The organism is Paraburkholderia aspalathi (genome assembly GCF_900116445.1).
Taxonomy (GTDB): Bacteria; Pseudomonadota; Gammaproteobacteria; order Burkholderiales; family Burkholderiaceae; genus Paraburkholderia; species Paraburkholderia aspalathi.
The window spans coordinates 56267-113937 of sequence record NZ_FPBH01000023.1; the positions used below are offsets into that span (position 1 = coordinate 56267).

General features: G+C 59.3%; 50 protein-coding genes and 2 pseudogenes (2 of these 52 running past the window's edge). 31 read left to right on the plus strand and 21 right to left on the minus strand.

Translation table 11 applies throughout. The annotated features are described in order from the left end of the window. The 3 genes from BM438_RS29450 to BM438_RS29460 form a co-directional block, all read left to right on the plus strand. On the plus strand, positions 1-385 hold the 3' end of the coding sequence (locus BM438_RS29450; RefSeq protein ID WP_167378478.1) for a DnaJ C-terminal domain-containing protein. 623 nt of this gene lie to the left of the window's left edge; only the last 385 of its 1008 coding nucleotides appear in the window; the start codon falls outside the window, past its left edge; the stop codon is at positions 383-385. 147 nt (positions 386-532) lie between these two features. Beyond that, on the plus strand, positions 533-898 hold the full coding sequence (locus BM438_RS29455) for a VOC family protein (RefSeq protein WP_093641761.1): 366 nt from the start codon (positions 533-535) through the stop codon (positions 896-898). A gap of 20 nt (positions 899-918) precedes the next feature. Continuing rightward, positions 919-1281 (plus strand): translation initiation factor Sui1, encoded by a 363-nt coding sequence (locus tag BM438_RS29460; RefSeq protein WP_093642098.1) that lies wholly within the window; start codon positions 919-921, stop codon positions 1279-1281. 70 nt (positions 1282-1351) lie between these two features. On the opposite strand, the gene BM438_RS29465 is transcribed toward BM438_RS29460, so the two are convergent. Next, the gene (locus tag BM438_RS29465) at positions 1352-2239 is read right to left on the minus strand and encodes an SDR family oxidoreductase (RefSeq protein ID WP_093641764.1); all 888 of its coding nucleotides are present in this window, start codon (positions 2237-2239) and stop codon (positions 1352-1354) included. 449 nt (positions 2240-2688) lie between these two features. On the opposite strand from BM438_RS29465, the gene BM438_RS29470 reads away from it, so the two are divergent. The 7 genes and pseudogenes from BM438_RS29470 to BM438_RS29500 all read left to right on the plus strand — a co-directional run bounded on the left by BM438_RS29470 (position 2689) and on the right by BM438_RS29500 (position 12268). Beyond that, positions 2689-4614: a potassium transporter Kup gene (locus BM438_RS29470; RefSeq protein WP_167378479.1), complete on the plus strand. Its 1926-nt coding sequence runs from the start codon at positions 2689-2691 to the stop codon at positions 4612-4614. A 30-nt stretch (positions 4615-4644) separates the two neighbouring features. Beyond that, complete coding sequence (locus BM438_RS29475; protein WP_093641767.1) at positions 4645-6201, plus strand: DUF2235 domain-containing protein; 1557 nt, start codon at positions 4645-4647, stop codon at positions 6199-6201. A gap of 524 nt (positions 6202-6725) precedes the next feature. Further along, complete coding sequence (locus BM438_RS29480) at positions 6726-8108, plus strand: NAD-dependent succinate-semialdehyde dehydrogenase (RefSeq protein ID WP_093641770.1); 1383 nt, start codon at positions 6726-6728, stop codon at positions 8106-8108. 21 nt (positions 8109-8129) lie between these two features. Then, positions 8130-9305, plus strand: a pseudogene (locus BM438_RS29485) (NAD(P) transhydrogenase subunit alpha). A gap of 61 nt (positions 9306-9366) precedes the next feature. Then, positions 9367-9738: an NAD(P) transhydrogenase subunit alpha part 2 gene (locus tag BM438_RS29490; protein WP_093641773.1), complete on the plus strand. Its 372-nt coding sequence runs from the start codon at positions 9367-9369 to the stop codon at positions 9736-9738. Positions 9739-9748: 10 nt separating this feature from the next. Continuing rightward, positions 9749-11200 carry an NAD(P)(+) transhydrogenase (Re/Si-specific) subunit beta gene (locus BM438_RS29495; protein ID WP_093641775.1) on the plus strand — a complete coding sequence of 484 codons (1452 nt, stop codon included), beginning with the start codon at positions 9749-9751 and terminating at the stop codon, positions 11198-11200. 33 nt (positions 11201-11233) lie between these two features. Then, entirely contained in the window at positions 11234-12268 is a 1035-nt protein-coding gene (locus tag BM438_RS29500; RefSeq protein WP_093641778.1) for a zinc-dependent alcohol dehydrogenase, read from the plus strand. A 64-nt stretch (positions 12269-12332) separates the two neighbouring features. On the opposite strand, the gene BM438_RS44985 is transcribed toward BM438_RS29500, so the two are convergent. Next, positions 12333-12527 (minus strand): hypothetical protein, encoded by a 195-nt coding sequence (locus BM438_RS44985; RefSeq protein WP_143131770.1) that lies wholly within the window; start codon positions 12525-12527, stop codon positions 12333-12335. A 111-nt stretch (positions 12528-12638) separates the two neighbouring features. Between BM438_RS44985 and BM438_RS29510 the strand changes: the two genes are divergently transcribed. Next, the gene (locus BM438_RS29510) at positions 12639-14408 is read left to right on the plus strand and encodes an ABC transporter ATP-binding protein/permease (RefSeq protein ID WP_093641787.1); all 1770 of its coding nucleotides are present in this window, start codon (positions 12639-12641) and stop codon (positions 14406-14408) included. Positions 14409-14417: 9 nt separating this feature from the next. Here the strand turns inward: BM438_RS29510 and BM438_RS29515 are convergent, their stop codons facing one another. Together BM438_RS29515 and BM438_RS29520 are read right to left on the minus strand one after the other, a co-directional pair. Beyond that, positions 14418-15377 (minus strand): D-2-hydroxyacid dehydrogenase family protein, encoded by a 960-nt coding sequence (locus BM438_RS29515; RefSeq protein WP_093641792.1) that lies wholly within the window; start codon positions 15375-15377, stop codon positions 14418-14420. A 119-nt stretch (positions 15378-15496) separates the two neighbouring features. Continuing rightward, entirely contained in the window at positions 15497-16423 is a 927-nt protein-coding gene (locus tag BM438_RS29520) for a LysR family transcriptional regulator (RefSeq protein ID WP_244179482.1), read from the minus strand. 295 nt (positions 16424-16718) lie between these two features. On the opposite strand from BM438_RS29520, the gene BM438_RS29525 reads away from it, so the two are divergent. From BM438_RS29525 to BM438_RS29540, 4 genes are all read left to right on the plus strand, one after another. Further along, on the plus strand, positions 16719-18071 hold the full coding sequence (locus BM438_RS29525; RefSeq protein WP_093641797.1) for an MFS transporter: 1353 nt from the start codon (positions 16719-16721) through the stop codon (positions 18069-18071). Positions 18072-18116: 45 nt separating this feature from the next. Continuing rightward, positions 18117-18866 (plus strand): maleate cis-trans isomerase family protein, encoded by a 750-nt coding sequence (locus BM438_RS29530; protein WP_093641802.1) that lies wholly within the window; start codon positions 18117-18119, stop codon positions 18864-18866. Between the two features lie 398 nt (positions 18867-19264). Next, positions 19265-21697: a DNA-binding protein gene (locus tag BM438_RS29535; RefSeq protein ID WP_093641806.1), complete on the plus strand. Its 2433-nt coding sequence runs from the start codon at positions 19265-19267 to the stop codon at positions 21695-21697. Between the two features lie 185 nt (positions 21698-21882). Next, positions 21883-22104 (plus strand): hypothetical protein, encoded by a 222-nt coding sequence (locus BM438_RS29540; protein WP_234486938.1) that lies wholly within the window; start codon positions 21883-21885, stop codon positions 22102-22104. Between the two features lie 63 nt (positions 22105-22167). On the opposite strand, the gene BM438_RS29545 is transcribed toward BM438_RS29540, so the two are convergent. From BM438_RS29545 to BM438_RS29555, 3 genes are all read right to left on the minus strand, one after another. Beyond that, positions 22168-22896, minus strand: a complete 729-nt coding sequence (locus BM438_RS29545; RefSeq protein WP_093641810.1) for an OmpW/AlkL family protein — start codon at positions 22894-22896, stop codon at positions 22168-22170. A gap of 429 nt (positions 22897-23325) precedes the next feature. Next, positions 23326-24591: a leucine-rich repeat domain-containing protein gene (locus BM438_RS29550; protein ID WP_093641815.1), complete on the minus strand. Its 1266-nt coding sequence runs from the start codon at positions 24589-24591 to the stop codon at positions 23326-23328. Positions 24592-24740: 149 nt separating this feature from the next. Next, positions 24741-27494, minus strand: coding sequence for an MGH1-like glycoside hydrolase domain-containing protein (locus tag BM438_RS29555; protein WP_093642110.1), 2754 nt, complete (start codon positions 27492-27494; stop codon positions 24741-24743). A 213-nt stretch (positions 27495-27707) separates the two neighbouring features. On the opposite strand from BM438_RS29555, the gene BM438_RS29560 reads away from it, so the two are divergent. Then, positions 27708-28658, plus strand: coding sequence for a pseudouridine-5'-phosphate glycosidase (locus BM438_RS29560; protein WP_093641818.1), 951 nt, complete (start codon positions 27708-27710; stop codon positions 28656-28658). A 47-nt stretch (positions 28659-28705) separates the two neighbouring features. On the opposite strand, the gene BM438_RS29565 is transcribed toward BM438_RS29560, so the two are convergent. Then, on the minus strand, positions 28706-29734 hold the full coding sequence (locus BM438_RS29565; RefSeq protein WP_093641821.1) for an NHL repeat-containing protein: 1029 nt from the start codon (positions 29732-29734) through the stop codon (positions 28706-28708). 235 nt (positions 29735-29969) lie between these two features. On the opposite strand from BM438_RS29565, the gene BM438_RS29570 reads away from it, so the two are divergent. The 5 genes and pseudogenes from BM438_RS29570 to BM438_RS29590 all read left to right on the plus strand — a co-directional run bounded on the left by BM438_RS29570 (position 29970) and on the right by BM438_RS29590 (position 34282). Beyond that, positions 29970-31640 carry an MASE1 domain-containing protein gene (locus BM438_RS29570; protein ID WP_093641824.1) on the plus strand — a complete coding sequence of 557 codons (1671 nt, stop codon included), beginning with the start codon at positions 29970-29972 and terminating at the stop codon, positions 31638-31640. Then, positions 31621-32286, plus strand: a complete 666-nt coding sequence (locus tag BM438_RS29575) for a response regulator (protein WP_093641829.1) — start codon at positions 31621-31623, stop codon at positions 32284-32286. Before BM438_RS29570 ends, BM438_RS29575 begins: the two co-directional genes overlap by 20 nt. A gap of 315 nt (positions 32287-32601) precedes the next feature. Further along, on the plus strand, positions 32602-32952 hold the full coding sequence (locus BM438_RS29580; RefSeq protein ID WP_143131771.1) for a DUF4148 domain-containing protein: 351 nt from the start codon (positions 32602-32604) through the stop codon (positions 32950-32952). Positions 32953-33101: 149 nt separating this feature from the next. Next, positions 33102-33425: pseudogene (locus BM438_RS29585) on the plus strand (CidA/LrgA family protein); the annotation flags it as partial. A gap of 122 nt (positions 33426-33547) precedes the next feature. After that, positions 33548-34282, plus strand: a complete 735-nt coding sequence (locus BM438_RS29590; RefSeq protein WP_093641843.1) for an LrgB family protein — start codon at positions 33548-33550, stop codon at positions 34280-34282. Positions 34283-34457: 175 nt separating this feature from the next. Here the strand turns inward: BM438_RS29590 and BM438_RS46735 are convergent, their stop codons facing one another. Beyond that, positions 34458-35168, minus strand: a complete 711-nt coding sequence (locus BM438_RS46735; protein ID WP_279630565.1) for an SH3 domain-containing protein — start codon at positions 35166-35168, stop codon at positions 34458-34460. 309 nt (positions 35169-35477) lie between these two features. Here BM438_RS46735 and BM438_RS29600 point away from each other — a divergent pair, with 309 nt between their 5' ends. After that, positions 35478-35840 carry a lysozyme inhibitor LprI family protein gene (locus tag BM438_RS29600; protein ID WP_244179483.1) on the plus strand — a complete coding sequence of 121 codons (363 nt, stop codon included), beginning with the start codon at positions 35478-35480 and terminating at the stop codon, positions 35838-35840. Positions 35841-35886: 46 nt separating this feature from the next. Here the strand turns inward: BM438_RS29600 and BM438_RS45650 are convergent, their stop codons facing one another. After that, positions 35887-36045 (minus strand): hypothetical protein, encoded by a 159-nt coding sequence (locus BM438_RS45650; protein ID WP_167378480.1) that lies wholly within the window; start codon positions 36043-36045, stop codon positions 35887-35889. Positions 36046-36873: 828 nt separating this feature from the next. On the opposite strand from BM438_RS45650, the gene BM438_RS29605 reads away from it, so the two are divergent. After that, positions 36874-37170 carry a TM2 domain-containing protein gene (locus tag BM438_RS29605; protein WP_093641855.1) on the plus strand — a complete coding sequence of 99 codons (297 nt, stop codon included), beginning with the start codon at positions 36874-36876 and terminating at the stop codon, positions 37168-37170. Positions 37171-37220: 50 nt separating this feature from the next. Here the strand turns inward: BM438_RS29605 and BM438_RS44990 are convergent, their stop codons facing one another. Next, the gene (locus BM438_RS44990) at positions 37221-37634 is read right to left on the minus strand and encodes a hypothetical protein (RefSeq protein WP_143131773.1); all 414 of its coding nucleotides are present in this window, start codon (positions 37632-37634) and stop codon (positions 37221-37223) included. Here BM438_RS44990 and BM438_RS29610 point away from each other — a divergent pair. Continuing rightward, positions 37633-38004 (plus strand): YciI family protein, encoded by a 372-nt coding sequence (locus BM438_RS29610; protein ID WP_093641860.1) that lies wholly within the window; start codon positions 37633-37635, stop codon positions 38002-38004. The genes BM438_RS44990 and BM438_RS29610 overlap by 2 nt on opposite strands. A gap of 22 nt (positions 38005-38026) precedes the next feature. Here BM438_RS29610 and BM438_RS29615 read toward each other — a convergent pair whose 3' ends face one another. From BM438_RS29615 to BM438_RS29625, 3 genes are all read right to left on the minus strand, one after another. Continuing rightward, the gene (locus BM438_RS29615) at positions 38027-39220 is read right to left on the minus strand and encodes a GGDEF domain-containing protein (RefSeq protein ID WP_093641864.1); all 1194 of its coding nucleotides are present in this window, start codon (positions 39218-39220) and stop codon (positions 38027-38029) included. A gap of 273 nt (positions 39221-39493) precedes the next feature. Next, positions 39494-40204: a hypothetical protein gene (locus BM438_RS29620; protein ID WP_093641868.1), complete on the minus strand. Its 711-nt coding sequence runs from the start codon at positions 40202-40204 to the stop codon at positions 39494-39496. Positions 40205-40547: 343 nt separating this feature from the next. Beyond that, positions 40548-41123, minus strand: a complete 576-nt coding sequence (locus BM438_RS29625) for a TetR/AcrR family transcriptional regulator (protein ID WP_093641871.1) — start codon at positions 41121-41123, stop codon at positions 40548-40550. Positions 41124-41270: 147 nt separating this feature from the next. Here BM438_RS29625 and BM438_RS29630 point away from each other — a divergent pair, with 147 nt between their 5' ends. Continuing rightward, positions 41271-41960 carry a glutathione S-transferase gene (locus tag BM438_RS29630; RefSeq protein ID WP_093641874.1) on the plus strand — a complete coding sequence of 230 codons (690 nt, stop codon included), beginning with the start codon at positions 41271-41273 and terminating at the stop codon, positions 41958-41960. A gap of 66 nt (positions 41961-42026) precedes the next feature. On the opposite strand, the gene BM438_RS29635 is transcribed toward BM438_RS29630, so the two are convergent. Continuing rightward, positions 42027-42611: a TetR/AcrR family transcriptional regulator gene (locus BM438_RS29635; protein WP_093641877.1), complete on the minus strand. Its 585-nt coding sequence runs from the start codon at positions 42609-42611 to the stop codon at positions 42027-42029. Between the two features lie 232 nt (positions 42612-42843). On the opposite strand from BM438_RS29635, the gene BM438_RS29640 reads away from it, so the two are divergent. From BM438_RS29640 to BM438_RS29655, 3 genes are all read left to right on the plus strand, one after another. Further along, a complete protein-coding gene (locus BM438_RS29640; RefSeq protein WP_093641880.1) occupies positions 42844-43416 on the plus strand; it encodes a hydrolase in 573 nt (190 codons plus the stop codon). A gap of 10 nt (positions 43417-43426) precedes the next feature. Further along, the gene (locus BM438_RS29645; RefSeq protein WP_093641884.1) at positions 43427-44836 is read left to right on the plus strand and encodes an MFS transporter; all 1410 of its coding nucleotides are present in this window, start codon (positions 43427-43429) and stop codon (positions 44834-44836) included. Between the two features lie 564 nt (positions 44837-45400). Then, complete coding sequence (locus BM438_RS29655; protein WP_093641889.1) at positions 45401-47371, plus strand: alkaline phosphatase family protein; 1971 nt, start codon at positions 45401-45403, stop codon at positions 47369-47371. 1313 nt (positions 47372-48684) lie between these two features. On the opposite strand, the gene BM438_RS29665 is transcribed toward BM438_RS29655, so the two are convergent. Next, the gene (locus tag BM438_RS29665; protein ID WP_093641897.1) at positions 48685-49209 is read right to left on the minus strand and encodes a hypothetical protein; all 525 of its coding nucleotides are present in this window, start codon (positions 49207-49209) and stop codon (positions 48685-48687) included. A gap of 698 nt (positions 49210-49907) precedes the next feature. On the opposite strand from BM438_RS29665, the gene BM438_RS29670 reads away from it, so the two are divergent. The 3 genes from BM438_RS29670 (at position 49908) to BM438_RS29680 (ending at position 52932) form a co-directional block, all read left to right on the plus strand. Next, positions 49908-50222, plus strand: a complete 315-nt coding sequence (locus BM438_RS29670; protein ID WP_307850383.1) for a MarR family transcriptional regulator — start codon at positions 49908-49910, stop codon at positions 50220-50222. Positions 50223-50316: 94 nt separating this feature from the next. Beyond that, positions 50317-51255, plus strand: a complete 939-nt coding sequence (locus BM438_RS29675; RefSeq protein ID WP_093641904.1) for an alpha/beta fold hydrolase — start codon at positions 50317-50319, stop codon at positions 51253-51255. 723 nt (positions 51256-51978) lie between these two features. Then, complete coding sequence (locus tag BM438_RS29680) at positions 51979-52932, plus strand: carbon-nitrogen hydrolase family protein (RefSeq protein WP_093641908.1); 954 nt, start codon at positions 51979-51981, stop codon at positions 52930-52932. A gap of 250 nt (positions 52933-53182) precedes the next feature. Here BM438_RS29680 and BM438_RS29685 read toward each other — a convergent pair whose 3' ends face one another. The 5 genes from BM438_RS29685 to BM438_RS29705 all read right to left on the minus strand — a co-directional run. Next, complete coding sequence (locus BM438_RS29685; RefSeq protein ID WP_093641913.1) at positions 53183-53656, minus strand: hypothetical protein; 474 nt, start codon at positions 53654-53656, stop codon at positions 53183-53185. A gap of 590 nt (positions 53657-54246) precedes the next feature. Next, a complete protein-coding gene (locus tag BM438_RS29690) occupies positions 54247-54834 on the minus strand; it encodes an Imm49 family immunity protein (RefSeq protein WP_167378481.1) in 588 nt (195 codons plus the stop codon). Positions 54835-56201: 1367 nt separating this feature from the next. Then, on the minus strand, positions 56202-56768 hold the full coding sequence (locus BM438_RS29695) for a hypothetical protein (protein WP_093641921.1): 567 nt from the start codon (positions 56766-56768) through the stop codon (positions 56202-56204). Positions 56769-57068: 300 nt separating this feature from the next. Then, positions 57069-57413 (minus strand): hypothetical protein, encoded by a 345-nt coding sequence (locus tag BM438_RS29700; RefSeq protein ID WP_244179484.1) that lies wholly within the window; start codon positions 57411-57413, stop codon positions 57069-57071. Positions 57414-57493: 80 nt separating this feature from the next. Further along, positions 57494-57671, minus strand: partial view of a DUF3828 domain-containing protein gene (locus tag BM438_RS29705; protein WP_093641924.1) — the final stretch only. The gene runs 275 nt beyond the window's last position; only the last 178 of its 453 coding nucleotides appear in the window; its start codon lies off the right edge, out of view; it ends in the stop codon at positions 57494-57496.

Below are 57671 nucleotides of genomic sequence, written 5' to 3' on the forward strand. Positions count from 1 at the left end.
TGGTGACGCGATCTTCTCGGTCGCGATTGTGTGCAGCGCGGCCTTTCGTCGTGACGGCCTGAATCTCGCAAGCGAGATTCAGGTTGACTTCGTGACAGCTACGCTCGGAGGTAACTTCGAAGCGCAGATCCTGGGGCGCGCGCACCAGATGACGATTCCGCAGAACGCGCAACAGGGCAGCACGATTCGTCTACGCGGACATGGACTCACGGACCGCAATGGCTTTCGCGGCGACCTGACGCTGCAATTGGTGCTCGCGATGCCGGCTGCGGCTTCACATCTCACTGACGATGAACGACAACGGCTGCGTGAGATGTTTGCGGATGCGGGGCGTCGAGCAATGCAGGTAATCACAGCGACCGCACCAAACGGTGCGCCGTCGTAGCAGGACAATCGGCACCGCTTCGCCACACCCGATACGAACAACTGCATGCTGCCAAAGCTCGCGATCCGTCGCACAACACATTCGGAGAATCCAATGTCCGTTGGTCTTTGCAGTGCGCGATAGCTTACAAAAATAGTCGAGGGAAAGATGGGTCCGTCTCTAAACCGGATATTGCTGTACGCGAAGGACGTGAAAAAAACCTGTGAATTCTACGAACGATACTTTCGTTTCGCCTATAAGTTCGATGACGACGATCGTATTGCCGAACTCGTATCGCCGCACGGAGGCGTCATCATCATGGTCCATCAAGCCGCGAAGGGAGTAAGGTCAGGGCAAGCTACGGTGAAGTTGGTGTTCGACATCGATGACGTCGAAGGCTTCAAGAACGAATGCGCGAGAGGCGGTCTTGAATTTGGCGCAACCCATCAAGCGAATGGCTACAGTTTTGCCAATGCGAAAGACCCGGACGGGAACTCCATATCTATTTCGAGCCGGAGCTTCGCAGCCAAGTAGTGTCTTTGAGTAAACCCATCATGAAACATAGTTCAAAAGGCGGCCTCGTCTATTCCACCGACGGCGGACGGATGTGTCCCGAATGCAGAAAGGCGCTCGCGGAATGTATCTGCAAGACAGTTGCCAGGAAATTGCCGGTAGGCGATGGCGTCGTGCGAGTGTCACGCGAGACCAAGGGCCGAGGCGGGAAAAGCGTGACGATCGTTAAGGGGTTGGCGCTCGATCCTCTTGCGTTGGCCTCATTAGGCAAGCAATTGCGCACGGCCTGCGGTTCTGGTGGAACAGTCAAGGATGGCGTGATTGAAGTGCAGGGTGACCATTGCGAGCGGGTCATCGAAGCGCTCAAGAAGTACGGCCACAGCGCGAAGCGCGCCGGGGGCTAATCGCTTCAATGAGCGTTGACCCGCGGCGCAGATTGAGTCCACTCCGCCGCGGGCCGATCAACGAAAGTGACTAGACGTACCGCGCTTCGTTGAGATCGGCGATGAGCGTCGGCCCGGTTGGATGCCAGTCCAACCGGGTCTGAGTCTGGACACTCGAGGCCGGCATATCCAATCCGACGAACATTGCCATCCATCCAAAATGCGACGCCGCTTCATCCGGGCTGATCGAAACGACAGGCAAGTTCAAACCCCGACCCAGCGCCTCGGCGATTTCGCGGCTACTGATCCCTTCTTCGCCGACCGCATGATATCGAGCTCCCTGTTGACGCTTTTCTATGGCGAGCCGATAGAGACGCGCCACATCGGAGAGATGACCGGCCGGCCAGCGGTTACGGCCGTCGCCTAAGAAGGCGCTAACGCCTTTCTCCCGAGCGATAGCAACGAGCGGCGAGATGAGACCCTGCTTGAACGGGTTGTGAACCTGAGGCAGGCGTACCACCGACACATTGACACCCGCCTCCAGGAGCGCATTCCCAGCCAGCTCAGATGCGATCCGCGGATTGGGATGACTGACATTAAAGACATCTTCAGACGCCAGTTGACCGTGCTCACCACTACCCATGCCGGTCCCCGAGGTGATGATCAGAGGGCGGTCGGAGCCGGCGAGCACGGAGCCGAGTGCCGCAATCGCACGCTTGTCCTTTTCGCAGTTCTCCACGAATCTAGAGAAATCGTGATCGAATGCCGTGTGGATGACGGCATCTGCATTTGCGGCGCCGCTGCGTAGGCTCTCCGGATCCTCCAAGGTTCCGCGATGCACCTCTGCACCTGCATCGATAAGCGCTTGCGCTCCCGCGTCCGAACGCGTCATGCCGATCACATGATGACCCGCGTTGATGAGTTCGGGAACGATGGCCGCGCCGATGAAACCTGTCGCGCCCGTCAGAAAGATACGCATGGTGAAACCTCCGTAGTAGTCGCAGCTACTATCTGGCCATTTCCCGTGCTGTTGAAGTGGTGACGTCATCCTATGAAAAGAACTAACAGGATGATCCCGATGCCGGCCGGTCAATCCAACGCTGATGCAATACGTCGACCCGCCTCACTGCCAAAGTTCACCGACGCAATCTTTACAAGAAGCTGAACATCTCCTCTCAAGCGACACTCTTTCTGCTCATCATGGATGAAGACCTGGAGACCAACTGAGGCGAACCGGTTCTGCTGGGTGATCCTAAGGAGATGCCTGGCTTTGAACCGCGCCCTTTCTTCTGTAGGCTGTCACCGACAGGCCGTCCGCTGATCAGTCCATTGCAGCAAAATCAGCGTGACCAGACGGGCCGCCAGGCGCTTGAGCGCCGGCGCACCGTTCGTTGGCCGGGGGCCCCACCCACTGAGAAGGAGCCATTCATGGAATCGTCTTCAGGCCAACAACCGGGCGCCCCTGCCGGCCACGTCGAGGAAACCCGCCACGGGTCGATGCCCAAGCTGGCGCTGGCCGCCATCGGCATCGTGTTCGGCGACATCGGCACCAGTCCGCTCTACACCATGAGCACGGTATTCGACTCGGGTCACGGGCTGGTGCTCGATCGCTTCAATGTGCTGGGCGTGGTGTCGCTCATCATCTGGTCGCTGATCATTGTGGTGACGCTGAAGTACGTGACGCTGATCATGCGCGCCCACAACCACGGTGAGGGCGGCATCATGGCGCTGCTGGCGCTGGCTTCCAGTTCTGTAATGGACCGGCCCCGCCTGCGCAACGGGCTGCTACTCGCCGGTGTATTCGGCGCGGCGCTGTTCTATGGCGACGGCGTCATCACGCCGGCCATCTCGGTGCTCAGCGCGGTGGAAGGACTGGAAGTGGCGGAACCGCAGCTCAAGCCCTTCGTGGTGTCGATCGCACTCGTCGTGCTGATCGCTTTGTTCCTCGTGCAGCGGCGCGGCACGGCCGGCATCGGCGCTGTGTTCGGGCCGGTGATGGTGCTGTGGTTTGTCGTGATTGCGGTGTCGGGACTGCTCAGCATCGGCCGCGCGCCGGCCATCCTGGTCGCTTTCAACCCGTTCGTGGGCCTCGAATTCCTGATGCGCAACGGCTGGCGGGCCTTCGTCTCGCTCGGCGCGGTGGTGTTGGCGCTGACCGGCGCTGAGGCGCTTTATGCCGACATGGGCCACTTCGGCGCGCCGCCGATTCGTCTGTCGTGGTTCGCACTCGTACTGCCCGCGCTGGCGCTTAACTACCTGGGCCAGGGCGCGCTGCTGTTGTCGGATCCCAAGGCCGTGGACAACCCCTTCTTCCACCTCTTCCCGTCGGTGGCGTTGTTCCCGATGGTGGTGCTGGCCACGGTGGCGACTGTGATCGCGTCGCAGGCAGTGATCAGCGGCGCGTTTTCCATGACCAAGCAGGCCATGCAACTCGGCTTCATGCCGCGCATGGGCATTGTCTACACCTCTGAACGCGAGGTCGGCCAGATCTATGTGCCTGCGATCAACTGGCTGCTGCTGATCGCGGTGGTGGGGGCGGTGCTGGGCTTCGGTTCCTCTACGGCGCTGGGTTCGGCCTACGGTATCGCGGTAACGGGCACCATGATGATCACCACCTTCCTCACGTTCTACGTGGTGCGCTACGCCTGGCACTACAACTGGTTGCTGTGTGTGCTGGCCACCGGCTTCTTCTTCGTCATCGATCTGGCGTTCTTCTCGGCCAACCTGCTCAAGTTCGTGGATGGCGGATGGTTCCCGCTGCTGCTGGGCGCCATCATGTTCACCGTGATGTCCACATGGCACCGCGGCCGTGCGCTGATGATCGAAGAGGCCAGCATCCATGCCGGCGCGCTGCCGCTGGGCAGGTACCTGGACAGCCTGTTTGCGAAGGAAACGATCCGCGTGCCCGGCACCGCCGCGTTCCTGACCATCGATCCCCATACCGTGCCGCACGCGCTGGTCAACAACCTGGCGCATAACCACGTGCTGCACGAGCGTGTGCTGTTCGTGCATGTGACCAACCTGGATGTGCCCTATGTGCCGCGCGAGCAGCGCGTGGCGATCACGCCGCTGGGCCACAACTGTCACAGCATCCTTGTGACATACGGCTTCAAGGACGTGGCCAGCCTGCCGCAAGCGCTGCGCGACTGCGAGCCGAAGGGCCTGGTGGTCGATCCGGCGAAGGTCTCCTACTTCCTCAGTCATGCCACCGTGGTGGCGACCGGAGGCAAGGGCATGCCGGTGTGGCGCGAACGATTGTTCAGCGTGATGGCGCACAATATCGGCAACCCTGCAGCTTATTTCAAACTGAGCTCAAACCGGGTGATCGAGCTGGGCTCGCGCGTCGAAATATGAGGTAGAACCTATAAGGTAGAACCTGCAAACATGAAGAGACTTTTCGTTTGCTGCGACGGCACATGGAACTCGGATAGCGACGAGTTTCAGGGGGTGCCCGTTCCGACCAATGTCGTTCGCTTTTTCAACGCGTTGAGTGAACACGGTGAAGATGGCGTCGAGCAACTCCGCTACTACCACGTCGGCATTGGCGCTAACGAAGGCCGGGTTCGTCGCCTCGTAGACGGTGCGTTGGGATTGGGCCTCTCGCGAGACATTCGAACTGCGTACAAGTGGCTGTCCGACCACTACGAAGAAGGTTCTGAAATCTTCATCATTGGCTTTTCGCGTGGCGCGTTCACGGCGCGAAGCCTGGTGGGTATGCTTCATCGTTGTGGACTTCCTGGCGAGGCAAGCTGGGCGCTAGTCAAACAGGCATGGAACCTGTACCGGCTCGATCCAGCAACACCGGAAAACATCAGCCTGCAGGAACGGTTCTGCATCGAGAATGGCAAACCGCCTCCCATTCGCTTCCTGGGCGTGTGGGAGACGGTGGGCGCTCTCGGTATTCCTGAGATTGCGAACTTATTCGGCTTAGGGAGACAGCGCCTCGAATTTCATGACACGAGGCTTTCGCCAGAAGTTGAACGCGCGGTACAAGCCCTTGCCATTGATGAGCAGCGGAACACTTTCTTTCCAACGTTGTGGACAGATGCCGATGGTTGCGACCCGGCACGCGTGACGCAAGTGTGGTTCCCTGGTGTGCACGCGGACGTTGGGGGCGGCTACAAGGAGACCGGGCTTTCTGACGCCACGCTCAAATGGATGATTGCCGAGGCCGCGCAGTGCGGTGCGGTGTTTGAACCGAAGATGTTGGACCAGATAGCCGATGCGGGCCAGTTGTCGCCATCCGCGGTACATGGCGTCCTTCACAACTCGCTCACAGGCTTTTACAGGAGGATCGGATTTCGTCCCCGGTCCTTTCCCTATCTGGCGAAGGATTCACGCATATGCTCCGAATCGATATCGGATCTGGCATTGGCACGGCAGGCCAGTCCGCCAATCTTTCAGGCTCCCTATCGACCGAACATCGATCCAGGGAAGGGGGTGCAGGTGCGGGTCTTCGCCAGCACGTTGTGGAACTGGACCGGCATTTTCATGAAGGAGGGGGTGAGCTACCGGTTCAAGGTGCTTGAAGGTCAAACATGGCTGGATGGGGACAGCGTATCGGGCGCGGAGGGAACGCCTGGTAACTGGATGCAGCGCCTCTCTGCATGGTCCAAGCGAGTCAGGGGAGCGAACTGGTTCGAGCTCTGCGGTGCGATCTCATACCCAGGGGAACCGAGCGAAGCAGGCGTGTCACCTCAACCCTTCTACTTCAGAATCGGCAGAGAGATGGAGATCAAGGCGCCTTACTCGGGTTACCTGTATTGCTTTGCCAACGACGCCACCTGGGCGTATTGGAACAATCAAGGCAGTCTGCGGGTTGAAATCGCCGAATCAAGCGGGCTGCCGGGCGGCAAGGGGACGGCATACCGGCACTCAGACGAAGACCTCACTGCGCCGGCAACAGCACCGGGAGGGTCTGGAGCAGGCGAACCGTCCTGAACGGTGCCGCGACGGACATCGAGACTTCTTTTCGTGCTCATTGGGGCCGGGTCCGCACTTGTACGGCACCGTACCGACCTCCACCGAGGTTAAGCGCACCGTGGTTACACGCGCCTTGTGTCTTTCATTCAAAGGCGCTCGAAACACCCTCGCGCAGTATGATTTTCTTCAATCGCTCGCCCGGGCCGCCCCCTCCAGCAAGGAGTGGCCATCATGCTCACAATCCGAAAACACTATTTCTTTCCGCCGCGCTCATGGCGGAGGCAGTCGCTGCCATGCTATGGCGCGGCAAGACAGATCATTTTGCGTGATTTTGGTCCAAGGACTGAGCAGGACGTGAAAGAGTCGAAGGCCGCGATGAACAAGCAAGGCGCCTGAGGTCAGGCACGCAAGTGGCGTCCGAATTGCGATCATTCGAAATCTAATATTTAGGATGTCGAACACAAGACGTACTGGTGTTCGACACGTGCTTGACGTTCCGCCCCGGGACTCAAGCCAACCTCCATTTAAAGAGAACACAAATCATGGCTTATCAAAGTGTCAACCCTAACACCGGCAAGGTCCTGAAGAGCTTCGAAAAACTGACCGATGAGCAACTTGAAAAGTCGATCGCTGCCGCCGAGACCTGTTTCCAGACGTGGAAGCACACGACCTACGCCCAGCGTGCCGAAATCGTGGATAAGGCCGCAACACTGATGCGTAAGAACGTCGATGAATTTGCCAAACTGGCGACCCTTGAGATGGGCAAGCGCATCGACGAAGCGCGTGGCGAAGTCAGGTTCAGCGCCGACATCCTTGCTTATTACGCCGAACACGCGAAAACTTTCCTGGCACCGACCAAACTGAATCCGAAAGTCGGTGAGGCGCATATGGAAAATAGTCCATTCGGCGTGCTCTTCTGCGTGGAGCCGTGGAATTTCCCGTACTACCAGCTTGCACGCGTCGCCGGCCCGCAACTGATGGCGGGTAACGTACTGGTGGTCAAGCATGCAGGCTGCGTACCTCAATGCGCGATTGCCTTCGAGAAACTCCTGCTCGACGCCGGCGCACCTAAGGGGGCCTACACCAATTTGTTGATCTCGCACGAGCAGTCCGAGCGAATCATCGACGACCCGCGCATCAAGGGTGTGGCATTGACGGGCAGCGTCGAGGCCGGCAGAAGTATTGCGGCGCGAGCGGGGCAGAACCTCAAGAAGACTTCGATGGAGCTGGGTGGCAGCGATGCGTTCATCGTGCTCGATGATGCCGACCTGGAAAAGACCGTTCCGTGGGCGGTATGGGGGCGGATGTATAACGCCGGCCAGACCTGTTGCGCGGCGAAGCGATTCATCGTGCTCGATTCGATTGCCGACAAATTTCTTGCGAAGTTCAAGACCGCGCTCTCCGAATTAAAGGCAGGCGATCCGATGGACGAGAAGACGACGCACGGCCCCTTGTCCACCGAGGGGGCGTTGGTTCAACTGCTCAAGCAGGTCGACGATGCAGTGGCACATGGCGCCACGCTGGTGATGGGCGGCAAACGCATTGACCGACCCGGCTCGTTCATGGAAACGACGATCCTCACGGATATCAAACCGGACAATCCGGCTTTCCGCGACGAATTCTTCGGTCCGGTGGTGTCGTTCTTCCGCGTCAAGGACGAAGCCGCGGCCATCGCGCTAGCCAACGATTCGGACTTCGGCCTCGGTGGTTCGGTCTTCACGAAAGACGAAGCGCGCGGCAAGCGCGTGGCGAGCGGGGTCGAGACCGGGATGATGTTCATCAACAACATCGACTGGTCCGATGCGGAACTGCCGTTTGGCGGCATCAAGGATTCCGGCTACGGCCGTGAGCTCGGCAACATGGGCATCCAGGAGTTCGTCAATACGAAGCTGGTCCGTACCGCCCGCCTCGATGCACCGGCCTGATCTCCACAAGGAAAGCCCGCCATGTATGTCAACGTTGCCGTTCTGACGGAGACCCGGGCCCATGAACGCCGTGTGGCGCTCGTGCCGTCCGTGGTCCAGAAACTGGTCAAACTGGGTGCCCGGCTGCATATGCAGCCGGGGGCGGGCGCGGCGATTCATCTGGATGACGCCGCGTTCGAGAACGTCGCCTTTATAGCGGATCGCACGGCGCTGGTGGAAGACGCCGATGTCGTGCTTGCCGTTCAGCCTCCCGCGCTCGAGGTGGTCAACGCGATGAAGGAGGGCGCGATCCTCGTTTCGTTCATCTATGCGCACAACGAGCCCGCGCTGGTGAAGCGCCTGCTCGACAAGAAGATCACCTGCTTCGCAATGGAGCGGGTGCCGCGCATTACGCGTGCCCAGTCCATGGACGCGTTATCGAGCCAGTCCGCGCTTGCAGGCTACTACGCGGTGCAACTGGGCTCGACCCATCTCGCTCGCGTGGTGCCCAAGATTACCAGCGCGGCAGGCTCGATCGGACCCGCTCACGTTCTGGTGATGGGGCTCGGTGTGGCAGGGCTGGAGGCGATCGCGACGGCGCACCGCCTTGGGGCCGTCGTCGAGGGCTATGACGTGCGGCCGGAAACTCAGGAGCAGGCGCTCTCGCTGGGCGCCACCTTCGTCGATACCGGTATCGATGCGCGCGGTAAAGGCGGCTATGCCCGTGAGCTGAGCGCCGAGGAAAAGACCCGGGTCGCGGACGTGCTGACGAAGCACATTCAGAGCGCCGATCTGATCATCACAACCGCCGCGATTCCCGGTAAGACCTCGCCCAAGCTTATCAGCCACGCATAGGTGGCCGGCATGAAAGCGGGCTCGGTGATCGTCGATCTGTCGGCGGAGGGCGGCGGCAACTGCGAAGACTCGCGGCCTGGCGAGACCACGCGGATCGGCAACGTGACGATCGTCGCGCCGCTAAACGTGCCCTCGCTGCTCGGCGAGGACGCGAGCGAACTGTACGCGAAGAATCAGTACAACCTGCTCGCGTTGATCATGAAAAACAACGTCATCGAGATCGACTGGAGCGACGAAGTGCTCGCCAAAACGGTGCTCACCCACGCAGGCGAGAACAAGGCTGAGGCGAGCGACGCGGCGGCCAAGCCTGTTGCCGCCGCGAAGAAGCCCCCCGCGAAAGCCGAACCTGTTACGCCGGCATGAGCGCGGGTATCAGCGCCTGTATCAACACCGGCACAAACACGCTCTGACCAAGGACCAAGTGATGGACTTCCAGATCAGCATTTCCGGCTTCGTCGCGATTTACATCTTCATGCTGGCCGCTTTCGCTGGCTGGGTGATCATCGGACACGTGCCGGCCATTCTGCATACCCCGTTGATGTCGGGCTCGAATTTCGTACACGGCATTGTCGTGGTGGGCGGCATCTATGCGCTCCTGAACGCGAGTACGGTTCAGGAGCAAGTCATCGGCTTCGTGGCTGTGTTGCTCGGCGCGGGCAATGCCGCAGGCGGTTATGCCGTCACCGATCGCATGCTCGCCATGTTCAAGACCACCGTTCATCCCGCGGCGCACGGCACGCACGGTACGCACAGCAAGTCCGGCACCGTGAAGTCCATCCACGCAAAGAAGCATTGAGGGCGTCGCCATGTTGAACCTGATCCCCCAACTCGGCATCGGCGTGGTCGATCTCGCCGCTGCTTTTCTCTTTCTCTACGGCCTGCACCGCATGTCGTCGCCTGTTACGGCGCCTTCGGGCATTTTCGTCGCCGGTATCGGCATGGCCGTGGCCGTGCTCGCGAGCTTCCTGTACGCCTTCGACGTCGGCGCGGCGGCCCGGTCCAACCTGCCGGTCAACCTGGGGCTCACGGTCGTTGCTTTGGCGCTGGGCGGCGGGTTGGCCTGGTGGGGCGGTCGCAAGGTGGCGATGACCGCCATGCCGCAGATGGTGGCGATTTACAACGGCATGGGTGGCGGAGCGGCCGGTGCGATTGCCGCGGTGGAACTGTTCGGCAACAAGGCGCAGGGTGCGACCGCGCTCATCATGACCTTGCTGGGCGCGCTGATCGGCGCGGTGTCGCTGTCGGGTTCGCTGATCGCCTGGGCCAAGCTCGATGGGGTCATCAACAAGCCCGTTCGAGTGAAAGGGCAGCAGGTTTTCAATGGACTGGTGCTGCTGGCTACCTTCGTGGTTGGCGGCTACATCGTCGTCGCAAGCGCGGATAACGCTGCGCTGATATTGACGATGCCGACCTGGATCTATCTGTTCTTCGGTTGTGCGCTGGCGCTCGGCATCCTGATGACGCTGCCGATCGGTGGCGCCGATATGCCGGTGGTGATTTCGATCTTTAACGCCTTTACCGGCCTCGCGGTCGGCATTGAAGGCTACGTGTTGCAGAACCCCGCACTGATGATCGCCGGCATGGTGGTCGGTGCAGCCGGCATGTTGCTGACGCTGCTGATGGCCAAGGCCATGAACCGTTCCGTGAGCAATGTGATCTTCACCAACTTTGGTGAGGTCGCCACGCGCAAGCAGGGGAAGATCAAGGGCAGCCTGAAGCCGACGCAGCCAGGCGACGCCGGCATCGCGATGCGCTATGCGGCCTCGGTGATTATCGTCCCGGGTTACGGTCTCGCGGTCTCGCAGGGGCAAGGCAAGCTGTACGAATTCGTCAAGCTGCTTCAGGCGGGCGGCGTGTCGGTGAAGTTTGCGGTGCACCCGGTGGCTGGCCGCATGCCGGGCCAGATGGACGTGCTGCTGGCCGAGGCTGGCGTGCCCTACGACGTGATCTTCCAACTCGAGGACATCAACGACCAGTTCGCCACGACGGATGTTGCGCTGGTGATCGGCGCCAACGACGTGGTCAACCCGGCCGCGCGCACCGACAAATCGTCGGCCATTTACGGCATGCCGATTCTCAACGCCGATCACGCCAAGCAGGTGTTTGTGATCAAGCGCGGGGAAGGCAAGGGCTACGCCGGCATCGTCAATGAACTCTTTTACGCAGATAACTGCAACATGGTCTATGGCGACGCCCAGACCGTGCTCATCAAGATGAGTGAAGCGGTCAGAGGGCTTGGATTGCCCGCTGTTGCCTAGCGCGCTGAATTCATCGCAACCGAGGAACAAGCCATGACATCGAAAATGCAAGCTGCCGTCGTCGAACAGTTCGGCAAGCCACTGGTGCTAAAGGAACTGGATATTCCCGAGCCCGGTCCAGGCCAGATCCTGGTGAAGACCGAAGCGTGCGGCGTATGCCACACCGATTTGCATGCCGCGAGCGGGGACTGGCCGTTAAAGCCCACGTTGCCGTTCATACCGGGCCATGAAGGCATCGGCATCGTCACCGCCCTTGGTGCGGGTGTAACGGCCGTGAAGGAAGGCGACCGGGTCGGCGTACCGTGGCTCTACTCCGCTTGCGGACACTGCGAGTTTTGCCTCGCGGCACGCGAGCCCGTATGTGCCGAAGCGCAGTTCGGCGGTTATACGAAGAACGGTGGGTTCGCCGAATACATCGTCGCCGATCCGAACTATGTGGCCCATATCCCAGCCCATCTGGCGGCCCGCGACGCGGCGCCCCTCATCTGTGCCGGGATCACCTCGTACAAAGGCATCAAGGAGACCCAGGCACGCCCGGGTGAATGGGTCGTGGTCTCTGGCGTCGGTGGCCTCGGACACCTTGGCATTCAGTACGCCAAGGCAATGGGCCTGCATGTGTGCGCAGTGGATATCGATGACGGCAAGCTCGCGCATGCCAAACGCCTTGGCGCCGATGCCATGGTCAACGCAAAGGACGGCGATGCGGTTGCTGCCGTCAGAAAGGCTACGGGGGGCGGTGCGCATGGCGTGCTGATTACAGCGCCGTCGTTGGGCGCATTCAAGCAAGGTGTGGGCATGACGCGCAAATGCGGGACCTGTGTGCTGGTTGGGCTGCCGCCGGGCGAGTTTCCGACCCCCCTGTTCGACGTCGTGGCGAACTGCATCACGATTCGCGGCTCGTTTGTCGGCAATCGCCGGGACATGGCCGAAGCGCTTGCCTTCGCCGCTGACGGCAAGGTCAAGGCCGATATCGAGTTGCAGCCGCTCTCGGCGATCAACAGCGTGTTCCATCGCCTCGCGCACGGCGATGTCCCATCGCGCGTGGTGCTCGAGTTCGCCAAGGGTTGAGAGGAGGGCGCTATCGTGGCTGCCGGACCCCGGTCCGGCTCTACGGCCATATAACGCAACCGAACTAAACGGAGCTGACGCCGAACACTCCGGTCGCCAAATCGTGCTCGAAATCGGCGTGCCACGCCGTGCCTTGGCCAGCAGCATCAACACCGGACTTATCATTGCTTCGTCGAGTAACCATGACTTGTCGGCGAACCGGGCCCGCACTAGCGCCCGCCGGGTACTGGTCTTCGTCACGGATGTCGAAATCGATCATATCGAAGCCATGACTGGCGAAGATTAAAGTCGCGTCGACGGCAGGACAGGTCACACCCTACAATCACCCCCGTGCACTCGGTCCGTATTCACTGCGCGTTAAGGGGCGTTCATGAGCGACCAATCTTCCGGCCTTGCGTCCGGGCAAGCGGACCGTGTCTCAGCCTGGAGCCTGATCAGACCGTACTGGGTCTCTGAGGAACGCAAGACCGCGTGGGGTCTGCTGATCACGATCATCGTCATGGACCTGGTTCTGGTCGGCATCAACGCCCGCTTGAATACGTGGAACCGTGATTTCTACAACGCACTGGAAGGCAGGAAGGTCCATGAATTCCCGCAGCTGATGCTGCTTTTCAGCGCGCTTGCGTTCGCGTTCGTCGGGATCTCCGTCTATAACCGCTATCTGCGCCAGATGCTTGGCTTCCGATGGCGCCAGTGGCTGACCACACGCTATCTGCAGGAATGGCTGGGCGACGGCACCTTCTATCGCATCGAGCGCGACCGCCTCGCCGACAACCCTGACCAACGGGTCGCTGTCGATCTTGCATCATTCGCCAACACCACACTTTCGCTCACGCTCGATCTGCTCTCGACACTCGAAACACTCGTGTGGTTCTCGACCGTTCTATGGAGCACGGCGGGCGTGCTGGCAATCGAGCTTGGCGGCACGCCCGTCCAGATTCCGGGCTACATGCTGTGGGCGGCCATTGTCTATGCGATTGTTGGCTCACTCCTGACCAACAAGGTCGGTCATCCGCTGGTGTCGATCAACTACCAGATGCAGCGCGTCGAAGCGGATTTTCGGTTTGGCCTGATCCGTCTGCGGGAAAACGCCGAGCAGATTGCGTTCTATGACGGGATGCGTGTCGAGGAGTCGACGGCCCAAGACCTGTTCGGCCGGATTCGCGAAAACTGGTGGCGCGTGATGAAGTACACGCGGCGCTACAGCTTCGTGCTCAATTTTTACGCCCAGATCGCCGAAATCTTTCCGATCGTCGTAGCGTCGCCGCGTTACTTCGCAGGGTTGATGAGTTTCGGGACACTGATGCAAATCGGCGACGCATTCAGTTCGGTTAGCGATTCGCTTTCGTGGTTCGTCAACAATTACGACACGCTCGTCCAATGGCGCGCAACCGTTAACCGTCTGCGCGAGTTCAAACGCGTCATGCATCTACCTCATCTGAAGGAGTCGGTGTCGCCCGCCACCGAGCATGGCGGCATCAATCTGCACTACGTCGACGAGAACCAGCTCACCACGCACAAGCTCACGCTTGCGCTGCCCAACGGCGAGACGCTCGCGAGTGTGCGCGACATTGCCGTGAAGCCAGGTTCGCGCTGGCTCGTGCGTGGACCTTCCGGCTCGGGAAAAAGCACGCTGTTGCGCGCGCTGGCGGGTCTCTGGCCGTTCGGAAACGGCTCGATCGATGCACCTGTGAATGCGCGCATGATGTTCGTCCCGCAGCAGAGCTACCTGCCGGTTGGCACCTTGAAGACTGGGCTCGCTTATCCCACGGCTGCCACCAATTTCAGCGACGAGGAATGTTGCGAGGCGCTACGTCTGTGCCGGCTTGAGGGCTACGTCGACCGATTGCACGAATCTCAGCACTGGTGGAGCATTCTTTCTCCCGGCGAGCAACAGCGGCTGGCAGTCGCGCGTGTGCTGATGCACGAGCCTGACTATGTGTTTCTCGACGAAGCAACGAGTGCGGTCGGTACCGAGAACGAAGCGTATCTGTATCGCCTGTTGATCGAGCGATTGCCGAAAGCGGCGATTGTCAGTGTCACGCACCGCGAATCGCTTGCGGCGTTCCACCAGGAGACGCTCGATATTGCGCGTGCGGACGAGCACGAGCACACCGTGGCAGACACACGTCCGTCGTGACCGCTACCCTTACGCAGAACGTCCGGTTTCCTCAAGCCACTTAACGATGTTCTGCACCGTATCGCCATAGAAGGTGCGATACAACTCCTTCGACACATAGCCGATATGAGGCGTCGCGAGCACGTTAGGCAATTCGCGCAGCGGGTGAGGATTATCGAGCGGTTCGACCTCGTACACGTCCAGTGCCGCGCCGGCAATCTGACCGGTCGTGAGTGCCCGAAGCAGGGCGGCATTGTCGACGATCGCTCCACGCGACGTATTGATCAGCCGGCTCGTGGGTTTCATCTGCGCGAGTTCTGTCGCGCCGACCAAACCTCGGGTTCGCTCGCTAAACCGCAAGTGAATCGACAGGAAATCGGAAGTGGAGAACAGCACATCCTTGCTGACTCGCTGCACGCCTTTCTCCGCAGCGCGTTCCTCGGTAAGGTTCTCACTCCACGCGATGACGTTCATTCTGAATGCCCGCCCGATGACGCCGACAGCCGAACCGATATGGCCAAGACCAAGCACGCCGAGCGTCTTGCCCGCGAGTTGCTCGCCAAGCGAAAGCTGCCAGCCTCCCTCACGCACTGATTGAGTCTCGAGCGGAATATTGCGGGCCATCGCGAGAATCAGCGCCCACGTCATCTCGATCGTCGGCGTGGACGAATAGCCCGTATGACGAATTTCGATGCCGCGTTCCGCAGCCGCCTCCTGATCGATCGACACATTCCCTGGGCCGGTCGAAGCAATCAGCTTCAGATTCGGCAGGCTTTCGATAACCACGCGGGACAGCGGTGTGCGTTCCCGCATCACGCATACGACGTCGAATGGTTGCAGGCGTTGAATCAGGCTCCCGATATCAGCGACGTGATCGTTGAACACCGTCACGTCTGCCAGGTCCTTAAGCGGCGACCAGTCCGCCACGCTCAGCGCGACGTTCTGATAGTCGTCGAGGACGGCGACCTTGATCGGGAGTTTGGGGTTCATGTTGCGCGCTCCATGAGTTGTAGACGGTTGCTGCTAATCGAATGCTAAGAATCCCGGCTCGTCACGTAAATCAATATGTAACGACGCCACCCATCGCGAGCCGCGATGGCTCACCATCCTCATGACTCGTTGTCCCGGTGCTTGTTGAGGTGGTCGACCAGCATGCGCGCAGGCAGCGGCAGCGTCTCAAAGTTGCGGGCAATGATCACCAGCGGCCGCTGCGACCACGGTTCATCAAGCTCAACGACGCGAAATGGCACCGACTGCATATAAGGCGTCACGCTTCCCTTGGGGAGCACGCCAATGCCGAGACCCGCGCTGACCATGTTGCGCACGCCCTCGAAGCTGGTCACCTCGATACGCACGCGAAGCCGCATACCGGCACGCTCAGCGGCGGCGCGACACAACTTCGAAATGGACGTGCCATACGGCATGCTGACGAAGTCGTCCTCGAGAACTTCCGCGAAGGTCACGCTTGCGCGCTCGGCGAGCCGATGATCCGACGGCACAATCACGACCAGCTTATCGACGCTGTATGGACGCCACTGCAGATCGCCGAGGGTGTCCCGGGTAGCCGCGCAGATGCCGAGATCGGCGACACCGCTTGCGATTGCCTGCACGACTTCATCGCTCGACTTCTCGGCCATATCGATCCGCACCTTCGGGTTGGTGCGCAGGAAGGTGCGCAGCACACCCGGCAGATACTGGACCATGGCCGTAAAGTTCACATAAATCCGGGTATGGCCCCTCAACCCCGCCGAATACTCAGACAATTCGTCCGAAATTTGCTGCAGGTGCTCACTCAGCCGCTTCGCGTGGTGATAGAGCGCTTCGCCGGCCGGCGTGGGTTGCACGCCGCGACTGTGCCGATATAGCAGCGGCGTGCCGGCGTCCTCTTCGAGATCCGATACGCGCTTACTGACGGCCGACGCCACGATATGCGTGCGGGCCGCCGCCGCGGCAATGCTGCCCTCCTCGATGACGGCCACAAAAATGCGCAGGGACTCCATGTCGAGGCGCAACGGCCGATCTGCTGAAACACGCATCCTTACTCCTTCGGGTTGGCTATCCGGGCGCCTCGCACCCATCGCGGTTGGCGATGCCTCTATTGAACATTGAGAAGTTTTCAATCCGCCTCGTGACCGGCATCCTATGTTCCATAGGGCTCAATCCTCGCAGGACGATCGGTCGAGGCGTGAGACCGGGCACTGTGCCTCGCGATTCTATGTCGCGGCGGCGCGGTTGTCCTGGACGCCGGCCCATCAGCCTTTTCAGAAGCACAAGCCGGCGGACGGCCGGCACGCAGGAAAAATCGGTTGAAAACATGAAGGAGACGAAAAGATGGAACACAAACACCTTGCCCTGAGCGCGCGAACGCGCTGGTACGAGGGGCTCACGGCCATGCACTGGCGTGTCCTGAAGGCCAGCTTTCTCGGCTGGATTTTCGACGGTTATGAGGCACTGGCGCTCGTCGTCGTGCTTGGGCCGATGCTGCATTCGGTGCTCTCGCCGGCACAAGCCGCGTCGCCCACGACATACGCGGGTCTGGTCATCGGCATTACGTTGCTTGGCTGGGGGGCGGGCGGTCTGATCGGCGGGATTCTCGCCGACTATGTCGGACGCAAGCGGATGATGCTCTGGTCCGTGTTCCTCTATGCGGTGTTTTCGGGGTTGACCGCGTTCTCGCAAACCTTCTGGGTATTGTGCGGGCTGCGTTTTCTGACGGGCCTCGCCATGGGCAGCGAATGGAGCACGGGCGTCGCGCTGCTGTCGGAAACCTGGCCTGAGCGGGCGCGTGCAAAAGGAGCGGGTTTCCTGCAATCGGGTTTCGGTTGGGGCACGTTGATCGCGGCGGTGGTGTGGTACGCGCTTTCGTCGGCGCATCCCCTCGGCGCCGAAACGTGGCGGTTGATGTTCGTGCTTGGTGCAGTCCCGGCGCTTTTTGTGCTGTACATCCGCCGCGGGGTGAACGAGTCGGAGAAATGGCAACGCGCGGTGCGCGAAAAACGCTGGAGCGCGACGAGTACGCAGCCGGTTGCGGGAGACGCGCCTGCCTCCGACAAGCGTCCTTTCACGCTCACGCAACTGTTCAGCGAACCTGAAGCGCTACGCCGCACGCTGCTTCTGCTCGTGCTGTCGATCGTTACGACCGTTGGCTGGTGGGCCATTTCCAGTTGGCTGCCGACCTTTACCGTAGCGCTCGCTAAAGCCGAAGGCATCCCCGATGCCTTGTCGTGGGGCTCGAAGGTATCGATCGTGTACACCATCGGCGCGATTGTGGCCTACATGGTCGCGGGCTTCGTGGTGGATGCAATTGGCCGGCGAGCGTTCCTGTCACTCACTTTCGTCGGCGCACTGCTCACAACGATCATCACGTACAAGCTGACGACAAGCGTCGAAGCGATGATGGTCGTGGCGCCGATCAATGGCTTCTTCACGCTGGGCTGTGCCTATGTCTGGATGGCGATCTATCCATGCGAACTCTTTGGTTCCAGCGTGCGTTCCACCGCGATTAGCTTCGTGTTCAATGCAGCGCGTCTGATCGCGTGGGTATTCCCGATCATTGCGGGCAGCATGATCAAATCATTCGGTGGTGTGTCTCAAGCTGCGTTGGCACTCGGTTCTGTGTATCTGCTCGGTATCGTGGTTCCGTGGTTTTTGCCGGAGACACGCGGCACGGGTATGCCGGACTGAGTCAGTTGAGAACTTTGGATGCCTAATTCTATTTCGGAGAGAAAAATGCCTCAAAATTTTCGTATTGGACAGATCGTTCCAAGCTCGAACACGACGATGGAAACTGAAATTCCTGCCATGCTGCGTGCCCGTGAAGCGATCCGCCCGGAAAGGTTCACATTCCATTCGAGCCGGATGAGAATGCACAAGGTCACGAAGGAAGAACTGGTCGCAATGAACAAGGAAGGCCTGCGCTGTGCGGCGGAACTCGCCGACGCGCGTGTCGATGTCATGAGCACAGCGTGCCTGGTCGCGATCATGGCGATGGGGCCCGGATATCATCGGCAAACCGAACGCGAACTTCTGGAAGTTGCGCGCGCCAATCATTGCCTTGCGCCCGTCATGACCTCCGCGGGCGCGTTGGTAGAAGGTCTGAAGATCATGGGCGCTCGGCGGATTTCGCTGATGGCGCCGTACATGCGGCCTTTGACTGATCTTGTCGTCGCTTATATCGAGAACGAAGGCATCGAGGTCATCGATTCCCTCTGCTTTGAGATTCCCGACAACCTTGAAGTTGGTCTGCGTGACCCGATGCAACTTGTGAACGACGTGCGCGACCTGAACACGGAAGGCGCGGACGTTGTGGTGGCGTCCGCTTGCGTCCAGATGCCTTCGTTGCCGGCGATTCAGCGCATTGAAGACATGCTGGGAATCCGCACCGTTTCGACTGCGGTATGCACTGTTCGGCGCATGCTGGATCATCTTAAGCTCGAGCCGATCGTGCCTGGTGCGGGGGCGTTGCTGTCCGGCGTGTGATCGCCTACGGCTGACACTCAGCCGATTTTTTCGAATGCGGCGTTGTACATCATCCAGGTCTCGTCGAGCCGAACATTCGGGCAACCGGAAGCTGGAATACGCCGCGCTGCATCTCGGCGAATAAGAAATAGGAAAAACGTCGAACAGATCGCCTTAAACATTGGCCAGTTTGACCCCACGCGTCAGCTCGTCCGAAGCTGCCACGATATCGCCCATAATATCGATCTCGCGCTTTACCGCGCGGATGACGTCGGTCACCGCGTCGCCGCTTTTTCAGTGAACGGCGAATCGCGCGGTATGAGCCAACCGGCATTCCTTTCATCGGGATTATTGCTGGGTTGGAGTAACGTATTGGGGACTCAATTTTTCGTCAGGCCAAAATGAGCTTTGAGGCGCTTATGTCTACGGACGCAGACACAATCACGGACGAACTCGTCGCCGGAATCGCGGATCGCATGGTCGAAGAGGGCCGGAAGGTGTCCCCGGTGACCATTTGGCCGGAGATTCCCGGCGGTTCGATCGTTGCCATTGCGGCAGCTTTGCAGCGCTGGCGCGAAGCGCGACAGCCTTTCACCCCGCATGTGCAGGTCCAGGCCGGGTTGCCGGAGCACATTGCCGAAACCATGACGAGTGCCGCTGAGCGGCTCTGGATGGCCGCCCAAGGCGAAGCTGACCGGGCGGTCAGTCAGCACCTGAGTGCCGTGCACCAGCACCTCGACGCTGCCCGCACGGAACGGGACGAGGCGCTTGCCGAGTATCAGAGGACGGTGGCGGAAGTCGAAGCCGGGCGTGAGCGGCATAGTGCGCTGACGAGCGCGCTGAGCATCGCCGAAGATACGTCCACGCGTCTTGCGGCGGAACTCGCAGCCGCGACGGGGCGCGCTGAGGCCGCCGAGGCTCGGGCTGAAGAGCTGGCGCAACGTGTGTCGGCGGAAGAGGCCGCGCTGGAACACACGAAGGCGGAACTCGACCAGGAACGTCACGCGCGTGGGGAGTTGGCCGCTGCTGCTGCCAGCCACAACGATCAGATCGCACAGATGAAGCAGGAGGTCGACGAGGCGCGGGAGGAGGTGACCGCGATGGGCTACGACTGTCAGGCGAAGTCGGCCGAAGCGGATCGAGCGTTGGAGGAGGCCAGCGATGCTTCGGCGCGCGCAGAAGCGGCCACGGCGCAGATGAACGAGGGTCTCGCCCGGGTCGCTGGACTGGAGGCTGAGCGGGATGAGGCGCGCTTTGCGCTCGAAGCAGAGCGCCAGACAAGCGCGGCGCGGAGCGAGGAAGCGTTGATTCAGTTCGACGAATTGCAGCGCGTTGGACGGGAGCTGGAGGCGGCGCGGGAGCAGGTCAGCGCGATGAGTGCGGCGCAGGCGGCTGTGAGCGCTGAGCTGGCTCAGGTTTCGCACGATGCGTCTGTCACGCGGGATGAACTGGCTCGGGTCTCGCAGGACGCGTCTGCCGCGAAGGAGCGGGCAGAGTTCGCGGAGCAGCATGCAGCGACATTGCAGCAGCACCTCGCGGAAGTCGAGCAGGCGAAGTCGTCCGAAGCTGAGCGTTGGGCGCGGGAATCTAACGTGCATTCGTCGCGTGCAGAAGCTGCTACGGCGCAGGCGAATGAGAGCCTCGCGCGGGTTGCCGCGCTGGAGGCTGAACGGGATGAGGCGCATGCCGCGCTTGCTGCGGAGCGTCAGGCGAGCGCAGCGCGGAGCGAGGAAGCGTCGGGGCAGTTCAACGAACTGCAGCGCGTCACTCAGGAACTCGAGGCGGCGCGACAGCAGGTCAGCGCGATGGCTGAGGCGAACGCGGCCGCAACCGCTGAATTGCTCCAGGTTTCGCACGACGCGTCTGCCGTGAAGGAGCGGGCAGAGTTCGCGGAGCAGCATGCGGTGACGTTGCAGCAGCGTCTTGCAGAAGTCGAACAGGCGAAGTCCGCTGAAGCGGAACGATGGTCGCAGGAATCCAGTGCGGCTTCATCACGCGCAGAAGCTGCTACGGCACAGGTGAGCGAGAGCCTCACGCGGATTGCTGCGATCGAGGCTGAACTCAATGAGGCGCACACTGCGCTTGCTGCTGAGCGCCAGACAAGCGCAGCCCGTGGCGAGGAAGCATCGGGCCAGCTCAACGAACTACAACGCGTCACCCGAGAACTTGAAGACGCTCGGATCGCACTCGAAGCAGAGCGGCAGACAAACGCAGAGCGGAGCGGGGCAGCTTCGATTCAGCACGACGAACTGCAAAGCGTCACCCGAGAACTCGAGGCGGCGCGGGAGCAGGTCAGCGCCATGACTGAGGCGAAAGCGGCCGCGATCGCTGAACTGGCTCAGGTTTCGCAGGATGCGTCGTCCGCGAAGGAGCGGGCAGAGGCCGCCGAACAGCATGCGGCGACATTGGCGCAGCGCCTTGGGGATGCCGAGAAGGCTCGCGCGGAAGAAGCGCGACGTAGCCATCAACTTGCCCTTCAAGCGGGCGACTCTGCGAAGGCGGAAGAAGTTGCCGAGTTGCAGCGGCAGATATCGGCTCAGGCCAGAGCGCATGAGAAGGCCTTTAACGAGCTTCGCACGATTGCTGAACAATGGGTGGAGCATGCCAAGGACCTGAAGGAACGTCTCGCTTCTGCAAACGAGAAGCTTCTGTTCGTCGACTCACGCAGCACAGGAGAAGTGGCGCTCATCCGCAAGCTCTCGTCTGAACTTGAGCGGCTTAAGCCTGATAGTGAGTTGGTCTCCCGGGACACGCAGCAAAAGCTGATTGGGGCGACGATGGCTGAGCGGCTTTCGCAGAAGGGCTATCGGTATGACCCGACGACGGCGGTTATGTCGAAGGTAGAGCGCTGATTTACGCGCGTTTCACGTCAAGAGGCAACGGCGTCACTACGCTGAGCGGAGGCGGTGCATTGGGCGTCTCCGCTCAAGCATCGACTTTCTTTCACGTTCTTTGCGGCCCCGCAATCGGCGATACCCGCGTGCTATGGTCTGTCCGGAATTGAGAAACGGACATTCAAGACTCACGGACGCGGGGAATGGAACGGTTCTTTATGCGGCGCGGCAGCGCCGTGATTATGTTGCTATATCACCGCCGTGGCTGGCAGGGAAAGATTGCGACCGCCGTGGACGACAACGTCGAAAGGGAAATGCTCGAAATCGAATCGATAGACCGGCTGGTACTCGACGTCCGCGCCGGCCGGATTCGTACATTCGAACTGACCGATCCAAAAGCCGTTGAAGTGAACGTCATTGACTAACGGCTGGTTGAAGGCACTTATCACGCTGGGTTCCGCATTGCATCGGCGCAATGCGGAGCTCGGTTAGAAACGATACCCGATAGAAACATAAGAAATGATCGGGTTCAGCTTGAGCTTTGTGCTACTGGTCACCGTTCCTACCTGGGACTTGGTAGTCAGCGTGGCACGCGTCGACAACTGCATATACGACAGCGAGACATCGACCGACCAGTGCTTGTCAATGTTATAGGCAAAGCCGGCATTGATGACCGGTGCAAACGAGCTGCTCAACTTCGCAGTTGTCGTCCCCTCCAGCGCGGTGCCATAGGTTTGCGAATACAAGAAACTGCCGCTCGATAATGCTGAGCTCAATTTAATGCCGCTATACCAGACGTACGATGCGCCCGCGCCAACGTAAGGACGGAAGTTACTCTTTGCATCGTTGAAGTAGTACTTCAGGAGCAGCGTCGGGCTCCATTCGTAAGCGGAGCCGATTTGACCAAGCGCGGAGAGCGACCCGGTGCCGGTTAGATGGAACTTCGGCGGTATGCCGAGCACGGCGGTCGTGGCAAGGTGATCGGTGATGAAATAGGTGGCCGTCAGACCGAAGGTGTCCGAATCATCCACTGTCGCGCCCGTGCCGGTCTCCGTTACGCTCGTGCCAAGCGCGTTTACCGTCAGCGGTTTGCTCGAGTCCTGCGGCGCGAGATGAAACCAGCCGAAGCCTGCAACGATATCGCCGGCGCTCTGCGCGTGGACGGCCGTACTCACTAACAATGCGGCAGCCACGCCGAATGCCTTTATCTGCTTCATCTTATCTCCTCTGTCTTTACTGTTTTTGCTGCCTTTGCTGAATAGGCAGTGCTGATTCTATGCGTACGTCCGTGCTATTTGCGATCTGTTCTGTCGAATGTGACCTCTGAAATTTGGTAAGGATTTAGCACCCAGCCGATTCAGATATCGAATACGTGTGACTACTTTTAGCGGGCGTAAGAATGCCAAAAGCCCGCTGGTTAGAGCGGGCCTCCGGTTGCCTTTTTGGAAGAAATGCACTGTGCCTCAGCGCATTGAAATCAACGCGCTAAGGTGGGTTTATTTAACCGTAGAAGAAACGCTATACGCAAGGAAGATGGCGAAGATATCGATGTCGATTTGCTTCCCTTGCCTTACTGGTTTGATGCGACACGGGAGCCACGATGGCTGACGCCAGCCTCGCTTACCTGTTGAAAAACTGTCGAATGATCACCACACGATTCGCGTTTTTGGAAGCGCCGCTTTGAGATCGTCGACGTTCCTGGCCTGGGTGCCATACAGAACGAGCTCTCGCAGGCCAGTGAGCCCTTTCAGCGCGTCGACGTCTTCGACAGGGGTGTTCGCAAGATAGAGTTCCTGCAAACCGGTCAAACCTCGCAGTGGATCGATGTTTCGAACCCTGGTGCGAAAGAGATTGAGCATTCGCAGGCTTTTCAGGTCTGTCAGCGCCTCGATGTTCTCGACCCGGGTGTCGGCGAGATTGAGCCTTTGCAGGCCGGTGAGCCCCTTCAATGCATCGATGTTCGTCACTTGCGTGCGAGCGAGCACCAGCGTGTTCAGCTGAAGCATGCCTTGCGCCGCGTCGATATCATCGACCTTCGCGCCGTCCAGCACGAGCGTCCTGAGCGAGGACATTCCTTTTAGTGCGTCGATGTCTCGCAGCGGCGTGTTCGCTAGATAGAGCGCTTGGAGACCGGAGAGCTTTTTCAACTCACTGATGCTGTCGACCTGGGTTTCGTTGAGGTCGAGTGTCTGCAAGGAGGCGAGCTGGCTGAGCGCGTCGACGTTCCGGACGTTCCTCGCACCGCCGAGTTTGAGCGTTTCCAGATGAGGCAAATCTTCGAGCGGATTGAGATCGCGAACCTGTGTATCCCGCAGGTCGAGTTCTCGCAGATCGCGCAGGTTCTTGAGCGCGTCGAGATTCGAGACGCGGGTATCCCAGAGGTTCAGCGATTGCAGACCGGTCAGCCCTTTTAGCGCGGCGATGTTTTCGACTTCGGTGCGATGGAGCACGAGCCTTTTCAGCGAATGCACGTCCTTCAGGGCGTCGATGTTCCAGACGGGCGTGTCTGTCAGGTCAAGCGATTCCAGATCGTCCAGTTCCTTCAGCGAATCGAGGTTATCGATCTGGGTGCCTGCCAGATTCAGTTCAATCTTGCGGTCGGAATTCTTTAGATGTGGCAAAGCGGCCGCGAGCTGAGATGCCGTCATTGTCGGTTTCGCCCGCAACGCCAGGCATTCCGAGTCGGGTGTGGCTGTCGACGCGTTGCTGTCGTTGCAGGTGCCTTTGAGGAATCCCAGTTCGCTCAGCGCCCGTTCGTCCGGGCTCTTGTGGAACGGGTTGAAGATCAGCAGCAAAATGCCGAGCAACAGCACAATTGCGCCGCCGATGGCCCATGGCTTGATGATTCGCGGCAAGGACGTGTTCGGACCTTCAGCGCTTGAGTTCGTGGTTGACGGCGGGATTTCGGGCACGGCGGGCTCTCGTAGTACAGGCTTCCTCCTTTATACACGAAGAGCGGGGCGCATTCCGCCCAGGCCACGTCGCGCTTCGCGCTACGCTTGACGGCCGGCGACATGTTCTGCCAGCCTTGTGCGTCATTAGCCTTTCGGCAGCCGAAACGCTACCGGGCCATGGCTGGTGCGGTGTCCTCGGCCACCGACGCAACATCAGGCGCTGCCTCGGGCGCTACATGGGCCAGCTTCATCATGCGTGGCTGGAGCAGCAGCGCGACGAGCCCGCTCCAGCCGGTCTGATGTGAAGCGCCGACCCCGCGTCCATTGTCGCCGTGAAAGTACTCATGGAAGAGTACGAGATCCTGCGAGCGCGGGTCGGCTTGCAGCATCGGATAAGCGGCCATCACGGGCCGTACGCCTTGTGCATCTTTGAGAAAGAGCGTGGTGAGCCGCCGTGCGAGGTCGTCGGCAATCCCGCTCAGCGAAGCACGGTTGCCCGATCCCGTCGGATATTCGATGCGAAACTCATCACCGTAGTAGCGATAGAACTCATACAGCGATTCGATCAGCAGGTAGTTGACGGGTATCCAGATCGGCCCGCGCCAGTTCGAATTGCCGCCAAAAACACGCGAGTCCGATTCGGCTGGCTGGTATTGAACGCGGAGGTTCACGCCGTCATGGTCGAAGACGTACGGTGCATCCCGATGCACACGGGAAAGCGCCCGCACGCCGTGCTCGGAGAGAAATTCGTTTTCATCGAGCGCGCGGCGCAACAGCGCTGTCATCCGCTGTCCGCGCAACAACGACAGCAGCGTGGTGTTACCCGTGCCGGGTTCGGTCCAGCGCGACACCAGCTTTGCCAGATTGGGCCGATGATCGAGAAACCACGCCAGCCGTTCGCGCAATCCCGGCAGATGACCGTACACCCGATCCTCGAGCACGTGAACGGCGAACAGCGGAATCAGTCCGACGATTGAACGAATGCGCATTGGCACACGGGTACCGTCCGGAAGGTGCAGTACGTCGTAGAAGAATTCGTCTTGTCCGTCCCATAGCCCTGTTCTGCAGCCTTCGCTGCAACTGACCGCTTCCGCGATATACAGAAAGTGCTCGAAAAACTTCACTGCGATTTCGACATACGCGTTGTTCGTTATCGCCAGTTCGAGGCCGATCTGCATCAGGTCAAGCGCGTACGAGGCCATCCATGCAGTGCCATCGGCCTGATCGATGCGACCGCCGGTCGGCAGCGGCGAAGACCGGTCGAAGATGCCGACATTGTCGAGCCCAAGAAAGCCGCCCTGAAAGATGTTGCGGTCATCGGCGTCCTTCCTGTTTACCCACCACGAGAAATTGAGCAGCAGCTTGTGGAACATGACTTCGAGAAACTGATGATCGCCTATGCCCGTCACCTCGCGGTCGAGTTCATACACACGCCATGTTGCCCACGCATGAACGGGCGGATTCGCATCGCCGAACGCCCACTCGTAGGCGGGCAATTGCCCGTTCGGATGCATATAGCGCTCCTTCACGAGCAGCAGCAATTGCTTCTTCGCGAAGTCGGGATCGATCATGGCGAACGCGACCGCATGAAACGCGAGGTCCCACGATGCGTACCATGGATACTCCCACTTGTCGGGCATCGACACGACGTCGCCATTGCACATGTGCCGCCAGTCCGCGTTGCGGCCGCGCTTCCTTGCTCTCGGTGGTGTCGGTTGGCCGGGGTCGCCGTCGTGCCAGCGCGTCACGTCGAACTGGTAGTACTGCTTCGACCACAGCATGCCGGCGAGCGCCTGACGCTGCACGAGCCGTGCATCGGTGTCAGGGATGTCGTGCTGAAGCGTCGCATAGAATTCGTCGGTCTCTGCTTGTCGGCGCGTGAAGAGTTCTTCCATGTCGAGCGCCACGGCATCCGAAACTGCAGCCGGGGACGATTCTGGACGCCAGCGCAGATACAGCACCGAGCGCTCATGAGGCGCGAACTCTAGATACACATGCGCGGCGGCGCGGGTGCCCTCGTCGCGCCGAATTGCCTGCTCGTCGCCGTCAACGAGGTAGTCATTGAAGCCGTCTTTGAACGGTCCCGTTCCTTCGAAGCCGAAAATGCGGCGCACATTCGTTTCGTTTTCACAGAAGAGCCATTCGACCGGCTGTTGCGCCGACGCCGTCACGATCATCGTGCCGAGCGCGGGATTGTGCGCGACGACGCGCACGCCTTCCTCAGTATCCGGCTCGAGCGTGAGCGACGGCTTGCCGGGCTTGCCCGACCACGCCCATCGGTTGCGCGCCCAGAATTGCGGCAACAGATGAAGCGCCGCGCGCTGATCAGCGCGGTTTTCGACGCTAACGCGCATCACGATATCGTCCGGCGTGTGCTTCGCATACTCGACGCAGACGTCGAAGTAGCGGTTATCGTCGAACACGCCCGTATCGAGAATTTCATATTCGGGCTGATCGGCGCCGCGCCGCAGATTTTCATCGATCAGTTCCTGGTACGGGTACGCGTCGTGAGGATACTTGTACAGCATCTTCATGTACGAATGGGTCGGCGTGCCGTCGAGATAGAAGTAAAGCTCCTTCACGTCCTCGCCGTGATTGCCTTGCTCGTTCGTCAACCCGAAGAGCCGTTCCTTGATGATCGGATCGTGCCCGTTCCAGAGCGCGAGCGATACGCACCAGTCGAGCGGGTCGTTGCCGAATCCGGCAATGCCGTCCTCACCCCAGCGGTACATGCGGCTGCGCGCATGGTCGTGCGGAAAGTAGTCCCATGCGGTGCCGTATTCGCTGTAGTCTTCGCGAACGGTGCCCCATTGCCGGTCGCTTAGATAAGGCCCCCAGCGGCGCCAGCGGTCGAGTTCCGGACCATGGAGACGAGCACCTTCCTTCGACTGGAGCAGATTGATTGCGCGTAGCGGTGGCATGAAGCCTCCCAACCTGAAATCGACCATCCAACGCGCTCAGTGCGTGAATGTCGTTCCCTTTTCATCACGAGCGCCGTGTGTGCGATGCACATCAGGCGCTTAACATCCTCTCTGCGGTGCATTAATGATAGGCGTCATCGCGCTGCAGCAGGCGACCCGTGGAGTAGTCTTGTGTTGCATACTTAAGTGAACCACATCACCGGATACATCGACATGGTTGCGGACCTTGCACACTCGTGGTTGACCTGCAGCGCACCCGTGGCCGCTGCACAGGCCGCCGGCCGCCCGCTTGTGGCGCTGGAATCGACCATCATCGCTCACGGCATGCCCTATCCAGAGAACGTCCGCACTGCGCGTGAAGTGGAGGCCTTGATCCGTGACCTGGGCGCCGAACCCGCGACTATTGCACTGATCGGCGGGCGAATCCGCATCGGCCTTTCGGACGACGAACTGGAACTGCTCGGCCGCTCGGACCAGGTACACAAGGTCAGCCGCCGCGACTTGCCGGCAGTGCTGGCCGACGGCGGGCTTGGCGCCACGACAGTGGCTGGCACGATGATATGTGCCGCTCTCGCCGGCATCGAGGTCTTCGTTACCGGAGGCATTGGCGGTGTGCACCGGGGCGCGCCCGAAACCTTCGACATTTCGGCCGACCTGCAGGAATTGGCAAAGACCTCGGTGGCGGTGGTCTGTGCCGGTGCGAAATCCATCCTGGACATCGGGCTCACGCTGGAATACCTGGAAACACACGGCGTGCCGGTGCTCAGTTGCGAGCAAGACAATTTCGCTGCGTTTTACACGCGCGACAGCGGTTTTCGCGCGGACTTCAGGCTGGACGACGCGGCACAGCAGGCACGCTTCATCCGCACCAAGTGGGACTTGGGTCTCGTGGGCGGCGTGGTGTTGAGCACGCCGGTGCCGGAAGCGGCAGCGATGAGCGCCGAAGAGATCGACGCGCTGACTCAGCACGCGCTCGCCGAGGCCACTTTGAAGGGAATCACCGGCAAGGCCGTGACCCCCTTCCTGCTAGCTCGCATCAAGGCACTGACGAGTGGACGCAGCCTGGCGACAAACATCGCGCTCGTGAAACACAATGCCGAGGTGGGGGCAAGGCTGGCGTTGGCGTTGGCACCTGCAGCGAACGACGATAGCCGACATCTCTGACCGTCCCGTTAGTTAGCTGATTAACGGATTTTCCAATGTCGTCCGTTTCATTGGGCATCGTCATTTCCATCATGTTGCCGGCCTCCTCTCGACCGGACCGCGATCCCGCCCAGGGTGACCGGACCGGGGGTGGAGTCCTCGATGATCTGAGACGGCGCCACATTGCCCCTTGCCCCCGGCGCGAACGCGAGAATGCGCAGGTTCGGCTCGGCATCAAAGAGCCGCCCGTCCGAGGAGATGGCGATCTTGTTTCCCGGCAAGCCGGAGCCAGTGATTCCCGTGGCTGGACCGCTGATTGTCCGTAGCGGCGGCACGTCGCCGTTCGCCTTGGCGGCGAAAACGCTCACCTGGATCTGCATCACGTCCGCGGTTTGGTTGTAGACGAATAACTCGTCTGTACGCGGATCGACAGCGATCGTCATGTTGTTCCGTGCAAAAAGTCCGGCCCCCGGCAGCAGGCCGGTTTTGCTACCCGTGAGGCTGCGCAGGAGCGGCGGCGAGGTCATGCTCCGACGCGTGCCAAACGTGTCGATGATCGCCGCCCCCCGTACGTCATAACCCGCAATCAGCAGATTGTCGTCGCTGTCAATCGCAATGCTCACGTACTGGACGATATTCGGATCGGTGATGTGAATCGGATTGGTTACAGGCCCAGAGCTGTTTGCGGGAGCGATCAGCACCCCCGCCTCCGCGGGGCGAACGGTCAGGACGAAGTCGTTGAGGTGGGAATCCACCGCGATGCTGAGCAGGTCATTTGTCATCGTCAACATGAACGACCGGCTGGGTGCCTCATTGCCTTCGGCCTTCCGCGGAAAGATGTCGACGGTGCTGTTGGTAAGAAACTGCGCGACGTGAAAGGAGTCCTTCTTGTCGATCACTGTCGCTCCAGCGGTCATGAGAGTGGTGAGCGACCCTTGCAGCACCTGGCAGGGCTCGGTGGCTCCGTTGGCGCGCAAGGAGTAACCGCGAATCTGATCACCGAGAATGAGGAAGACGGCGTCGGTGGGGCAGGCGGCGTGCGCCAGTTGGACCCCGAACAGCATACTGACGACGGCGACACATAGCGCGGGTTTCATGACACGCCTCCTTGGTCATATAGTGCGAATGCGCCATTCAAGCATAGACCCCGGCCGGAGGCCGAACGGAGTTCCGCCAGTTGGAACCTGTGTTTTGGCGGGCGATGCGAGCGCGCACCCATCAATATCGAACGGTAGTCCTGTGTGCTAACGTGTTACGGCCCCATGTCGCATGCTGCTTGCGGGCTGAGCCGGGACGTGTGGGGCATCGCTCGCATGAGGGGTGAAGCGAACCATGGCCATTATTCGGTGCGATTCCAGGTTCAGGCTCTTCCTGCTCACCGGGCTTGTGGCGTTGGCCTACTACGCAGGCGCAAAAGTAGGACTTGCTTATGCGATAGTGGGCGGCGCAGTGTCTCTGGTGTGGCCCTCCAGTGGCATCGCCCTTGTTGCACTGCTCGCTCTAGGCTTCGAAGTTGCCCCCGGAATCGTCATTGGCTCTTTCCTCGCCAACGTGTCGGTGGGCGTGCCCTTGCCAGTGGCCGCTGTGATTAGTGTTGGCGCGATAGTTGCAGCCTTGACGGCGGCAATACTGTTGAACCGCGTAGCCCGATTCCAGATCACCCTCGACCGCATCAAGGACGTGTTAGCCCTCATTGCTCTCGCTGCGGTGCTCAGCACGGCAGTGAGTGCGCTGATTGGTGTGACCGCCGTATTCGGAGGGGGCTTGATGCCGGTCGCCGAGTACGGCGCAGCCTTTCTGAAATGGTGGCTCGGTGACATGATGGGTGTGCTCGTGGTGGCTCCGCCCCTGCTCAGCCTGCTCGTGTATCCGAATCCCATCCGCTCGGTGGAGCAGGCCGTGGAGGCGTGCGGACTGACCATTGCGACCGTCTGGGTGAGCTACCTCATCTTCGGCGCTCCGCAACTTGCCGGACACGGTTACTATCCTGCAGCCTTGGCGATCTTTCCGTTCATCATCTGGGCGGCTCTGCGCTTCGATCACCTGGGCACCAGTCTCGCGACCTTGATGGTCTCAGTCGTGGCCATCTGGGGTACCACCCACGGCACGGGTCCATTCGCCGCCAAATCTCCGGTAGATAGCCTCGTGCGGTGGTGCACCTTCGCGAACGTCGTGGCGGTAACCGGACTGCTGCTGGTGGCGGCACGTGCTCAGGAGCAGCGCGTCCATCGCCTGCTGCAGGCCTCCTACATCGAATTGGAACGGCGCGTAGAGGAGCGAACCGAAGATCTGGAGAAGACAAACAGCGAACTCAAGGAGGAGATCGCGCAACGCCGTCTGTTGGAAGAGGAACTGATCCAGATCGGCGATCAGCAGCAAAGACTCTTCGGCCGGGAACTGCATGATGGACTTGGGCAACACCTGACCAGCCTGGGTCTGTACTGCGCCGCCTTGAATCAGAAACTGCAGACGCAGGGCCACCCAGCCGCCGCCGACGCCGCTACGATCGTCGGATTGGTGAAGCAGTCGTCCTTGATGACCCGCAGGATTGCCCATGGCCTGGACCCGGTCGCCATTGAATATGGTGGCCTTGCAGCCGCACTACATGCGCTGGCGGAAACGGCTCGTACGCTTGATGGCATAGACTGCATGCTCCGGATCCAGCCAGATGTAGACTTACTGGATCAGCCTACTCAGATCAACCTGTATCGTGCGGCACAGGAAGCAGTCAACAACGCGCTGAAATATAGCGAAGGCCGCCACATCTGGATCGACCTGGACCGCGTAGGCGGTTTCCAGACGCTCTCAATCAGTGACGACGGGGTGGGCGTCGGCCCGGAACAAATGGAGCGTGCCTCAGGACTGGGACTCCAAAACCTGCGTCACCGGGCGAGTCTTCTGGGCGGCGCTTGCACCGTGACCCGCAATGCTTTGGGTGGCACTACGGTCGCCATCAGCTATCCGATACCGGAGCGCCCAGACCATGCACGGGAAGCCGTCTAGCCCAGGCCGCGCGACTCAAATCCTGATCGTGGATGACCACCCCATCATCCGGGAGGGGATGACACACTTGCTGAATCTGCAAGAGGATCTGCACGTCTGCTGCGCGGCCGGCAGCGCCGAAGAAGCCCTGGCGGAAATGGCCTGCCTGCCCGACATGGCCATTGTGGACATCAGTCTGCAATCGGACTCTGGCTTGGATCTTGTCAAGACCCTCCGCCACCGCTACCCAAAATTGGCAATCCTTGTCCTCAGCATGCACGACGAAGGCCTGTTTGCCGAACGCGCACTACGGGCCGGGGCAAACGGATATCTGATGAAACTCGAGGCCACAGAGCATGTCGTGAGCGCCATCCGCGAAGTGCTGGCAGGCAATATTTATTTGAGTGCCGCCATGCATGAAAACCTGGCGCGAGCCCTTGCGGGTCCCAGAAAAACGCCGGCAGGGCCAATTGCGAGCCTTTCGGTACGGGAATTCGAGGTCCTGCATCTGATCGGACTCGGCTTCGGTACCCGCGAAATCGCCACGAAACTGAATCGGAGCGTCAAGACCATCGAGGCACACCGGGCCAACATCAAAGAAAAGTTGAATATCCGGAGCGGCAACGAGCTGATGCGCTTTGCAATTCAGTGGATCGAGAGCCAATAGAGCGACGCCCAGTCACGGAATAAGGCAATCCCCTAGCTTCGTTTAGGAAAAGTGCCTTATTCATGCGCATGGGGTCAGCGCATACAGTGCAGTGGTACCTGCCGGCATGCCGCAACCCGTGGACGGGGTGGGCAGTTCAAACCCAGCAACTCCACGAGGATCGCCGCCAAGTGGCAGGTGATGAAAATAGATCCAGGCTGGGTGCCCGGTCCTATCCTGGAGCGGTCGCGATACAAATAAGGAAGATGACGCGGGAATAAAGGAAATTCTTCCCGGGTATTGCAAGAGCGTGCCGAGTCCTTGCGAGAACCTTTGATGCTTTTCGAAGCGGCACGAAATCCCGGCGCAAACCGCGTGATTCGATTGGCGTCGGGCATGTCATGCACCATGCTGGAGAATATGATGAAAGCTCTGACTTTGATCCCTATTGCCGCATTGACGTTGTGCACCACGCTCGCCTATGCGGCTGACAACACCGACACATCCAGGACGGCCACCGACAGCAACGCAGCTATGACGACGGACGCTGTCGGCGGTATGTCCATGGGCAGTAGCGATAGCGGTGCCCTCCATGGCAAGACTCGCGCGGAGGTCAAACAGGAATTGCAGCGCGCCCAGCAGGACGGCACGATGGATCGCTTGAACGCGCTCTACGGCGGGCAGTGAGCAGATGCACGGGATGCGCGACGCTTTTTGCTCACCGCAATGATGACTGTTGCGAACGGGTGAACAAGTTCTGGCATGACGGCTTTAACCCACTTTGTCGTGCTCTGCTGGTGGCTCAACGTGTGCGCGTCCGAATCGAAGGTGACCCGATGATCAAGACGTTCACGGTCCTTCTGGCCTACCAGTGCCTTGGCGAATTAATAGCCTACGCCGGGAACCTGCCGATTCCCGGCGCGGTTATAGGGATGATCCTGTTGTTAGCCTCACTGAGTCTCCGCCCCGGACTTGCATCCGCCATTGAGAGCGACGCTCTTGCCCTGCTTAGGTTTCTGCCTCTTTTGTTCGTTCCAGCAGGAGTCGGCATCATGGCCTTTGCCGGCCGCGTGGCTCATGACCTGCTCCCGATAGCCGTGTCCGTTGTTGTGTGTACGGCGCTGACAATCGTCGTTACCGCGCTTGTTGGCCAAGGCTTGTGCGCTTTATGGCCCGCGCGCGCTGCATCGCTCGCAGCCCCGACAACACCGTTTGCATCGCCGCTCCATGCCGACGGAAACACCGCGCCCGCGGCTGCCAACATTGAGAAGGTTGATACACCGTGAACGTTCATCAGAACATCGCGTCCGCGTGGGCATTTCTCGGAACAACACCGCTTCTTTGGCTGACCCTCACGTTCCTCGCCTACGCAATCGCGCAGGTCGTTCACGGTTCGCTAGGAAAAAGTGCACTCGCGAATCCCGTGTTAATTGCAGTGGCGCTTTTGATATTTGCCTTGCGTGAATCGAACACGTCGTATGTCACTTACATGCAAAGCGCCCAGCCCATTCATTTTTTGCTTGGACCTGCTATCGTCGCGCTCGCTATACCGATGCACCGACAATTGCCTAAATTGCGCCGGCTAGCCCCGCAGTTGGCTGGCGCACTTGTGGCGGGCTGTGCGACGGGCATCTCATCAGCCATTTTGATCCCAAGGCTCCTGGGGGCCACGGGTCAAATACTTGCCACGATTGCTCCGAAGAGCGTGACGGCAGGAATTGCTATCCGTATCTCCGAGAAAATCGGCGGGTTGCCGTCGCTGACGGCCGTCATTGTGATCATGACCGGCATCACTGGCGCGGTGATTGGCAGTGGACTTTTGAAGTTGATTCACGTGTCGAGGCATGACCTGGGTGGCTTCGCACTGGGTGTGGCGTCCCATGGAATCGGCACTGCTCGTGCGTTGCAGATGAGTGAAGAAGCCGGTGCATTTGCAGGCCTCGGGATGGGCCTGAACGGCATTCTGACGTCCTTTGTACTGCCGATTATTTATCCAATCCTGAGCGTTTTTTCCTGACGCGACAGATCCACTTACTTCTATTTCGACGACGCAGGCGTGTTGCGCTCGACGCAAAAGAGCCCGGACCCGCTTCACGATCACGCCGACGATCATCCGTCGAATTGAGTGGCATGGGCGCGAGGCGCGTTGCCATGCGATCGCGAAGCGGTGGCGGGGGAAAAGCGTTCAATCGCTAATGGTTATCCTGCGGATGATTGCGGTCTTCATTGCCGCCGCGCGCCTCGCCGCCGTGTTCACCGGACTGACCACCCGGGTGCACGGCAGGCTGTCCCTGATGACCGCCCGTCATTTGCCCGGGCGGCTGCGCAGGCCCGCGCGGATATCCCGGCTGCGGCTGCATCGGCCCATGAGCGTACCCCTGCTGGGGCTGAGGCTGAGGCTGCGGGCCGCCGTGCATGACCGGCCTCGGGTTCATAGCCGGACCGCCCGCCGCCGGCTGGCCACCATGCGGCGGCGGACCGCCTCGCATCGGCGGCGGACGATTCGCCCACCGGTCCCGGTCGTGATACCAAGGCTGGCCGCGATAGTAGTGATCCCAGTAAGTTCCGAATGAGAACGCCACGACCGGCAGTCCGATCTGCAAGCCGTAAGTCATGATCGGCACCTCGGTACCCTGGTACGGATAGTCGAGATATTCGCCGTAGACCCAGCCGCGCAGTCCGGGCGCTTCGACGTCGCACCAGCTGTAATCGGAAACGCAGCCGTACACCGTAAGCTGCACGCTCGGCGGCACTTGTGCGACCACCGGATAATCCCCGGACGGACCGGCATAAACGTCCACGGGCTGATTCGTATACGCCGGCGATTGAGCGAACGCAGCGCCGGACAGCGCCATCAGGCAGACGCCTCCCGCGATGGCTCGAATGACGATTTTCTTTTGCACGATTCCTCCCTCGGAAAGAGCGGCCCATGCATGAACTGCGGTATTCGTCCCGGCCATGCCGGCGCCTCGATAGCAGGGCCACATTGCTTGGACAAGCCTGGGGGCGTTCGAATTGCACCCGACTGTCTGCGCAATTACGGTTTGTCAGCGTTCTTACCGTTCAGCAACTTTCATGCTTTGCCGGTCATGCGTCGGGCTGAGCAAAAAGTCAGTTTTGTCGGGATGCTGGTATGGCGAACGATTGGAGCGCCATGCGGTGGTTCGGGCCGGAGATTTCTTCTAGATCCCTTGCTCCTGATGGTCCTTGCTGTGCCCATCGCATCGGCACAAAAGAAAGTCGATCCGATCGAGGCCCAGGTCGAGGCATGTCTCGGCACGCCGACGGGGCAGACGACGGCGGGCATGACCGACTGTTCACACAAGGCCTACCTTGCGTATGACAGACGCATGAACGACGTGTATCAACGGACCATGCGCAACGCCGATCCGCAATCGCGCATGCTGATCCGCAACGCTCAACGTCAATGGCTGGCCTATCGCGACGCGCAGCGTCAAGCCGATAACGGTCCATGGCGAGCCGACCGAGGGTCGATGGCGAGCGCCGACATCGAGGCACTCAATGTGGACGCGATCCGTGCGCGGATCGATGAATTGAACTACTACGCTCCTTGATGTGCGCAGATTGGGTTCGGCCCGATTGATGGCCCGAAGCTGACATTTACCGAGAAGCAAACGACTTCTTCGCGAACAGATTGTCTTTGTAGGGTTCAGGCGGGTTCAGGCTTTCGCCGCCGCTGCCGTTATCGACGTAGTAAGCGACGGTGATTCCCGTTACTTGCGGCTTGTGAATGCCGCTGCATGTCACGTGCGGCGGCATCTTTTTCGCCGCCTGTTTGCAGGATTGCGCGAGCAGGTCATTCGCGCCTAAGGCGTGGGCGACCGAACCGACAAGGCGAGGCGAAGCTCCTACTCGATATGGCAGCTCATATGGTGTTGACGGCGTATTACATCAACTGAGCCAGCAGACCGGCGCGTCCTGACTTCGCGTATGGGCGCACCGCAGCTTCCCGCCGTGGGGAGATGGCATTCAGTTTTGCGACAAACCGGACCGATAAGAAAGCCTGTATTGGCTGAATTGGCGCAAGTACTCGTCCGACGATACCTCACAAATCCTTCGACGCGCAGCGGGGACTCCACATAAGCGGCCCCACAGCGCTGTTACGTTCTGCAAGAACGGGACAACAAGAAAAGACTGCGCGGGCGAGACGAACGGGGAAATCGTTTCGTTATCAAGGATCGCCGTTCAAACCTGAATCACTTCGGCACGGGATCTGCACTCCCCAAAACCTATCCAGCCTGTCGGCCAATGGCGACAGCGGCTTGAAGGTGATGGCATGTTTAGTGCATGTGTGTGCTCCGCACGGCAACTCAGCGAAGACGGAATCAAAGGCCAACCAATAGCAGCGTAACAAATCGCTCCTTGACAGCGAAGGGACGGCCTATCCAAGGCAAGCACAACAAAAACGGGGAAATCTATGAAATCGACATGGGTGGTGCAGGGACTGCTGTCCCCTGGCGGTTGCGCTTCGATCGTTGACGGCTCAACGCAGTTGGTCCTCGTCTGGCCGGCTGTAGAACACGGCCCGCGTCGCACTCCGAGGTCATTGCCCGCTCGCCTCCCCAAAACCTTTCGGAAATCCTGAAAATGAACGACTCGACACGCAGCATGATGATGTACGAAGCTCAGAAAAAGAGTGGCGTGGTGGCCTTTCTGCTTTGGCTCTTTCTCGGTAGCCTTGGCGCGCACCGGTTTTATCTCGGCTTCACCGGTACTGCTGTCCTTCAATTGCTGCTGTTCATCTTCGGTTGGACCACGGCATTCGCCTACATCGGCGTGTTCCTGTTGCTGGCGCTATACGGGTGGCTCTTTGTCGACGTATTCTGCATCTCCGGAGGCGTGCGAGAACATAACACGATGCTGGCGCAACGGCTTTCAGAGTGAAGCGGTGTGGAATAACTAATCAGGTAAGCCATGGTGCTTTGGCTTGGATACTAAAGATGGACAGCTAGGGCGCTAGGGGCAGAAGATCCCACACTAGCTCGAGCGAAGAATTCAAAGTTCTCCGGCTCGAAGCAGTAATACGACATGGCATTGCTTACGCGCGACAACTCGCGGCGCGTCGCAGCGCGCCGTTTCTGTAAAGTGCATCGCACGAGTTTCTGATCGAGACGCAAGGATAAGGGCAGGTACCAATTGTCGACGATCTCCGCATCGATGTCGAATGCCTCTTCATGGCCGACCTCTGCCTCACGCGATCCGCATGTGCAGCACGAGCCCGGCGGTCGGCACCGCGCGGCCCCAAAAGCGGACAGTCTGGCGAGAGCCGCTACAAACTTTTCAGAAGATTGTCGATTTTCGATCATCAGCTTCGTCGTCAGGTTATTCACACCCAAAGGATCTCCCATGAAATACCTCGGCTTGGCCTACTTCACCCCCGATAAATTCGCCGCGATGGCGCCAGACGACGTCAAGAAACTGGTGAGCCAATGTCCCGCATTGGATGACAAGATGCGGGCTACCGACAAGGTACTGATTTCCGCATCGCTTGGCGATCTGGACGACTGGAGGACGCTCCGCCCGCGCAGTGGCAAGACGCACGTCACCGATGGGCCCTATACCGAGTCGAAGGAAGTCGTGGGCGGCCTGTTCATCATCGAGGCGGATACCCATGACGAGGCGTTGCGCATCGCCTCCATGCACCCGGCGGCCACGCTGGGCGAAGAAGGTGGATGGGTCGTCGAGCTTATCCCCGTGGATTTCTACTGGTCCCGATGAGTGCTTGCCGGCCGTCGGGCGATCACACGATATCAAACTCGGGGGCACTCCACGTCTGACCTAATGGCTCCGTGACCACCCGGTTCCTCCCCGCGCGCTTCGCCGCATAGAGCAGGTGATCGGCGCGCGCCAGCAACGCCCCGACCGCCTCGCCAGGCCGATACCGGGCAATGCCGGCACTCGTCGTAACGCACAGCGTAGCCTCGATTTCATTGAAGCGTGAAGACTCCAGCACGGTGCGCAAGCGCTCGGCGATCTGATACGCGAATTTGTCGTCAGCGCCCGGCAGCAGAAGCACGAACTCCTCGCCGCCGATGCGCGCCACCACGTCTTTCTCGCGCACCGCGGCGCGCAGGATTGCGGCGAACCGGCGCAGCACCGCGTCGCCGGCCGCATGCCCATAACGGTCGTTGATGGACTTGAAGTTGTCGATGTCGAAAGCGATCAGCGCGAGCGGATAGCTTCGCTTGTCCGCGACGCGGCGGCCCGCTATGCGTTCAAACGCGCGCCGGTTCAACGTTTCGGTGAGCGAGTCGAGATCGCGTTCGAGAGTCAGCCGGTCGATCACGTCCGACATCGCGGCGGCCAGCAGCACGAGCCCCAACACAGCGCCCATCAGGGCGAGCGACAACTGCAGCAAGACCCAGAAAATGGTTCCCGCGAACGGCGCAGTGCTATGCGGCAAGGGTTGGATCGTAGTGAGCGGCGTCCTGATGAAAAAACTGGCGCCGAAGATCAGCAGCACCCAGAGAAGAACGTGGTTGACGGTGCGGCCATTGCAGCGTTTCCTGAAACGGACCGCGGTAAACACCATCAACAGCCCGGCGCTGAGATTCAGAATGTAGACGCGCACGAGCAGGTTTGACGTCACGAAGGAGAAGTAATACATGCCGCCCAGCACGAGCGCGAACATCGACGCATGCGTCGCGAGCCGCAAGTGAAGCCCTGCTCTGCGCAAAACACCTTCCGCCAACAGTTGAATGCTTAACACGTAAAACGTTGCCGATATAAGCGCGTTCAATCGCCATTCATCCGGCAGGTGACAGATCTGCACTGCCGAACCGAGTGCGAAAGCGACAAATGAAGCGGAGAGAAAGCGCAGATAGCGCAGTCGTCTATCGTAGAGCCATGCACAGGCAAAACCGAGCGAAAAGACGGCCGTGATACCTGGGATGATCAATTGAACGAGTTGATTGGGCGTTATCTGAGCGGGCATGTGGCTCGTTCTCCGCTGCCGGCCACGAAATCGCCGGGCCTATGGGTTGGCGGTTCTCAGGGCGTGCATCGTCAGCCGCCATTGACGACTCTCCCAAAAATGGACGTGGCACCCGATATGGTCAGAGGATTGTACGCCTGGTGAGTGGGAGCCCTCGGGCAAGGCGATAGTGTCGCATCCGGTATCGAGATCGGAATTTGATGCGTGCAGGATTGAAAATCATCTAGCGGATCTCCTGCCGCCGCGGGCACTCCCTGTTCCGCCAGTGCCTGATCAAGGTGTGGACGTCGTTGTGAGTGGATGGGCGAGGCCCGCCGCGGACAGCAGCGAGACGGCAGCCGGATTGGGCATGCCATTGACGTCGATGGCGCCTGCTGTCGCCAGCGCGCCGAGATCGCTGTCCACCCCTGCTTGCCCGACGACAAACGGCGTCGTCAGAAACGCCGGTGCCGTCAGCGTGAGCGCATATCGCTGCTGCAGATTCGCGACAACTGCCGTTTGCGCAGCCAGTACATCGGTCTGATTTTCCAGCACCCGCTGGAACTGTGAATTGTTCTGGAAGTTCGCAATCAGACTGGTTTCGTTTGTGCCAAGTTGCGAAGCGAGATAGACGAGCATCAGTTCGGTCTCAGGCGTCGTATTGAAAGTGCCACCGGCAAATGCCAGCGAATGCAGGGTCGTGCCGCCGGCGGTCACGGTGAGGATGCAGGGAAGCGTGGCGTTGAGGGTCGTGCTGTAGTGTCCACCGCCGTCTGACAAGGTGGAGCCCGAACCCGACGCACAACTGAGGTTAACCGTCGCGCTGGCGAGCGCCTTGCCGGTGGCTGCCGTGCCGGATACGGCGACGTTCGGTGTCCCGTTTCCGCCGCTACAGCCGTCGAAGCCGAAGCAGGCGCTTCCGCCGCACGCGGCGAGTGTGGCGAGCGAAGCCGCGCAAAGTGCAGCCAGCACCGGGCGAACAAAAGGCGCATCGTGAGTGTTCATGGCCGCCTGCCGTGGACAGAAGAGAATAGGGCGAGCCGCCCCACACAAAGGGACTGGCGCCATTTTTAATTTTAGGCCCTATACGCCGAAGTCGTTTATCGCATCAGTCTCATTCACGGCGTTATCATCCATTGCAGTCATCTGAGATCCGTCGTTTCAACATTCAGCGAATGTCAAATTCCGAGCGAGACGTGGGACCGGAGTCGACCCGGAGCGGCCGGTCGTCGTTACGCACAGCGAACGACTGGTTACCGGGATCAAACGGTCGTCTCACCTGATTTGTCGTGCGGGTCGCGCGCCTAGTGCATCCCTTCCAATGCGCGTTTCACTGATCGTTGCACTGCTATGCGGGCAAAAGGCCCGCTTTACGGTAATTTTCGATTAGTGCGTCATAGAGGGAGAGATCGGAACGGCTCCGCGCGATGAGCTGAGCGCCGGCGATGGCGGCGAAGATTGCGCGAGCCCGGTGTTTGCTTTCACGAGAGCCGACCACTGCGGCTGCGGACAGAACCTTGCTCAGCCACGCCACATTCACATCAGCGAAGGTCCGGACTTCTTTCATCACGACTTCCGGTAGGTCGTCGGTTTCGGCGGCCATGAAGCTGCAAAGGCATATGCGATTGCCGGTCTCAAGCGCCTTGCGGAATGTATCCGGATAGTGACGCAGGCAGTACAGCGGATCGTGCGATCGGGCCAGCATGTCATCCAGAGCCGCCGCTGAATCTTCCCAATAACGCCTCGCTACCGCTGCACCGAGATCGGCTTTGCTTTCGAAGTGGTGGTAGATGCTCGCGGCCTTGATACCAACCTCGTCCGCGAGATCACGATAATTCAACCCGCCGTAGCCGTGCGTCTGCGCGAGCCTCGTGGCGGCTACCAAAATTCTCTCTCTCGAATTTGAGCTCGCGTCATTCCTCACCGCTTCAGCCTCCGCAAAAAGGAAATGGGTGTTGACACCTCGGATTGTACCTTATATGGTTAACCTAACAAACGTTAGGTAGATTACGTGAGCGACGTGTCTTCACGTCGCCCGATCCGATGCAACCGACTACGGAGTGTCCCCGCAATGACTTCCAATACCGTCAATTTCGACGCAGCGCAACTGCCTGTGATGAAGGTCTACGACTTCCCGACAGGGCCCTATCCGACACGCGTCCGCATCGCTCTGGCTGAAAAAGGGCTGGAATTGCGCGTCCAGTTCGTGATGGTCGATCTTTACAAAGGCGAGCATAAGAAGCCCGAGTTCATCGCTGGCAAGAATTATTCGGGTACGCTGCCGGTGCTGGAACTCAATGATGGAACCTGTATTGCCGAGTGCACCGCCATTACCGAATACCTCGACGCGCTCGATGGCGTACCCACGCTCACGGGTAGTACACCGCGCGAAAAAGGCATCATCCACATGATGAGCAAGCGCGCCGAGTTGGAACTGCTCGACGCCATCAGCGTCTACTTCCATCACGGCACACCGGGACTGGGCCCCGACGTCGAGACGTATCAAAACCCGGAGTGGGGGTTCCGTCAACGCGACAAAGCGATGAGGGGTATGCGCTACTTTGATGCAGTTCTGCAAAGGCAACCGTATGTCGCGGGCGAAACTTTCTCGATGGCCGACATCACTGTCATCGGTGGTTTGATCTTTGCGATGCTTGTGAAGCTGCCGGTGCCTGAGGACTGTAAGGCGCTTCAAGCCTGGTACGCGAGAATGTTGGAGCGTCAGAGCGTCCGGAACCAGCCGGTGTTCGCCAACCCCTGAGCCCAGCCGTAACTGACCGGCACGAACCAGCGCTGCGACGAAAGCGGTGACTTGTTGGAACGGCCGCTACCGGATTGATGGTGGCGCCCCGGCCTGAGCCGCGGGCAGTTCGTGGCCAGCGAGCTTGCTGGCGAGATACAGCCGGTTCATTAGACGCAACTCGGCGGGGCCGCCCGGGCTGGTCGGAGCCGACTTGTCGAGCGTCATCGCCACCATCGTCTTCATGTTGTTGAGCAATACCACCGCCATGTCTTCGGCGGTCTCTCCCGGCAATGTCGGCGCCCTGAGCCGCAGCGTGCCAACAATCCGCTTGAGCGCCTTCTCGCGATACTCGAGTCGCTTGCCCGACCATTCGGAACGGGCATCCAGCAAAGCGACGAGCGCCTTGCTCTCGTCGTGGATCTCCGCAATGGAGTCGACCAGCAAATCGGCCAACTCGTCTATCGACACCACTCGGGCACGGGCATCGATTTCGTCCCATTGGGCATCACGCAACTCGCTGTAGCGCTGCATCAGTGCATCGGCCAGCACTTCCTTGTTCGGAAAGAAACGATAGAGCGAACCGATTTTTGTGTCCGCGCGCGCCGCGATCTCGGCCATGGTTGCGGCATCAAAACCACGCTCCTGAATAACCTTCGACGCAGCGGCCATCAACGTGGCGACGCGCTCACGGCCGACACCACGCTGCGGCGCAAGCGCTGACCGTTCACGATTGGGCCGCGGAGCAGCAGATTGAGCTTTAGTTTTGGCGGGAGTCGAAGACATGCCGTCAGTTTGCCAGTTACGGCGGCCCTCGGCCACATAACTCTATTTGAGCAAATACTCAAATAGAGTTATGCTTGGGTGTCGGTTACCTCCTCGAATCCACCGTAAGGCTCCCATCATGCTCGCTCTTCCCGCGACTACAACAGCGCTCATTCTTGTCGATCTCCAGCAAGGCATCGTGTCGATCCCCGCTCTGGCACCCCGCCCCGGCGTTCAGGTGGCAGTAACCGGTGGCCGGCTAGCAGCGCGTTTCCGGACTGCCGGGGCACCGGTCGTACTGGTCAATGTCGCCTTCGCGGCGGACTTCGGTGATGTGCTGAAACAGCCAGTGGACCGTCCTTTTCCGCGTCCGGAAGGGGGCTTTCCGGCGAACTTCAGCCAGCTCGTCGAAGAACTCGCTCACGCGTCCGACATTCTCGTGACGAAACATCAATGGGGCGCGTTCTACGGCACCGATCTCGATGTGCAGTTGCGGCGCCGGAACGTCAAAACGGTGGTGCTCGCCGGCATCGCCACCAATATGGGCGTCGAATCCACTGCGCGCCAGGCCTACGAGCATGGCTACGACGTCGTGATCGCCGAAGATGCGACGACGGGGCTGTCTCATGACATGCACGCGTTTGCAGTCGACAACATCTTTCCGCTACTTGCACGCGTGGTGAAGTCCGATGACATCGATCTGAAGAACTGAGCCACGCAAAATGCAAAGCAATCCGCTGACAACCGGCGCCGATCCCGCTCGCCCGAACGAACAACAGGCGGGCTTCGGCTTCCGTTTCATCGCACCGCTAGCGCTCGGCGCCGTACTGAATCCGATCAATTCGACCATGATCTCTACCGCGCTGGTGCCAATTGCGACCGACTTCCATGCAAGCGTCGCGGAGGCTGGATGGCTTATTGCCGGGCTCTACCTGGCAAGCGCCGTGGCCCAGCCGACCATGGGGCGACTGGCGGATCTATTCGGCCCACGCCGGATTTACCTGATCTCTCTCTTCATCGTCGCGATATCCGCGCTGGTCGGCCGCTTTGCTCCCACGCTCGGCGTCTTGATCGCGGTGCGGGTGGCACTAGGAATCGGCACCGCTGGCGCCTATCCGTCGGCCATGCGCATCTTCCGCGTCCAGGCAGATCGGCTCGGTGCGGCGCCGCCACGCGTCGCCATGAGCATTCTCTCGCTGGCGGGGGTCTCCACCCTGGCCATCGGCCCCTTGCTGGGTGGCGTACTGACAGGCGCTTTCGGCTGGCACTCGATCTTTGCCGTGAACACGCCGCTCGCGCTGCTCGCTGCGCTGCTGGTTTTTTTGTGGGTGCCAAAGGATCAGCCGCGCGATGGCAGCTTTGCGCGTCTGATGGCAGAGCTCGACGTGGTGGGCATCCTGCTGTTCACTGGCTTCTTGCTCGGCCTGATGATTTTCCTGATGAATCTCGACCGCCCAGTCTGGAGCATGCTGCCTATCGCCGCCGTTCTCGGTGTTGCGCTCGTGCTTCACTCGGCGCGACGCAAGCAGCCGTTTATCGATGTGCGGATGTTGGCCCGCAACCGACCGTTGACGGTAACCTATCTACGCGCAGGGGCGGTCCTGATGATCGTGTATTGCATCCTCTACGGATTCGCTCAGTGGCTCGAAAGTGGCGCCGGCTTCTCCACTAGTCAAGCGGGCCTCATCACCATGCCGATGTCGCTGCTCGCCGCCGTCTCCTCTGTGACAGGCGGCCGCACAAAAGGCATTCGAGGGCCGTTTATCGTCAGCATTGGCGCAGCGCTGGCCGGATGCATCTGCCTGTTTTTTATCGACAGCAGCAAGTCCGCATGGATCATCGCCGCCGCGGTTATGTGCTTCGGTGTGCCTCAAGGCATGTTTTCCACAGCCACTCAGACTGCCGTCTATCTGCAGGCGCCGGCCGACGAGATCGGCACTGCTGCGGGACTCCAGCGCACCGCTGGATATCTGGGTGCAATCGCGGCGACCAGCCTCCTTGGCGCCTTATATGGCAAAACTGCGAGCGATCACGGCCTGCACAGCCTGGCCATCGTTATGGGTGTGTTGAGCGCCTGCCTGTTTGTCGCCACAATATTCGATCGCACGATTCCGCGAATCGCCGCGGTGTGAACGGCAGCGGGCGGAGCGACTACCCGCCGATGCGGACATTGGGGTGTCGCGTGCGATATCGAGCCCGCAGCTAATTGATGGACTTAGTCATTGCCCCATCGCCAGCGAGGCGGTTCTCCCTTCAACCAACATACGGCCACAAGGGCAAGGCTCAACAACGCGACCAGCAAGGCGAACGCGAAAGAGTGAAGACCAGGTTGAAAACGTAGAGTGACTAAGCCAAGCAGCAGGAAGTATGCGATCAACACTGCCCATCCCTGCCAGCGAATGTACGCGGCAGTATTCATCGCGTCGATGTTCGGCAGCACCCCGGCGCGGCCTTTGCTGTGAGCGCATCATCGTTGTTCAGTTTGGATCTGCGAGCGAATTATGCAAAGTGAATCGCGATGAAAGTGATTCGTTAGAAGATTCACACACTATCGACTTTTTTTCGTCCCCGTATTGTCATTCCCTCCCGATAATTTCTTTCCTTCGTAACGCTTTGTAATAGAGGCAGCATCCCCACGTAGGGGCTGCCCGTCGTTTCCACACGCCACGTTATCGCTTGCTCATCCGAGTAACGTCATGGAGGCGTTCGTGAAAAAAATTGCCAATGTAATTAGTACCCCAATATTTAGAAGCGGCCTGCTTTGCGGCGCCGTTTCCGTCGCGCTTGCCGCGGCTATCTGGCCGACCGTGGCACAAAGCCAGCAGCAGGCCGCGATAGCGGCTGCGACAGTGAACACTGCGTCGCCGATCAAGCACGTCATCGTAGTGGTCGGCGAGAACCGCACGTTCGATCACGTATTCGGCGCGTACACGCCACGCCAGGGGCAGACGGTGGCGAACCTGCTGTCGAAGGGCATCATCACGGCCGACGGCCACCCGGGTCCGAACTTCGCGCTGGCCGCGCAATACACGGCCAGTGCGACGGACCCGAACCGCTTCGAAATGGCGCCTGGCGGCAAGCAGCCATATACAGTGCTGCCGGCGCCAAATACCGGCTCTACGGCAAGCACACCGAGCGATACCAGTCCACCGCCATTCGCTACGCTCGCGGCGGCGCAGGCCACCGAGGGCGCGATGATGGAGCCTTGGGACGTCGTGCATTTGACCACCGGTGCGAGCGGCTTGCCGACGCATAGCGTCGATACGCGCTTCGGCTCGAACACGTATAACCTGCCGAACGGGCCGTATCAGATCTCGCGCGTCGGTCCCGACTATGACCAATACATCAATAGTCCGGTTCACCGCTTCTACCAGAACTGGCAAGAGGCCGATTGCAGTCTCGATCACGCCACGCTCGATAATCCGAGCGGTTGTCAGATGGATCTGTTCGCGTGGGTGGAGACGTCGGTGGGCGCCGGTTCGAATGGCCAGCCGCGGCCCGCGAATTTCAACGACGAGACAACCGGCGAAGGAGCGACCGCGCTCGGCTATTACAACGTGAATACCGGCGACATGCCGTATTTCACACATCTCGCGCGTGAATTCACGATCAGCGACAACTATCACCAGCCGGTGATGGGCGGCACGGGCGCAAACAGCATCATGATAGGCACCGCCGATGCGCTCTACTACACAGACGGCAACGGCAATGCCGCGAAGCCGCCGGCTGATCAGATCGAAAATCCGCTGCCGCTGGCGAACACCAACAACTGGTACACGCAGGACGGCTATTCAGGCGGTTCGTACAGCAACTGCTCGGATGGTCATCAGTCCGGGCCCGGCGCACTGCGGCAGTACCTGAACCGCCTGCCGTACAAGCCGGACGCGAAGTGCGCGCCGAACACGTACTACCTGCTGAACAACTACAACCCGGGCTACAACGGGGACGGCACGGTCAATACGAGTACGTTCACGATCCCGCCGTCGCCGGTGCGGACGATCGCCGATACGCTGATCGAGAAGAACATCTCGTGGAAGTATTACGGCGAAGGCTGGAATACCTTTGTGACTACGCCGGCCACGAGTGTCTACTGCAATATCTGCAACCCGTTCCTGTATGAAACCGCGATCATGACGAACCCCGCGCTCGTCAAAGCGCACCTGCAGGACACGACCGATCTGTACGCGGACATTGCGAACGGCACGCTGCCTGCGGTTTCTTTCGTGAAGCCGGGCGGTCTGCTCGACGGGCATCCGGAGTCATCTAAGTTCGGACTCTTTGAATCGTTCGTGCACAAGCTGGTCGATACGGTACAGCGTGACCCGAGTTTGTGGGCCTCGACAGCGATTCTTGTCACGACTGACGAAGGTGGCGGCTACTACGACTCAGGCTACATCCAGCCGCTCGATTATTTCGGCGACGGCCCGCGCATTCCGATGATCGTCGTGTCGCCGTACTCCCGCGGTGGACGTGTCGTGCATCAGTACGGGGATCATGCTTCGATCGTGAAGTTCATCGATCGCAACTGGCGTCTGAAGCCGATCACGCATAGAAGCCGCGACAATCTGCCGAATCCGATCCAGTTGCAGACGCATCCGTATGTGCCGGTTAATGCGCCCGCAATCGACGATCTGTTCGAAGCGTTCGAGTTTCCGCGCACGCCGTAATAGTCTGAGATGGAGCGCAGGGGCGGCTCTGGCATAACAGTTGGCTTCGATGCAGCAACGCCCGCCTTGTGCGGGCGTTGCTAATTAGCAGGCATTCGTCTTCGACTTACGATCCACGAGAATGTATTACGGATACCGCGCCGCTTGTTTTGAACTTCAGGAGCAGATATGGCTGATTGCCCACTTGTACACCCAAAGGAAAACAGCTAGCCCGCCTAAAAAAAGCCAGGCGCGCTTACTCGACATCGTCGGTCGAGTTGCAGTACCCCTGTCCGCAAAAACATAAAAGTATTGAATTGTAGTTCCGAGCGTCGCAAAGCCAAGCGCGATTGCGTAGACCGCGAGCACGCCTCCGAAGCTTGAGCCAAGGGACACACGAACATTTAGCGATGAGTTATCGCAGATAAGAATTGAACTCCCGGCCCAAAGGCTTATGGTAAGTAGGACGGAAAAAAGAAACGATAGTCGTTTTTTTAACATTGGCTCACTATGCAGTTTTTTAGCAGAGCATGATCTCAAGTACGTGCCAAGACTTCCAACACACCGCGATTGTCGGCGATCTAAGTGCGGGTGTCGAATGGCCGCGCGCTGCCTCATGTCAACCGCTTCGGCGACTCGAACTCCCTCGGTTTCGATCGACAACACGCGACCCGGAGCCGTCCTTCCGTGTATTCGAGAACGGACATTCGGACAGGGACACGACGAGCGATCACTGCACCGCTACCGCGTCCAAGACATCTTTTGCGGAACAACGCGATAGCCGTCGCACGTGGCAACACGCCTGTCTAGCACCACGGTAGCGGCGGCATGGAAAACGTAACCGTGTCAGCGCTTCTGGACTCTTGCTGCGCGTGCATAGTGGCCATCGCACCAAACCGGCGCTCTGTCGACGACATCGGATCGGTCTCGAGCACGAAATGCGAGTGGAAGCGCGGTCCGAGATCCTCCATCATTCCCAATCCAAACCGCCGACAATGCGGCGTGTCGTAATAAGTGGACCACCAATGCTCGCTGTCTGGGGCGGCCATGTATCTCACATGAGCCTTGCTCAGTCCGATATACGTCGCGCTGTTTTGCGCATGCGCCACGGGAACCCCTAACAATCCCGCAAGCGCAGCTAGGATAAGTGTGCTTTTCAAGAGTCTTTCTCCGTGAGTTGCTCGTGACGGGCACGCTGCACGCAGGATCGTGCGTGACTGCGAGATGGCTGGTGCAAGCGATGTCATTGCGTCCAAGGGGCGCCCCGTACAACAACCCATTCAGACGATCCGTTACGCGCTCCCGCTTTTGTTCTGCCAGCATCATAGTAGTCTTCATGCTGCTTCACTTTTAACGCGGAGCAGCTTGATAAACGAAAGCATGCCCCAAAGCAACAATGCGCTGCCGAACAGGATGCAGAGACGCCTGTCCGAAAGAGCTCGTTCATCAGTGGTTGCTTCTGAAACGGAGGGGTGGGACCTTACGATGTGATTTCCTGCCAAAATCACACTGGAGGCGGTACGGCCACAGTACTCAACGTGGATGGGTTCGCCAACATGCCCCGATAGTTGAGGTATCAGGTTGTTGCAGGAAGGCGATTTTCCGGCGCAAGTCCCGATTACTGAGTCGTCCACTCCATCACGATGAACGAAGTAGATGCCGGCCGTCGCTGCCAGCAATCCATCGACGGTTCGATCAGGTATCACGTTCCCCGCTAAGTCAACCGGACATTTGTCGATATGCACCTTCGGATGCCAGATCGGCAGAAGCGCGAAAAACAAGAACCAAAGGCCCGAAATAAACCCTGCGAACGTGAAGCCCCGATAGTTTTCTACTTTCCTTTCCGCGCTCGTCTTCATCCTGTTAGCCCGAATTTTTGTCGCCGATCGGTAAAGTTAGAAGGCCGATCGGCGATGCAGAAGGTACGCGTTTAGATGCTTCGTTTTTGCTGAATACTTTTCTAGTTGGATTGTCGCCGACTCGTGGCATGCGGTGCAATGACCGGTGCTGTCCGGACAGCGCTTTAGGACTTCCGATTGCATCGAAACCGGCCTCCGTCGCGCGCTTTTTTGTCTATGCCGTTGACTGACGTAAAGAAGCTGCAGGCTTTGGTAGCCAACAGAGTCGCGCTCGCTTACTATTCGATTACAAAATAAAGCCCCCCGCCGTCTGGCGCGCGTATCTTCGAGATCCTCAAATGAACCACACACGAAGCATCGAAATTTCCTTGATTACGGCACTTATTGCTACGAGCCTACCAGCAACCACAATACATGCTGCGGAGTCGCCGACAGAGGCCGCGTCTGAGGCAGAACTCGACACAACGGGCAATGCCTCAACTGCCTCTCAAAAGAGGCTTCGGAAGGTCTCAACTTCGGAGTAGTGCGGACGGTCGTGAGGGGCGACTACGGCGGCTTCGTCAGCCGCGCTTGTCGGGAGGCTTCCTAACTCCTCGCGCGCGGATCGGCCCGGCGCAGAGCTTACGCGCCCCGTACTGTTCGCCAGATGGGCGGCTAGGAATGTTTCGTCCTCGAAAATAAGCTAGCATTCGCAGTGTCTGGTCATGCCGGCGCTGTGGGGGCACGATGGCATAACGTTGAGGACGGTCGCCGAGCGAGTGTTCCTGGACTCCGCCACGCTTACCCTACTTCTGAAACGTCTGGAAGCGGCTGGGCGCGTCAATCGTTCACACGAATCCACTGACGAACGTCAGGTGGTGATTACCCGGGGCGAAGATGGGAGAGCGCTCAAAGCAGCGGTCGCAATCATTTCGACGACTGCCTTGAGAGCCACCGGCATCAACCGTCAGTCATTTGAACAATTGCGGGTTGATCTGATTCAATTACGCCGTAGCCTTGGCATCGCCATCTGATGTCGCGCACTGACGAGCAATGTCGTCTGCTGCCAGGGAATGAAGGACGCAGACTTAACATGCCGCTCCAACGTTACCTAATAACGGAGTCTCCATGAATACAAAGAGTCCGCCTACCGATTCCCGCCCACGCAGGACTGATCCGAGCGGATCGTCCTCATCGACGATCACTTATCACCGAGCGGAAGTTGACGGTGTTGGCGTCTTCTATCGAGAGGCGGGCCCCAAAGACGCACCAACCATCGTGCTTCTTCACGGGTTTCCATCGTCGTCACGGATGTTTGATAGCCTCATTCCGTTGCTCGCGACACACTATCACCTTATCGCACCGGACTATCCTGGCTTCGGCCACAGCGACGCACCACCGCCTTCGCAGTTCGCCTACACGTTCGATCATCTCGCCGAAACGATCACTGGCCTGCTCGAGCAGCTTCACATCGACCGCTACAGCTTTTACCTGCAGGACTACGGCGGTCCGATTGGATTCCGAATCATGCTGGCACATCCCGAGCGTCTTGAAGCGCTAGTGATCCAGAACGCCAATAGCCACGAGGAAAGTCTTGGGAAAAAGTGGACGGCCATCAAGGAGTACTGGGCTGATCCTGCCGCGCATCCAGAAGTGTTCACCGCGTTCACATCGTTCGAAAGTACAAAATATCGTCACGACGGTGAGAGTCCGAACCCCGAACGCTACAGCCCGGACACCTGGACGGACGAGTACGCCTTTCTCAATCGTCCGGACCAGTCTGAAATCCAGGCCGCGCTGCTTTATGACTACCGTACGAACGTGGCGGCCTATGGAGCTTGGCAAGAATGGATGAGAACGCAACAGCCTCCCGCGCTCATCCTGTGGGGACGCTACGACAGATCCTTCATTGCGGCCGGAGCTGCTGCCTACCAGCGTGATTTGCCAAATGCGCAAGTCCATCTGCTCGACGCAGGCCACTTTGCACTTGATGAAAAAGTGGATGACATAGCGGCACTGATGAACGAGTTTCTCGACGCGTTCTATCTGCGACAAGCGGATGAATGACCATCGACTCCGGGCATTGATCGGGCACGCCAGCACCGGCGATTGGTTGCTGACTGACTAACCGCGGGGAGTCGGCGCGGATGCCGGCGGCATGCTTGAGGTGCGCGCCGAGCGTCTAATGCAGCACCAGTGAGAACTCAGTTCAGGGGTAGCAGGTAGCTGGACTGGTCCCACCAACGCGAGGGCTTGGCCACAGAAAGGTCTGCACCCGCAAACAAGTCCACAAATTATCTGGCGCAAGCCCGAGAAGACAGCTTGCAGCTTATCAGCAGACGTTCACCGGCCCAACCCGAAGGGCCCTCCTTGGCCGGACCCGGAAGTTCGAAGCGAGGCAGCGAACCAGCGCTACCGAGTCGATCCGGATTTCCGTGATCGACCCGTTGCCGCCCTTCAGTAAGCTCCGAAGGTCCCAACCCTGCCGATAAAGCGGCCACTCAACCTCCCGACTACGAACTCCCGCTGCGGCCTGAACAACCAATCGTCGAACGTTTCGCTCTATCCCGACGAACAGGCAGCAAGCTCTACCTGCTGGCGACCTATACTCGTAGTGGCCGCGATCCTCGGCGACCGTGTTCGCAATCAACGAATTTCCAGCTCGAATTAGTTGCGATTGAGCTTGCGATGAGCGAGATCGGCTTGCAATCCACGGCCGTGGGCAGACGTTATCTGCGAGCGAGCCTAAGCGTTTCGATTGCACGCCCTTACATCTAATGGAGCATTCTGATGCAACAGAGATTACGTGCTGCGGTTGTGCAATCGGGATCCGTCGTCTTCGATGCGGACAGAACCATCGATAAAGTCGCGACGTTCACCGCCGACGCCGCGCGACAAGGCACTCAACTCATCGTATTTCCCGAAGCATTTGTCTCAGCCTATCCTAAGGGGCTCGATTTCGGCTCGACAATTGGCGGGAGAACCGCTGCTGGGCGCGAAGACTATCGGCGTTACTACGACAGCGCGGTCGAGGTACCAGGTCCCGGCGCTCAGCGGTTGGGTGAGCTTGCCGCCGACCACAAACAATACGTTGTGATCGGCGTAATCGAACGGGACCATGGCACGTTGTATTGCACTGCGTTGTTTTTTGGCCCGGACGGTACGCTGCTCGGTAAACATCGCAAGCTGATGCCAACTGCCGGCGAGAGGCTGATCTGGGGCTATGGCGATGGGTCGACGCTTCCGGTTTTCGACACACCGTTCGGCAGGCTCGGCGCAGTCATTTGCTGGGAAAACTACATGCCATTAATGCGTATGGCGATGTACGCCAAAGGTGTTCAGATTTACTGTGCGCCCACCGCTGACAGTCGACCGACATGGGCTTCCTCCATGCAGCACGTTGCCCTGGAGGGGCGCTGTTTTGTGTTGTCGGCCTGCCAGCACCTGCGCCGATCGGATTGTCCAACCGACTATGCCGCAATCCAGGGTAACGATCCGGCCACTGTGCTGATGAGCGGTGGAAGCTGCATCGTCGGCCCGCTTGGCGAGCTCATTGCCGGTCCCATTTTTGAGCAAGACGCATTGCTCGTGGCCGACCTCGACCTCAACGACCTTGCCCGGGCGAAATATGACTTTGACGTCGCGGGGCACTACTCGCGTCCGGATATCTTCCGTCTGCATGTCAACGAAGCGGCGATGCCTCCCGTGGTGTTCGAGAAAAACGGATTCGGCAGCGGCTCCTGAATGACGAGATATTCGGGCGCCATGCCGTAAGGGAAGGATTGACGGTTTCTTTCGGACGCTGTTCGTGCCAACGGCGTCGCCGAGACGTGCTATCGATTGTCGGCGATCTGTGCACCGATGTCGAACGTCTGAACGTGTTTAGGTTTATACGACGCCTGCCCACATTTGCTTGTGGCGTTCGCACATGCTCGTGACTGAGGGCAGGCATCCTACAAATCTGAACGACTGAAGTCGCTCGCCTTCTTGATGGTTAGTGCTGCGTCGGAGCCGGCTGCTGGGCTGCGTCTGCTTCTTCGTCTGTCGCGGATTTGGCTGACGTTTGTTTGCTCGGGCGCGGCTTCGGGGCTGCTGGTGTTTCCGTCGTCGCTATTTGTGACGCCTCTGCGAGAAGGCGCGCTGCACGGCTCGCAGTGATGCGGCTTTGAGGGATGCCCTTCGCATCGAGCGCGATCACCTGATACAGCTCACGGTCACACTCGAGTTCCCGCTGATATTGCTCTGCTATGTCGACAAGCAATTCAAGCATGGTCTGCTGACGTCGCCTTTCGTCGCTCGTGATGGCAGGATTCCTACACATTGAGGACGCAAGTGTGATCAGTGTGTTGAGTTGGCTTAACTGCCGGTTGCATAGATCGAAGGTGGAGAGCGCAAGCTTTTCGTACTGGAGCGCGTCGACAGGCGGGCGTGAAGCGGGTTGAGATTGTTTTGTAGGTTTGCTGTTCATGGTGCGACCTCCCTGGTGCATCTCGGATCGCCCGACACTCACTCGGGGAAGTGGGTGAGCGGGCACGAAGCGGGATTGGAAGACCGGCGCTGAACCAAACCGGCGAGCCTTGCGGCTCCCCCACCACGGCCCGCCCATTGAATATAGACGTGCAGAGGTAGACGCACGACCCGCCTGAGCGGGTGTGCGGGTTCAACTAGCAGGCTTCCAAACCTGACCGCCGGGTGTTTCCCGATGGCTTGATGATTATAAATCAAGGCAGCAGCGTAGCGGTCAATCAGGCAGGCTAAGTGTTAGCGTTTGGCCGATTGGATAAGACCTCGGCGGAGGTTGGCGTGTTGTCGCAAATTCGAAGACCACAGAGGACGCATGGTTAGTCGTCTCTACGTCGACAGTCAGCGCGCAGGCGTAGCGGTTTTCGTCAGTGCCCGGACTTAGCAGGCGATGGAGGTTCATCGGCAGAAGCGGTCGCTCGCGACGCATCGTTTCCCGCGTGCAGCAAATGGCCGCTTCCGTGGTAGGTATAAGACCGTGGTTGACCCGTAAGGGACGGACGGTTCCAGAAGCGCAAAACCGACGTTCGCAAGCGGCTATGCCAAGAAATCGTAACGATTGCGGTACAAGTCCAAGGGCGCAACCGGCAGCCATTGTTGCGGAATAAAAGGCGAGTCTATCTGGAGGTGATATCCATGTCGCCACGCAATTTTTGCGTAAATCACCGCTGGAGTCGAGATCAGATCCTTAGTGAATCCGCCTTCGTCGTTAGCTCGAGCTGAAAGTGCTCTTGGTGTGACGATCTGGCGGATAGCATCCTCCATGGCGGGAATATCGCCCCGTGCAAGCGCTATATAAAATCGGTGATCACCTAGATACTTCTTTTCCCCACTTGCTCCTGGCGGTTCTGCAAGCACGCGCTCACATCGACTTACCAACCGCTGCCAGTCTCCCCGAATTGCTATGGTCGCCTGATACGCCCAGAAGTCGTGGGTCATGTGATTTTCGATTCGGCGTAGATCGTAAGCGGCATCGTGACCAAGAAACCAATTCACGAGCAAATCGTTGTCGGACAACAAAGGCGGCAACAGCGCCAACATTTTCGCACCTGGAGAAAACGTGTCACTGGTCATTCGATAGGCCATCTTGGTCAGATTGCCTGCAATATAGAACCATTGTTTCATTGCAGTCAGGTCCTGATGACGAAACCAGGTGGCTATTGCCTCGGCGGTTGCATGCGACCTTAGGAGCATCACACAAGCGCGTGGGTCGCCGGTGTTGGTCTCGATAGAGCGAATCAGCTCCGGCAAATCTGTGGCGCTTATATGCTGTCCGATATGCGCCAGCCTCTTAGCTCTCGCTTAAACATCACTTGTGGCCACTCAGATCTCCATTTTAGTGTTGTCGAACGACTGTCGATGGCTGAACTCTGCCCGACGCCGATCGGCTCAGATTGGCCCGGAACGGTCCTTCAACGTTCTTGATAGCGGCCCTTCATCCGTTTCGCGATCCTCAACGCAGGCCACGGCTCCTGTTCCTGCGGCTACTCATCGGCCGCTGTTCTGCTCGTTCTTCGAATAGAACAAACTTTCTCCACATCAAGTGACGGCGTCACGCGGTAAACAGCTATGTCCGTGTTGGTTTCTCCTTCGTCCCAGAGAACGGCGTAAGAGCGGCTTCGCCACGTTTCGAAGTAGACAAACGATCTGCCACAGTACCCGGCTTCTTGAGAGAAATCATCGAGAATTGAGTTACTTATCAAACGGTAGCCATCGGCAGCGCGGGTGAGATAGGTATCGCGGACGCAATAGGCCGTTCCCACACGTCGCGAGATTCTAACGATAGGCTGGGATCGGCCAGGTATCGCTATTTCTGTCGCATAACCAGTCGTATCGGCGTATTGAGTCAGCTCAGTTCGGATCGCGTCGGCCGAAACCGGTGCAGCTTGTTCCCAGAACCGAGCAGCCCGGGTCTGGTCTCCAGTGCAGCTATCGAAACATAGTTCTCGCGAGCCTAGGTTCGAGATATCGACATGTGGATGCTGCTGTTGCAACCGGGACAATTTTTTTCCGAAGTGTGCGCATGGTGTTTGTGCTTCAACTGCGGAGGAGTAACTGCTGAGGCACGCTAGGCCAGCAGCAAGAACAAGGGCAATCGGGTGTTTACGCATCTGCGGGAAAATTCCTTTGAACGTCCAGTTTCGTCGCTTCACCCTGCCTGAGTTGTGACTCAATCTCGCTTGCACGAATTAGCTCCGGGCGTTGATCGGCCGCTTCCGTTTAGGCTTGTCCAACGTCTGCCCGCATGCGTCATCGTGCGCTCACGCGGCAGCAGACAAGGGCAGGCGTCGAACAAACCTAAACGAACCCGGAAGTCCAAGGTCCGCCGGGATATCATTAGTCTCGGCTCACGCTGAACTTCCGTACCCGACCAGGAGCGGTCTTCCGCGTTTCTCAAAACCAGACATTCGCACCAAAGAATTAGCCGCTGCGGTCGTGGTACGCGAAGAGAGCTCGACAATCAACACCGAAATCTTCCCCCTGCGAAGGCCCTAGTGAAACACGATTGCGCCATTTTTCGAGCACATCTCAAAGGCCTTCATCCAGTCACTGTAAGACTCGTAAAAGTATTTATCAGGTACTTGGGCCGCCTGATTGCGATACTGGACGAAATCCTGGTAGACCTTTCGGCACACCTCTGGGCCGATCACGCCTTCCGCGTCAGAGAAATCGATTAGTTCCCAAAATGGTCCATGATTGTCCTTCCACGCCGTTTCGTCGTATCTCACTTCGATGACTTTGTTTCGAAACGACACGCTTGGCGGATATCCGGCAAGCTTGGCCAGTTCATTTCGCCAGATGTTGTAGCCGGAATAGGAGCCAGCTCTGAAGTCGAAAGACGCCCCGAACTGGTACACCTTGTCACTCTCGAGTCCGCGAAATCGGTCAGGGAAATCCACTGGAGACAGGATGACTTGATTCTTTGCTTGCGGCCACCCATCGGATGACAGCACCGGCGAATCAACCACAGTCAGCTCACTGTACGCGGTGACATCGAGTCCAGCGTGTGCCATCGGGGCGAACAGGAACAGAATCGGAGAGAATAGTGCTCGCTTCATGACTTAGCCAAAATATCTGTGAACGGGCACTTGCCCGCCAAACTATTATCGGCACGGAAAGGCGATTCCTGAGCTTTTTGGTGGTGCTCAGTGTCGGCGCGCTCGTTGCTGGCGAAGTAATCTCGACTGAAAATCATCTAGCGAGCCTCCACCGCCGCCCTGACGGGCGACGGGGTTAAAGTGAGTTTCCTGCTCTTGCCATAACCGTTCACCTCGACGCAGCAACACCCGCTTTATACGGACGATTGCTAATCGGAAGCCGTCGCTTAGACGAATGAACATTCTGACTTCACTGCACCATCAGAATGAGATCGTGATTCCAAGCGGCTGGTTAATGATGAAGGTATGGCGTTCGAGTTGCTGCTGGATCAGTCCGCACCGCTGGGCGTCAGGAAGATCTGCCCGAACGGGCAACTTTGCCTTTCTCTCTACCGAACCCAGCCACTCCCAGCTACCTGGGTCGGGCCCGTGACCCTCTCCATCCGAAATGTCGAAATAGCGCTCTGCCACGTCGTTGACCCATGCTTCACTGCAAGGTCTGGATTTGGGAGCTCCCGGGATGCCCGTGGTTATCCCCAGCCAGCCGACTACCAATAGAGCAACCAGGCCCGCCAAGACAATCACAATTTTCTTCAGGATGCGCATGGTTATTCTGATCTCTAGCGCGGCTAGGCCTTGAACCTGCATCAGCGGTTCGGCAACGTAACCGCCGACATTAGACTCGACTATTGATAATCGAGCGTGTCATCAACTTTGGTGATCTTCCAGCTGTCGCCCAGCTTGCGCAGAAACACCAGCACACTGATTTTGTCTTTCGAGCCGAAAGTAACCGGAACGACCGCAACGTCGTCGAGCATGATCGCGTGGTGTGTTGCGATGTTGTTCGACCAGTCCTGTTCGTCG

Excerpts from the sequence above, each read along its gene's own strand:
- BM438_RS29700 (WP_244179484.1), bottom strand. The coding sequence starts at position 57,413 with ATGCGCATCCTGAAGAAAATTGTGATTGTCTTGGCGGGCCTGGTTGCT.
- BM438_RS29690 (WP_167378481.1), bottom strand. The coding sequence starts at position 54,834 with ATGAAACAATGGTTCTATATTGCAGGCAATCTGACCAAGATGGCCTAT.
- BM438_RS44990 (WP_143131773.1), bottom strand. The coding sequence starts at position 37,634 with ATGGGAGATCCTTTGGGTGTGAATAACCTGACGACGAAGCTGATGATC.
- BM438_RS29635 (WP_093641877.1), bottom strand. The coding sequence starts at position 42,611 with ATGGCCGCTGCGTCGAAGGTTATTCAGGAGCGTGGTTTTGATGCCGCA.
- BM438_RS29695 (WP_093641921.1), bottom strand. The coding sequence starts at position 56,768 with ATGAAGCGAGCACTATTCTCTCCGATTCTGTTCCTGTTCGCCCCGATG.
- BM438_RS29460 (WP_093642098.1), top strand. The coding sequence starts at position 919 with ATGAAACATAGTTCAAAAGGCGGCCTCGTCTATTCCACCGACGGCGGA.
- BM438_RS29455 (WP_093641761.1), top strand. The coding sequence starts at position 533 with ATGGGTCCGTCTCTAAACCGGATATTGCTGTACGCGAAGGACGTGAAA.
- BM438_RS29470 (WP_167378479.1), top strand. The coding sequence starts at position 2,689 with ATGGAATCGTCTTCAGGCCAACAACCGGGCGCCCCTGCCGGCCACGTC.
- BM438_RS29540 (WP_234486938.1), top strand. The coding sequence starts at position 21,883 with ATGGAACGGTTCTTTATGCGGCGCGGCAGCGCCGTGATTATGTTGCTA.
- BM438_RS29630 (WP_093641874.1), top strand. The coding sequence starts at position 41,271 with ATGACTTCCAATACCGTCAATTTCGACGCAGCGCAACTGCCTGTGATG.
- BM438_RS29515 (WP_093641792.1), bottom strand. The coding sequence starts at position 15,377 with ATGAACCCCAAACTCCCGATCAAGGTCGCCGTCCTCGACGACTATCAG.
- BM438_RS29490 (WP_093641773.1), top strand. The coding sequence starts at position 9,367 with ATGGACTTCCAGATCAGCATTTCCGGCTTCGTCGCGATTTACATCTTC.
- BM438_RS29570 (WP_093641824.1), top strand. The coding sequence starts at position 29,970 with ATGGCCATTATTCGGTGCGATTCCAGGTTCAGGCTCTTCCTGCTCACC.
- BM438_RS29680 (WP_093641908.1), top strand. The coding sequence starts at position 51,979 with ATGCAACAGAGATTACGTGCTGCGGTTGTGCAATCGGGATCCGTCGTC.
- BM438_RS29545 (WP_093641810.1), bottom strand. The coding sequence starts at position 22,896 with ATGAAGCAGATAAAGGCATTCGGCGTGGCTGCCGCATTGTTAGTGAGT.
- BM438_RS29610 (WP_093641860.1), top strand. The coding sequence starts at position 37,633 with ATGAAATACCTCGGCTTGGCCTACTTCACCCCCGATAAATTCGCCGCG.
- BM438_RS29560 (WP_093641818.1), top strand. The coding sequence starts at position 27,708 with ATGGTTGCGGACCTTGCACACTCGTGGTTGACCTGCAGCGCACCCGTG.
- BM438_RS29655 (WP_093641889.1), top strand. The coding sequence starts at position 45,401 with ATGGAGGCGTTCGTGAAAAAAATTGCCAATGTAATTAGTACCCCAATA.
- BM438_RS29475 (WP_093641767.1), top strand. The coding sequence starts at position 4,645 with ATGAAGAGACTTTTCGTTTGCTGCGACGGCACATGGAACTCGGATAGC.
- BM438_RS29565 (WP_093641821.1), bottom strand. The coding sequence starts at position 29,734 with ATGAAACCCGCGCTATGTGTCGCCGTCGTCAGTATGCTGTTCGGGGTC.
- BM438_RS29535 (WP_093641806.1), top strand. The coding sequence starts at position 19,265 with ATGTCTACGGACGCAGACACAATCACGGACGAACTCGTCGCCGGAATC.
- BM438_RS29555 (WP_093642110.1), bottom strand. The coding sequence starts at position 27,494 with ATGCCACCGCTACGCGCAATCAATCTGCTCCAGTCGAAGGAAGGTGCT.
- BM438_RS29500 (WP_093641778.1), top strand. The coding sequence starts at position 11,234 with ATGACATCGAAAATGCAAGCTGCCGTCGTCGAACAGTTCGGCAAGCCA.
- BM438_RS29675 (WP_093641904.1), top strand. The coding sequence starts at position 50,317 with ATGAATACAAAGAGTCCGCCTACCGATTCCCGCCCACGCAGGACTGAT.
- BM438_RS29615 (WP_093641864.1), bottom strand. The coding sequence starts at position 39,220 with ATGCCCGCTCAGATAACGCCCAATCAACTCGTTCAATTGATCATCCCA.
- BM438_RS29520 (WP_244179482.1), bottom strand. The coding sequence starts at position 16,423 with ATGCGTGTTTCAGCAGATCGGCCGTTGCGCCTCGACATGGAGTCCCTG.
- BM438_RS29605 (WP_093641855.1), top strand. The coding sequence starts at position 36,874 with ATGAACGACTCGACACGCAGCATGATGATGTACGAAGCTCAGAAAAAG.
- BM438_RS29495 (WP_093641775.1), top strand. The coding sequence starts at position 9,749 with ATGTTGAACCTGATCCCCCAACTCGGCATCGGCGTGGTCGATCTCGCC.
- BM438_RS29525 (WP_093641797.1), top strand. The coding sequence starts at position 16,719 with ATGGAACACAAACACCTTGCCCTGAGCGCGCGAACGCGCTGGTACGAG.
- BM438_RS45650 (WP_167378480.1), bottom strand. The coding sequence starts at position 36,045 with ATGCCGCCGCACGTGACATGCAGCGGCATTCACAAGCCGCAAGTAACG.
- BM438_RS29465 (WP_093641764.1), bottom strand. The coding sequence starts at position 2,239 with ATGCGTATCTTTCTGACGGGCGCGACAGGTTTCATCGGCGCGGCCATC.
- BM438_RS29620 (WP_093641868.1), bottom strand. The coding sequence starts at position 40,204 with ATGAACACTCACGATGCGCCTTTTGTTCGCCCGGTGCTGGCTGCACTT.
- BM438_RS44985 (WP_143131770.1), bottom strand. The coding sequence starts at position 12,527 with ATGATCGATTTCGACATCCGTGACGAAGACCAGTACCCGGCGGGCGCT.
- BM438_RS29580 (WP_143131771.1), top strand. The coding sequence starts at position 32,602 with ATGCTTTTCGAAGCGGCACGAAATCCCGGCGCAAACCGCGTGATTCGA.
- BM438_RS29530 (WP_093641802.1), top strand. The coding sequence starts at position 18,117 with ATGCCTCAAAATTTTCGTATTGGACAGATCGTTCCAAGCTCGAACACG.
- BM438_RS29685 (WP_093641913.1), bottom strand. The coding sequence starts at position 53,656 with ATGAACAGCAAACCTACAAAACAATCTCAACCCGCTTCACGCCCGCCT.
- BM438_RS29645 (WP_093641884.1), top strand. The coding sequence starts at position 43,427 with ATGCAAAGCAATCCGCTGACAACCGGCGCCGATCCCGCTCGCCCGAAC.
- BM438_RS29665 (WP_093641897.1), bottom strand. The coding sequence starts at position 49,209 with ATGAAGACGAGCGCGGAAAGGAAAGTAGAAAACTATCGGGGCTTCACG.
- BM438_RS29640 (WP_093641880.1), top strand. The coding sequence starts at position 42,844 with ATGCTCGCTCTTCCCGCGACTACAACAGCGCTCATTCTTGTCGATCTC.
- BM438_RS29575 (WP_093641829.1), top strand. The coding sequence starts at position 31,621 with ATGCACGGGAAGCCGTCTAGCCCAGGCCGCGCGACTCAAATCCTGATC.
- BM438_RS29480 (WP_093641770.1), top strand. The coding sequence starts at position 6,726 with ATGGCTTATCAAAGTGTCAACCCTAACACCGGCAAGGTCCTGAAGAGC.
- BM438_RS29510 (WP_093641787.1), top strand. The coding sequence starts at position 12,639 with ATGAGCGACCAATCTTCCGGCCTTGCGTCCGGGCAAGCGGACCGTGTC.